Source organism: Saccharobesus litoralis (assembly GCF_003063625.1).
Classification (GTDB): domain Bacteria; phylum Pseudomonadota; class Gammaproteobacteria; order Enterobacterales; family Alteromonadaceae; genus Saccharobesus; species Saccharobesus litoralis.
In genome coordinates this window covers 57,672-115,342 of sequence record NZ_CP026605.1, presented here as the reverse complement: position 1 = coordinate 115,342, position 57,671 = coordinate 57,672, and the positions used below count along the sequence as shown (strand labels likewise).

Below are 57,671 nucleotides of genomic sequence, written 5' to 3'. Positions count from 1 at the left end.
ACTTTTACAATTGGTTTTATTTTCATCAATATCACCTTTATTGTTGATGAGGTTTATATTCTAAATAATAAGGTTGTTTGTTAACTAGGTATGCGCAACGGCCTGCATACCTTCATTGGTTACACATTCACTTGTTAGGCTTATTCCTAGCTTTTGCAGCGCCAAAACCGTGTCGCTATGAATGGGTATTTTGTGTTTATTGCGTTGCTGTGCTTGCCAGCCTCTGGAGCCTGGCAAACGGAATGACGGCGCTTGGGCATTTAATTGTTGATTAAAATGATGACCGGCCAACGTAAAGTTATTCAGTGGTGTAATAGCCGGCACATGGATAGCAATAAATGTTTTGCTAGAGTTGGCATCAACCCCTTTTTGTCCTGTTGGATTAAGCTCAACGCCTGTTTTGCCATTGGCCAGTATCGCGGTTAAATACTCGAGCATCACTGCCAAGCTTTCACCTTTATAGCCCGCCATGGGAAGTACTGCGCCATTCAGAATTTTTTCGGGATCGGTCGTGGGGTTACCTTGTTCGTCGACCCCCCAATTATCAGGTACTTTTTGTCCCTCTCGTTTCGCTGTGGCTACTTTGCCAACCGATGATTGAGACATGGCCATATCTAAAGTGATAGGGCATTCGTTATGTTGAGCGGGGGCGGCAAAGCCTATTGGATTGTTGCCAATTATTGCTGAATGAGAATTACCAAGCGTCATTGAGGGTAGGGCATTTGTTGCACAAATTGCCATGCAGCCTTGTTTCGCGGCTCTTGCTGCATAAGCATGAGCTCTGCCCCAGTGCGTTGTATTTTGTGCGACACATAATCCGATACCGAATTTTTTGGCGTTTTTTATCGCAATATTCATCGCGTACAAAGATGACGCACGGCCTAAGCCATTGTGACAATCAATGACTGAACAGGCTGCTTGGTTATGTTTGAGTTCAGGTTTAGCTTTGGGATTGATGACTCCAGAATGAATACCTTGCGCAATTAAGCTCAGCATTTTTATTCCGTGCGATGGCACTTCTTGTAAATCGGCTTCGAGCATTAACTCAGTTTCTTGCTCTGCATCAGCTAAGCCAGCTCCCCAATTTTGTAAGGCAATAGTCACTTTAGAGAAGACTAAATCGTAATCAAAATATCGATTATCTGTTGTGGCTACATCAGGCATTCTAAGGTCTCAATGTCTACTTATATCCTACCTAGTGGTTGAGTTTATTAACCATTTATCTCTAGGTATTTTGTCCATTTCCAGGGTGTTTTCGAATCATTCTATTAACCCCTGCTTAACATTTCTATCAATATACACACAAATGCTACCGGTGGCAATATGGTGTTTGTGTATTAATATTTTTAGTACATTTCCATTTCAGCTGCCGCCAACAAGAGTGACATGTAACCATGAAAGTGTTGTTTGCCTGACTGTACCGGTATTTCAGTAGGCCGAATAGCAATGTATGCGCTAAAGTCTTTTTGTATTCCCATTCCCGGCGCGACTGAGGTTACTTTAAATAATCCATCTTTACTTTTTGTTATATAACTTTGCATGGCTAACCAACCTTTTTCCGCCACCATTTTTGCTTTCCTGCCAAGTATGCCTATGCGCTGCCCTTTACGTAATGCGGTCACGATCAGGCCTGTTCCAGCAAATTCGGGATAGTTACCTTGGGTATTTACTTGGTCTAAAACATGAAACCACATGCCAGTATGCGAGTCTTGGTACTGCATAAGTCCAGCGGCTAATTGGATAAAGTAGTGTTTTAGCGTAGGGTAATCAGGGTGGCTTGGCGGTAATATTTCCAGTATGTCGACTAAAGCCATTGCATACCAACCCGTTGCCCGACTCCAGTGCTGCGACGCTAAACCCGTTTCAGGATCAGCCCAAACTTTGTCTTTGCTTGCATTCCAGCCATGCCAAGGTAACTTTTTAACGGGAGAAAATGTTTTTTCACTAACCAGTCGTACTTGTTGAGTCGCGGTGTTAATGGCAACACTATCATTTGTGATCAAGCCATATCGCAGTAAAAATGGATAAGCCATAAACGTACCGCTTAAGCTCACCACATTTTTGTATTTATCAACATTTTTATGCCAGTAGATACCATTGCTGGTTTTGCCTATTGCGGGTGCTTGCTCACCATCACCCAATAAAAAATTCCGTAACTGTTTAGCTGCGTATAAGTAATTGGCATTGCCACTTTGCTCGTAAAGAAAAAGCAGCAATATACCTGGGTGAATACTATCGAGAGACGGACTTAGTCCAATAATATTTGCTTGCGCGTCTAACTGGCTGTCGATATAGCGCTGAATATAGTTAATGTATTTTTGATTATTATTTTGCAAGTGAACACGTGCTAGCGCTTGCAATATTACGCTGTTGTTATTGCTCCAGTTTTTGTTAGTGAGCGAGCTAATATTGGGTTGATAATGCTGTATGAGAGCTTCACTAAATGTATAGCTAAACTTATTATTATGTTGGCTATAAGCACTGCAACAGAAAAACAGTATTACAAAAAATAAAGAAGATTGATAACCGAGCTGTTTAAATTGAAGTTTAAATTTTAGTTTTGTTTTAATCATTTTTAACCTTGAAAAATTAAGTGAAATCCATTCAGTTAATCTTGCACATTAAGCGGCACTAAATATTTATTTTATACTCTACATATAAATGCTACCGGTAGCAATTAATAATCCCCTGATCATAAAAATGAAATAATCAAAGCGTAAAACGCAGAGTCAGATAACTCAGATTTATTGGGTTTAGCGAAAATTATCTTATTCGCCAACAGCCGATATTGGTCATTTATATGAATGCTGTTCATTGTTTTTACTTTGTTTAAATTATTGATATTTAATAGTTATTTTATTTTCATGGTTGTTTTAAATAGACTTAATTTAATTTCTTTGTTGTTTTTTAAATTCTTTAGATATAACATTTAAATAAATAAGGGGTTTGATTGTAGTTTATTTGCTACCGGTGGCATTTGTGTTGGGTGTCAGTGGGGTTTTGGTGGATAGTTTGGCGTGGATGATTAATTGTCTTCTCGGTCAGATTACTGGTAAATGACAAGATAAGTCGGAAATTTCGGACTTATCTCTTTCGTATAAACTTTCATATGAGCAAAATTTTATCGTTAAACATTTGTTGTTAATTGTTTTGTTGGTGCAGGCTAGGCGCCTGTAAATAATGCGCTGACAAAGGCAGTTTTCAATGAAGTTAAATTTAATAAGGACTAAATAAATGCAAATTTGGCGTTTGGTTATTTCGCTAACATTAGGCTTTATTTTTTGTTTACCCGCATTTGTAACGAGTGCGCAAGAGCAGACTAAAAATGCAAAAGCAAAGTCAGCTTTGGCAAAATACAAGGCTAAAAAAAATCGGGGGTGGGCTTATAAAAAAGTTAAAAATTTCAGCCCGCCTAATGTCAAAGATCAAGCGTGGGCTATTTCAGACATTGATTATTTTATATTAAAAAAATTAGAAGATAAGCAGATTGCGCCTTCAACTGACGCCGAAAAATATCAGTTTATTAGACGGGCAACACTTGATTCCTGGGGAATGGTACCAACACCCGAAGAGGTTACAGCCTTTCAAAATGACACATCGGCTCAAGCCTACGAAAACCTGGTGGATAGACTTTTATCATCACCGCGTTTTGGTGTTAGGCAAGCAAAACGCTGGTTAGATTTGGCGCGTTACGCAGATAGTGCTGGTTATGAAAGTGATGATACTCGAGCCAATATGTGGCGCTATCGCGATTACGTAGTCGATGCTTTTAATCAGGATAAACCCTTTGACCAATTTATTCTTGAGCAATTAGCTGGTGACGAGCTGTGGCCTGAAAACCAACAAGCTATGATTGCGACAGGATTTCTCGCAAGTGCGCCTGATAGTGGTACATTTCGTGATTTTTTGATGCGAAAGTATGTACTAGAAACCGATATGACAAACATGGTAGGGGAAACCTTACTTGCATCGCGTGTTGGCTGTGCAAGATGCCATGACCACAAATTTGACGATATTAGTCAAAAAGAATACTTTCAGTTGCAATCTTTTTTTGTTAATTCAGCGGCGCATGAAGAGTTGCTAGTCCGTCCTGGTACAGAAACTCAATGGGACATTGAGTACCAAAAACAACAAGCTATCTATGATGACGCTACACTTGCTATTCGCAAACAACAAACGGCAATATTGGATCAAATTCGCGAGGAAGGCTTTGCCTGGCGTCGAGGGCGTTATTTCCCAAATGCCAGAGCATCAATCTATAAGCCGCAAGAGCAATGGACACCACTTGATCGTTGGGTTAATCAAAGAGCTGACTTTGTTGAAGTTGATGCGCAAATTATGCGTTATTTACGCGCGACTCAAACAGAGGAACATGCGGCTTACAAGCCAATTTATGCGGGGTTATGGAAAGAGTATCAAAAGCTGCAAGCCAAAGTGGATGAGTTTAAGCATCTTAAGCCGAAAAGAGGTTCAAAATATTACACCGCAATATCTGATGTGGGCGCGGAACCTGGCAAAACTTACATTCGATACAGTGGCATACATGAGCGCCCAACAGATGCGGTGGACCCTGCGATCCCAGCACTTTGGGACAAAAATGCCCAATTAGATATTCAACCTACTGCAAGTTCTACTGGACGGCGCACAGCATTAGCTCAGTGGATAGCAAGCTCAGACAATCCGCTTACTGCTCGGGTGTTTGTTAATCGGATTTGGTCGCATTACTTTGAACGAGGTATTGCAGCAAATGTTGGCGATTTTGGTAGAGCGGGTTCACCACCGACTCATCCTAAATTACTGGACTATCTTGCTTATCATTTTATGGAAAATGGCTGGAGTGTTAAGTCATTGACACGTCAGATTATGTTGTCGCGTACTTACCGACAATCATCGGTAGAAAGACCTGAATTAAGTCGTCTTGATCCGAAAAATGAATTGCTTGCGGTTTATCCACGAAAGCGCTTAGATGCTGAACAGATCCGTGATTCTTTGTTATATGTGTCAGGGTTGCTTGATGAAACCTATGGCGGCCCTGCTGTTTTCCCCAAAATGCCTGAACATATGGTTAAAGGGAATAAATTTTGGGAAGCTAACGCGCCGGAATCAGATAGTAAACGCCGCAGTATTTATACCTTTGTGCGCCGAGGTTTACCTTATGCCTTTACTTCTGTATTTGATGCAGCAGAAGCCAATAACCCACATTTAAAGAGAGACGTAAGTACAACCCCTCTGCAAGCCTTAGCGGTATTAAACAGTGAGGAAGTATTTAGCTGGTCACAATCGTTAGCGGGCCGCATCATCAATGATGTGGGATTTAAAGGGAACGATAAGCTTAATCGTTTGTACGAAATTCTTTTTGCACGACAGCCTTCGCGAGCTGAATTAAACCAACTCAATCAGTTTTTAGCCAAGCAAGAATCGATCGTTATGGAAAAAAGCTGGTCTGATCAATTTGCTATTGCTGTCCCTACTGGTGTCGCCGCCGTGACTAAACTTAATCCAATAAAAGCATCGGCTTTTGTCGATTTAGTGCATGCCATGTCTAATTCAAATGAGTTTGTTTATCGGTTTTAGCCAAGCACATTAGCCTAGATCTTTTGGCCTAGATCTTGTGATAAATAAGGCCATGAACTGTTTAACAACGGGCGAACCTTAACAATATTCGCCATACAAAATTGACAATAATAGAGATGATTTATGAATAAAAATCGCCGAAGTTTTATTAAAAACAGTAGCCTAGGGTTAGGGGCTGCGGCTACATCCAGTTTATTGACTGGGGGTGGTTTACCGGGCATGTCAGCTGCTTATGCATCTGAGTTGGCCGATCCTCTAGCACCAAAAAAACCACACTATCCAGGTAAAGTTAAATCCGTTATTTGGTTACATCAAAATGGTGCGCCTAGTTCGATGGATTTGTTTGACCGCAAACCTATGTTAGAAAAAATGGCAGGGCAAACTATCCCGCCGTCATTTCTTGAAGGGTTAACAGTGGCGACAAAAGGTGGCTTAGGCACTTTGTGGGTTGATAAAAATCGTACGTGGAAGCAATACGGTGAAAGCGGAGCTTGGTTTTCTGATTTACTGCCTAACTTGGCGCAGCACGCAGATGATATGACTTTCATTAAGTCGAGTAAAACCATAGGCGCAACGCACAATATTTCCATTATTAAATTGAATACAGGGGAGCTAACACCTGGCAGACCGTCGTTAGGTGCTTGGGTGTCTTATGCTTTGGGTTCGGGTAACCCTGACTTACCTTCGTATATTGTTATGTACAATCGTAGTCAGCCACGAGGTGGCCCTGTTAATTGGAGTTCAGGTTTTTTACCGGCAGCGTATCAAGGAACGACCTTTTTATCGGGCTCGTCACCCATTCTGTTCTTAGATAGGCCTGATTTAGTTTCGGCAACTCAGCAAAAAAATTCACTTGCCTTGTTGAGAGATCTCGATATTAAGGGTTTAGCTCAAAGGCATTCTGACAGCGAACTGCAGGCGAGGATCCGCTCTTATGAACTCGCAGAGCGAATGCAATATGCGGCGCCAGAAGCTGTCGATTTAAGTAAAGAGTCTGAAGCGACGAAAGAGATGTATGGGTTAAATGACCCAACCAGTAAGGGGTATGGCAACTTGTTGTTAAGAGCCCGACGTTTAGTCGAGCGCGGCGTTAAATTTATCCATATTGTTAGTGGTAGCCCAGAAGGTGAAACCAAGGTCGTTGATTGGGATGCTCATGCCAATTTACCACGCAATCACGGCATTATGGCTAAGATGGTCGATAAACCCATTGCAGGTCTGTTAACAGATTTAAAAGCAAGAGGGTTACTCGATACCACTTTAGTGGTTTGGGCATCTGAGTTTGGCCGTACACCTTGGGGTGAGTCTGGTAACGGGCGAGATCACAACCCATGGGGCTATACACAATGGATGGCCGGTGGTGGCCTTAAAAAAGGCTTTAGCTATGGTGAAACAGATGAGTTAGGGCTAAAAGTGGCCGACCCAAGCTTTGCTGTTGATACCTATGACGTGCATGCCACTGTTTTGCATTTACTCGGGTTAGATCATTTACGAACAACCTATGTGCACAATGGTCGAGCTGAACGCCCTACGGTTAACTTTGGCAAAATAGTGACTGATATTTTAGCCTAGTCGATACAACAGGATTGAAAAATGAATATAAAAACACAACTTTGTGGTTTGCCAAAAATACGCCGCTTGCCGCTTATTTTGTTTGGTTTATGCTGCGGATTAGTTTTTAGCTTGAATGCGAAAAGCCCACCTGCTGATTTAGCTATCGATATCGATTTAATGAATTTTATGGAAGAAACAAATGATAGTTTAACGTCGAATATTGCGTTAAAAAATCGCGATGGCGCGTTGGATGATGCGCGTTTATTAAACGAGTTATTTATCTTGCTTGAAGAACATTTTATTGAGTTAGGCGATCACCCTGAAGGCTTGCAACTCGCTAAGAAAAGCACAGCGCTGACAATCAAGTTAAATGATGAAATAACCTCAGGTAACTATAAATTAGCCACGCAATTAGGCATTAATTTATCTAATACCTGCAAATCATGTCATGAGAAGTTCAAATAAGCACTTTTGTATTGGAGTTCTAGTGTTATTTCCAGAAAGAAATGATTAGTTCAAAGCTAAGCGAGAATAAAAAATTGAACTAATGTAGGTCGCCGTTCGCTGTTCCAGACAGTTGACGGCATTCCCTACATCCATGTAGGTCGAAATTTATTTCGACAATAGCAGCAAAGCTGCTACTGGCTTGGTTTCTAGGGGCGATATTGCCTAATATCTATAACCATTGTCGAGGCGAGCCTCGACCTACAACAGACTCAAGGAAAAGGCACTAGGTTAAGGCAACAAATCACAACCGGTTAACTATTACGTGATGGTTTATAACAACATTTAAGCCAGCTGTAACAATAAAAAATACACAACAAACAATGAAAAAAACTAATCTTTTTACATCTTATTTTTATCTATCTTTGGGCTTGGCCGCTTTATTTGTCGCGAGTGTTAGTCAAGCCAAGTCGCCGCGGTCACTCGCTGGCTTAAGTATGATAAAGGAACGCCAAGCGGTTTTTGTTTTAATCCAAAGTAATTTTAAATTTTTAGGTGATGTTGCGCGCAATAAAGTCGAGGCGTCACCGCAAGAAATTGCCAAGCATGCCAATCGTTTAGCCTATTTTAGTCAACTGCTAAATGAGACTTTTCATCCTGTGTCTAATCTGGGTGAGCCACATACTAAAACCACAGAAAACGTTTGGCGTGAAGCCAATGCGTTTAACGAAATGCTGACAGATTTTCAGCGTAATACCCAACAATTAGCCTTGGTTGCCACTGCTGAAAACTTTGAGCAAAAGCGCTTTCGACAGGCAACGGGCCAATTAGCGAAAGACTGCAAAGCATGTCACAAACAATACAAAGTCAAATAAACCAGCGGGAAGGGGGCAAGCCAATGCAATGTCAACAAGCTCAACATAGTAAAGCCAATAAAATTGAACCTCGCGGTGTATTGGTTTGGGATCTACCTGTTCGGGTCACTCATTGGCTGCTGGTTGTCATGATGATAATTGCCTATGCCACCCATTTATTAGGATATGACTACTATGAATATCATATTTGGTCAGGCTACAGTGTTTGTGTACTAGTGATGTTTCGCATGATTTGGGGCATTGTGGGTACTCAGCATGCTCGTTTTATTAATTTTATTAAAGGGCCTAAAAGTACATACAATTACGTACGCACTTTAGGGAAAAAAGAAAACCCTAGCTATGTTGGTCATAACCCTTTAGGGGCCTTGATGGTTGTTTTTTTACTGGGTGGGTTACTCATGCAATCCATTACCGGGCTTTTTGCCAATGATGAAGTGTTTAATGTAGGGCCTTTTTATCTGTACATAAATGAGGATCTAAGTCTGCAGTTGACCTCACTCCACAGGCAAGTGTTTTATTGGATAGTGGCCGCTGTAGTGCTGCACATACTTGCAGTGCTATTACACAGAGTGTTAAAAGGAGAAAAGTTAGTTAACGCCATGATAACGGGTAGAAAGTTGCTTAATGTGTATACAGAGCACAAAGTAACAGGTATACCCTCTTCTAAACTAAAATTAGCTTTGGCCGTTTTATTGGTAGTTACATTGACCTTTTCCAGTCTTATTTGGCTAGCTTAATCTATTGGGGCAGAGCCCCCTAATGGTTGATAAACTCTGTTGGGTCGATGGCTTTATGGGTAAAACGAATTTTCGCTATCGCCCCATCAAACCAATGTATTGAATTTAATCTTGCGCCAATTGAAGTTTGCGCAGATTTAGCAATGGGTTTGTAGGTTATAATGCCTTCCAATTCTTTGTTGCCGTTGACATAAGTAGTAAATTGCTGGTTTTTGTAAGTAATTGCAACATGAAACCATTGATTGACAGGATGCACTAAGGTTTCATTGACCAAGGTGAGTTTGCCGTCTTCCGATTTGATAAACGCATCTAAATACCACTCTTGGTGCTGATTTAATCTCATCTCCATGGTGACTCTACGATCTGGGTTTTCTGGACTTTCTATGTGTAAAAACCTTGGCGCATTATTTAATGGGTAAGCGTTATTAGGGTGAACAATGGCTTCGATTGTGAATTCTTTAGCATCGATAATAGGGTTGTTTTCGACCACGAGTCTATCGTCATTACCATCAAACTGCAGTGCTGTGCCAACAGGGGTATCAATAACCAAGGGTTGACCTTCAACAGCGATGTTTAATTGTTTATTAAACGTGGCTGTAGTTAAGTTCCAATCTTCAACATAATACGCCTCAGAATTAATGACATGTGAATTTGCTTGCTCGGCAAAATTGGCGCATGAACTGGTGATTAAACCTATTACTAGGGTAATCATGCTGTAGCCGAGTTTAATTTTATTATTCATCTGACTGACTAATTTCCTTTTTTCATTAACTTAAATTATTATCATCACTTTAAAAATGCTACCGGTAGCAATAATAGGTTGAGATAAGGGAAATTACAAGTGAGCACAAAAGCGCGTTGATAAGTTAGAGTAAAGTCTATCTTAATCTCAAAACCGATCACTGTGACGATGTAAAGTGAATTCGCATTGCCGAAATTGCCGACTATGATTAGTAGGGTCTACTCTTGCTGATTGGAGTATGTAGTATGTTGGCGCGTTGGTTAAGTTGTTTTTTTATTTTCACCACGTTTAACGCTTGGTCAATTGACGATATTTACGCGTTATCAATTGAGCAATTATTAGATGTATCGGTGACTAGTACGTCTTTCTTCAAACAATCTTATACTGAAAGTGCCAGTAGTGTTTCTGTGCGCCAGCAACATCAATGGCAACAAATGGGGGTGCGCAATGTTGGTGAGCTACTCAATACATTGCCAGCAACGGTGGCTCCCCAAGCACACGGAAAATCACGAGTCGTCGCGGTAAGGGGGTACTTTAATTATTCAATTGACTCTGGTGTTGCCACCTTAATTGACGGTGTGCCTATTAACGTTCAGCGCTTTGGCACAGGGATGCAGGCGATAGATGGCTTTGATTTGACCACATTAGAGAGTGTGGAAATGATCCGCGGTCCAGGCTCGGCATTACATGGCCCCGATGCTTTTCATGGTGTTGTTGCATTAAATACCTTAGCACATGGTGATACTGGCGCATCTGTCACTTTTGATATTGGTCAAGAAGACTATTCGCTTATGTCATTAAATGCTCATATGAGTCAAGGTAATCATCAACTGACTTTGGCTGCAAGTGAACGGGTGATTGGTGATCAAAACCTGAGATATCCTTATTTTGATACAGATAGCCAACAACTGGCTTTTTCAGCTCGGCGGAATCAACTCGATAATCATAATTTACTGCTTAAGTACACTTATCAATACTCATCTAATACTTCGATTAACGGTTTGGCTTATTCATTGGACTTAGATGCCCAGCAATTGCAGGGACTAGGGCGGCAACTTGGTGCTGACACCATGCAAGACAAAGATTGGAGCGATTATTCGGCACAACTAGATTTGGTGCGACTTGGCTTAAACCATTATGTGAATGCGCAAAATGAAATTTCTTTTTCAGGTTATTATTGGCAATATCATGATGTTGAAAAAATGGATTTTCGAGACATAGATTTTATCGGGTACGCGACTCACGGCTATCGGCAAGAGCATAATTGGGGTTTACAGTTGGTTAATCGTTATACTCCCAGCAACCAACATAAAGTCGCATTGGGTTACGAGTATCATGCAGCGAAAAACGATTTAAGTGACGGCCATCGAATATTTCCAAATGACCAATTGGTTATTAATCGCTTAGCCCAACATGGTGTCAGCAATGATGTGCATAGTTTGATTGTTGATGGCAGTTGGTTTTTTAGTGCTAGGTTAAATCAAGCGAGTCATATTGCATATAGCGCGCGAGTGGATGAAATTTCCGGCTTTGGCACACAATTGAGTCCGCGTCTTGGTTTTTTTCAGCCGTTAAACACGAACCATTTAGTCAAAGTGTTATTTAGCCGCTCTTATCGTAAACCGACGAGTTACGAGATTTACGGCTCTGGTAGTGTGGCGGAAAATAGCCAAGTGAAACCAGAGCAGTTAACGAACTTAGAATTGGTTTGGCAAATGACAGACACAAACCATTTAACCTCTTTATCTGTTTTTCGTAATCGTTGGACAAATTCGATCCGCGGTGTGAGATTAGCGCAAGCAATTGATGGTAAAGACTTTCAGTTTCAAAATGCCACTCATAATCAAGCATGGGGGCTGGAGCTAGAGTCTAAGGTCAATTGGCAACAATTCGATATTGAGGCAAATGCCTCGTATATCGTTAGTAAAAACACCGAAACCAATGAAGAATACCGAGCGTTTCCTGATTGGTTAGTTAACCTTGGTTTGGGGTATTATTTCAATCCACAATGGCGCAGCCATGTTTTATTGCGTTATCAGCATAGGAATACGGATAGTACGCCAGCGTTTGCAAATCCCCAACCTGAACAAAATATTGATTTTATACGGGTCGATTTGATGACCGGTTGGGTTGGCGAAAAAGTGGAAGTCAGCGCGGCAATTCGTAATGTATTTAATCGTACCAATACCATGCCAGCTTACTTTGATCGATTAGCTGGCTCACCTGGTAATCGGCGTAACGTTTCACTGTCGGCTAAATTTAAGTTTTAACCTTGAACTTGAAAAGCTTGATTTCACTGTGAAACTAAGCCTAGTTCATCGGCATAATCGTTGTGAGCGGTTGAGTTTATAACCACTTGCTAATTTGTAGGGGCGATTTCACATCGACAAGCCTTGTGCTAGCCGAAATAAATTTTGCCCTATCAATGGAGCCTGTGTTTAATTTTGCACGTTTTTCCACTGATATTGTTAATAACAACAAGCTCAACCTATCATCATTTTAGTTTTGCAGTATGAGTCGCTTTTTCCCAACTTATAGAAAAAGGATGGTCGTCTTGGGCTGTCGTTCTTATATTGGTAAATATGGGGTGGAAAAGGGGATGTGAATAGGTGTCAGGGCCATAGGCCAATTTCATTGCGAAATTGAGCCTAAAACCCTGTTTATATTATTTATTTTTTAGTTAAATTTACTGACAGCTCGTAGGTGCTGCCGCAATGATGTTGCCGTAACCTTGAGTATAGGTTGATACCCAAGGTGTTAAGCCACCTTTACCGGCTGTTGCCATAACATAGTTACGTAAGTCACTGCCGACACTGATCAAGTTGGCATTGATGGTATCTTGTGAAGCTGAGCCATACTCGCCAAACATGTTACGCACACTGCCGACATTAATATCAACCGAAGCTGATGCGCCAGACGGTGTACAATTTGCGTTTGATTCATAAACATAGCTATTGGTCACTTCTAGGCTACCGTCTCTTACTACGTCACCTAAAATTGCGTCAGCCCAATCGGCTAAATCATCACCTTTTGAGTTGTTAACTGGGTTCATGAATAAGTTGTCTTCAACTAATGCACTACCACCTACACGTACACTCATTAAATCTTTACGATAGCCGTAAAAAACGTTGTTGAACATATGGGTAGAACCACGACGTAATAATGGTACGCGACGCATGGTGTTGTATGAGCTAGCACCAAAGTTTTCGTCTGTGGTAACAAATAAGTTGTTGTGAATTGACGTTGTGATTTGCGAGTTGATGGTACGGCTGTCGCTTGAACCATGCAATGCAGCACGCTTAACGTTAACTAGCTTGTTAAATGATACTGTGATGTCGTAGGCACCCACTTTAACGTCAAATGCCGAGTCACCCGTAGTATCAAAGGTGTTTTGATGGATCCAGATATCGTGTGACTCGCCGGTTGAGCGGATCATATCAGGGTCTAAGTTGTGGTCTTCGGTATGACCAACACCGACAAACTTGTTGTTAGTGATAATCACATTTTCAGACTGGTGAGTCGAAACACCACTTGAATCAGCACCAATTTTAAAACCATTGAAAGTGAAAGTGGCGTTAGCGCCACGGCCATCAATCGTCGTGTTGCTGTCGATCAAATAGTTGCGGATTGGCAAGTTTTTATCATTTAACTCATCATTAAAGAAGGTCAATAAACAGCTTGCGCTTGATACACCTTTAGCCGAACACCAAGCATATGGGTCACGACAAGTGGCTTCATCCACACCTAATGCATCCGTTAATGCGCTATTGCTACAATAAGGGCGATACATCATTAATGCGTATTCATTGGCAAAGTCATCTTTATCAAACACAATCCAGTTGTGTTGTGCAGATGAAATAGCAGCAAGAATTTGATCTTCAGGCTTATCGTTAGTGATCACGACAAGGTTAGATCCGCCCGCTGGGTTATATCCACCGGTGGCATTTTCACCGTAGCCAACAGGTTTACCTAACGAGTTCGCCAAACATTCTACAATTTCTTGATCAGTTTGCAGTGAAGATTCGCGCCAGTTGATATTGTCGTTATTAATAAGCTCTGCACAATCTGCATCTGGGTATACCACTTCAGTGCCGCCGCCAGAAGTCGGAGGCGTTACAGGATCAGTCGGCTCAACCGGATCGGTAGGTTCAACTGGTTCACTTGGCTCACTGCCTCCATTATTACCAAGGCTAATGTAGAATAAATTCATGACATCACCTTTAGTAATGGTGTGGTTACCGGCCGATAGTTGTACGGAAAGTACGCCATTTGATACCGCGTAGTTCGTACCATCAATTTTGACGTTACCACTCTCACCATCATTGAAAACCAGCACCAATTCACCTTCGGCAACAGAGGTGAAAGTGATAGAGGTGCTTGATTCCATTTTTAGCGCTTGAGTTAAGGTTAAGCCGTTGTAGTTAACTGTACCTTTGGAAGATGAAAGGTTACCCGATACGCTGTAGAAACTGCTTGATGATCCTGATTCAGTGAAGTTTAGCACTTCGTTACTTGTATCTGGATCAGGCGTTGGTTCAGGATCTGGTGTTGGTTCCGGATCGGGAGTTGGTTCCGGATCAGGTGTAGGCTCAGGTTCAGGAGTTGGCTCAGGTTCAGGAGTTGGCTCAGGAGAACCATCACCAACTTGGCCGTTACAGTCACCTGCTTCAGGGGCTGCGCCAACAAGGCTTAAGCTATCAATGTTAGCTAAGCCAGCAGAACCTGTGGCTTGTAAACGTACAAAGTTTAAACCTGCACTTAAACTAACGCTAACTTGGCTAGAATCAGTGAAGTTTGCCCATGCACCAGAAGCGGGTAGTGATAGGTTTCCTTCTAAAGTGTCGTTGACTATGATGGCAGCAGGGCGATCATCTGTCGCACCATTTGCGTAACGCGCACTAAGTTGGTATTCGCCAGCAGAAGGTACGGTAATAGCATAGTTAATACCAGTACCTGTTGCATTGTCGGTATTAGCAAAACCTACACCGGTATAACCACTGTGGTTGTTGTCAATGCTGCCTTCGACCGAACAAAAGCCATTGGCGTTTTCTTCAATAGTTAAACTAGAGACTGAAGTGATAACGTTAGCCTGTACCGCGCTAGAGTTATAGGTATTACCATCGTTACCGGTAATTTTCACGGAGTAGTAATATGTACCATCTGCAACACCATAGTCGGTGAATGAGTTACCCGTTACACCTGAAGCAATTCTTACACGACCATTTAAATCGGCATCAGTATCGCGATAGATTTGTTGGCCAGAGATATTGGCAATATCAGTTGTAGACCAAGTTACCGTCACATCGCTAGCATTGATACTCGTTGCTGCTGCTACTTCACCTGTATCAGGTACTGGTTCAGGATCTGGAGTTGGCTCTGGCGCAGGCTCGCTGTTAGCGTAAGCTAGGCTCATATAATACAGGTTCATCGTGTCACCTTTGGTGATCGAATGACTGCCTGCGGGTAAATCAACCGTCAACAATCCGTTAGAAACAGCGTGGTTAGTACCATTGATTTTAATGTTGCCGCCTTGACCATCGTTGAATACAAGTACCAATTGACCGTCTTCAACTGAGTTAAAGGTGATTGAGGTGCTAGATTCAATTTTCAACGCTTGCGTTAAGGTTAAACCATTATAGTTAACCGTGCCTTTTGACGATGAAAGGTTGCCTGAAATAGTAAAGAAATCACTCGAAGTGCCCGATTCAGTAATATTTAATACTTCATCGCCGTCAGGTGCTGGTACGGGATCTGGATCCGGTGTTGGATCAGGGTCTGGCGTCGGGTCCGGATCAGGTACTGGCTCTGGGTTGGTAATAGTACATGAACCGTCAGATACCGCTAAACCTGTGTTTGCCCCCGCAATGCTGCTTAACATATTAGGTAAACAATCGGCACCATCTAAACTGTAGCCATAAGGAATGTTAACTGAGGTAGTGGAAACTACGTTTGGACCTGCTGGGTGGTTATCGTCGGCGTCAGCAGTCCAGACAACGCTGTCGGTAAATGTGTTGCCGCTGACATCCCAATAACCCATGTCATTGGTGTAGAACGTACCTAATGGATCTTTAGCGTTGGTAAAGTAGTTATTTTCTACTTTCATTTCGCCACCAACGCGAACATTAATACCCGACTTGTTGATGCCGTTAAAATAGTTGTTATAGCTATGACCAATACGCCCACGCATTAATGGCGCACGTGAATCGATATTTTCATAAACGTTATGGTGATAAGTGACTGGACCATTTTCTGTATCGCTTGAGCTGGAACCCACTAGGCCACCACGACCCGAATTGCGTAAAATACTATACGATAGCGTGACATATTTTGTGTCGGCTTTCATATCGAATAGGGCATCATAACCGTCAGACTCGCCACCTTGCGCTTCTAAAGTTACGTGGTCAACCCAAACGTTCGATACATTCGATTCCATGCCAATCGCATCACCACCATTTGAGGTAGGAGAACCCGACTTTTTAACATTGCGTACATGTACATTACGAATAATGATGTTGGATGAATTACGGATATGAATACCTAATTCATCAAACAATGCACCGTCGCCAACTCCTATTAGGCTAACATTGCTTATTTCTTTAAGTTCAATAACCCCATCGGCAGTATTACAGCTATCACCAGACACTTTGCTAGTGTTGCCGTGGTTAATTGTGCCTTCAACTTGGATAATTATGGGTGTGTCACTAGAGGCGCGATTACATAGCGCTTCGTGAATTTGTGTACCTGTTGTTGCGTATACAGTGTTGCCACCTTGTCCGCCGGTTGTTCCACCATTTTGCGTGTGGAAACCATTAGCCATGGTTGCATTTGCATAAAGTGCTGTGGCGACTGCCGCGGCGTTGATTGAATACCTAAACAGAGTTTGGGCTTTCATATTTTCACCTTAACTAATAATTATTGTTTATGCTACCGGTAGCATTTACGAAATAGCTACCGGTGGCATTTTGGGTTGTGTTATGTGTTGCTTTGAACAATGTATTTTGCGTATCAACAAAATACATCGCAAATCAGTATATTAATTAAAGAAATATTAATCAAATGTTAAAATGTGTATTTTTTAATTTCCACATCGTTTAAACTTAAAAAGTTTTAAATATCAATTAGTTGTGTTTTCTAATTTTTGTGATGAATTTACGGATTTAGGTTGTTTTGTTAATTTTTTAAAAGGAAGATTAATATTTACGCTTACTATTCGATTGTAGGTTTAAAAATATAAGCCTGATTTTTCTTGCGTTTTTAACTCAATTTTATACAAACAAAGTTGGGGGTATAACTGTTTGAAAATAGAGCGGTTGCATCAATAGAACGACATGTAAAACGTCAATAGCCATAGCCATGATAAATAATTTTTATGTCTTGTTTTGTTGTCTACTGTGTGGCCATCAAGCTTTCCCACTCATCATAAGTGAGGTAGGGATTGTACATATCTTCTAATACCCAGTCAGAGTAATCATCGCGGCTTAGCATTTGGCATTTTTTAACACTCTCCATATCGAGAATTTTTTGCCAGCGTCTTTCTCCTTGTTCAATTTGCAGGAGAAAAGCCGTTAATTTAAGTGCCGCGGGATATAGCTGAGCATATTCTTCACCTTGCCAAGGCTGGTGATGATAAGCGTTTATTAACGTATAGGGATCGATATCTGATTTGAGTTGTGAAAAGTCTAAATCAACCTTATTGAGTAATAGCAAATTAGCTAAATATTGCGCTAACCCTTCGTTCAGCCAGCGTGCGGTATAGCCATAAAAGTGTTGATTTAATCTATGCACCGACTCATGTAACGCTGTGATTTGAGCTTGCTGCGAAGTCTTATAATTAACAAAGGCTAAGTTGGTTGATGAAAAATACACGCCTTGACTGTGCTTACCGTCAAATGATAGTTGATCTAATATTTGTAAATATTCTTCTCGATCACGGATCACAATTAGATAAATGGTAGATGGTTCATACAGCCGAGTGTTTAACTTAAGATGGTAGTATTTCAATATTAATTTGAGCCTATCGATTACATTGGGCCAATACTCTTGACTAATATTGCGTGGAAAAAGGGCTTTTAATGTCAATAAATCATCAACTTGCCATTGTTTAGTTGTGTACTTTTCATCCACGTACGCCCGTTGCAGTAACGTGTTTAACATTTGAGTCGTGTTTTTATCTTTCTCCACTGGGCAATTATTAATAACCTTAAAGTCGGCAAAAAAACGAGGATTTTGCGGTTTTGTGGCTTGGTTTGTATTAGTCATACTGCTGTTGTTATCATCAATTTCAACTGCGGGATTGTCAGCTAACACGGATGGTGTATTTTCTGGATTGACTTGCGTAACGGTAGCGGGGGCTTGAGCTGCCGCTTGATGGGTTTTGTGATAATAAACAAACACGCTTATAGCCAAAACAATAATCAGAAGTATTATTTTGCCTTTGCCAATACTAGTCGAACCGTCGTGGTGGTCCTTGTCGTTTTGCATTGCTGTTGATCCCTAGGTTACTTAACACCCGAATAGTGCCACTATGTGTTTTGCACAGTGTTTATCTTACTCAGTTAATTATGGTCTTATCAGGTTCGATTTTTCTAGTTTTTTCTCGGATGGTGGTGGTTTTCGCAGCCACTAAAAATTATGCATTTTAGTTTAGTGCTTAATTACTTTAGAGGCAGCCTATTATTTTATGGCGATTTCAATTGTGATTGTCTTGAGTCGTATGGTCATCAAATGGTGATTCAATACTAAGTCTAAATACTAAGTGACTGTCTAACCGCAGATAGTCATTCTGTTGCACTAAGATTGAAGTTTGTTGTTTACTTTTGTAAGCGTTAGCTACGTAATGTCTGCTTTATGACAAACAAACACATAAATAGACCCCAATGCCAATATTCTGCGTCTTTTTACTTTTTAAATATCTAGCTATATAATTAACAATTATCTTATGTTCTTGAGTAGATTATGAACTTATCGCTAATCCAAAATACACCTAGCGTAATGAAGTCTTTGATTTCAGATGCTTTGCTGCATCAATCTAAAGCTGAAGTTCTTAAACTGTTCACATGGCTTTTAGCTAATTTAAACGAATATACCTCTCTTATCGTTAACAATATCTCCCCTGGCGAACTGACAGAAGAAGGGTTAAGTGAATTGATTGAGCTATATAGCGAAGCCGCCGATATGTACCATGTGTTAGCGTATAATGAAGAAGATAAAGAAATCAAAGAAGCGTTATTATTTATTGAAAATGCGCTCCTTACAATTCTTCAAGTGTTCAAACATCTACAAAACCCAGAATCAGAACCCGTACTATACACATCAGAAATCAACATACGTACAGCGTCAGAAACGTTTAGCGAATATTGGGACAACTACAATTCAGATGATGAAATTGAATTCGTCGAGGTAGCTTAGTGGAGGTTAAAGTCTTTAAAAACCCAAAGCTCTCACACCCGCTAACCGATATTTACGCCAAAGAAATCAAGAACCTTAAATCAGACAAGAATTATAAGTCATGCCTCTTAGGCAAGGATGCTGATTTTGGGACGCCTCCCAATGCTAAACTAGCTGATGTACGTCATTTTCATATAACCAAGCATTATGCTAGCGATAGCTATGTTATTTATTGCTCAGGTTTTACTAACGCAAATTACTACCTTCTGATAGATGTGATTGAAGAAGATGCACATAAAAAATGTTGGAGCATGACTAAGTATATAGAAGTCGCTGAAAAATTTAGAGCGAAATACTAAATATCTCACCTAACTAAGGCCGCTAATCAACGGCCCGTTTAAGCAAACGTACTTTCTTACTAAATTCAGCTAAATCAATTAACATATAGTCAATGGCAGCAATCTCACGTCTAAAGTTGGCTGATTTAGTGTGTTCAGCCTTTTTATTGTGGATGAGATAGGCTGGATGGTTAATACTGAACATCCTTATATATTTAACATAATTCATATTATTGGTTGTTTTTTGTGGGGGAATTTGAAGTTAGCTGAACTGCTTGGGCAGATTAATGGGAAATATTTGTTTGTAAAATACCTAAGTGCCAAAGGCTAGCTCAACAATGCACATCAACATTTTAGAAACAAGATAAATTGCATTTGCACCACCTGTACGGAAAGGCAGAATCAGCAAAAATATAATTGCTCTCGATAATTATCGTTTCTCATGCACTTAATTCACTTATTTTGGCAAACCACATCCAGCGCGTTTGATAACACAGGAAAAATGTATGTTTGACTTGAACACGCTAAGCCAGGTTAAGCTTAAACTTTAAAATGATCTCGGATAAAGACTGGCAAGCTAATATCGCAAAGCTTTGTCAGTACCCAGGTTGGTTATCTAAGCTCATGCTAAATGAGATCCCTGACTCGATTCAGCAAGGCTTTACCCCGCACTCGTTATTACCCACATCATTTAATGATATTGATGCCAGTTGCACCTGCCCTGATCACGCTAACCCCTGTAAGCATATTGCTGGCGCGTATTATCGTATCGCCGAGCAACTCGATACTAACCCCATGTTGTTATTTCAATTGCGCGGGTTGTCACCACAAGCTTTGCATAAAGCGCTTGCTCAGACAGAACTAGGCCAAGCTTTTGCTGAACACTTAGCGACTAAGCAACAAGTTGATATAGAAATAAGTGATCACAGATACCCAGCATTTGAATGTGACAACACACCATTGGCGGCTAATCAATCCATTAATTTAGCGCAATTTTGGCAAATGAAGCCTGCCACTGAAACGCCTACCAGCTAATGGCTTAGAGCATAACGAGCAATCAACTACGACAGCTGCTGCTTTAATTAAAAAGCAAGGTGATTATCCTGAGTTTTTGCCACGCAGTAACTCGTTTATTGACGCTATGGAAGACATTTATACAGCGGTGCGTAAAAAGAACAATAAGCAGCTTTTTTAAAGTATTTAGTTGTTGTGCTCTTTTACGTAAATGGGTTGAAATTTTTTCACTTTGGCTTAAGAAAATACCTTCGTCATCCTCGTGCCGGCATGGATGCTGGTACTTAAGATTTATCGGCAATAAAAATCTTGTATGCTTACTGCTTGAATATACAAGGTCAAAATTCATTTCGACAAAATTAGCTTAGTTCTAGGCATGTTATTACCTAGGATTTTCTGCCTTTATTGAGATTAAGAAATTTGTTTCTGACATTATTTTAGTGACCCTCTTAATAGTCTGAAACAATCACTTATTAAGCGCATGAGTGTCGTTACTCTGTGTTAAAAACTTAGGCACAGATTTATCCACAGAAATCGGGGATAACTTCTTTTGGTAAACTCGATTTTACTGACTTCAATTATCTCCAATTGGTAGTAACCAAATTAATCAATGTAAATTAGCGAGGGTTATTAATTTATATTGATTAATAACCTTATTACTTCCCAACATACAATCATTTAATTAAAATAGCACACGGAAGAACACTGCTTATAAACGCTAAAATATTTTAAACAGTAGCTAACATAAAAGCTCAAAATAGCATGTTGGGAAGTATGCGATGGATAAGTCGATTGAACTGATCAGCCTTTACAATCAAATTAATGAAAGCGTTAAAACGCTACAAAGCGAGCTTAGCAATTTACAAAGCCACGTTTATAAAATAGGCCAAATAAATACCCACCTGCGTAAACCTGAAATACTGGAACAAGGAAGTATTGATCTCGCGATAACAGCATTAGCTCATTTCAAACTAGAAGCCGGAGAAATCGTCAAACATGTTAATCGCTACCCTGGTGTGGTCACTGTGCAAAGTGATCACCAGTTTGAATCATTAATAAGGCTAATCGAAACGGTTAATCAAACCAAACAAACTATCAGCGACTTTTTAAAAATGAATGGTAAGGCGGGGTATATTTTTGATGACGCTGGGCAAAAAATTTATGCGGCCAATGACCTGCTATTTAAAAGCTTACCTATGGTTAATCAACTTATGTTAACCAGAAAAATCGACTATATTGAGCAGCCGGTTAAACAGTTTTCATACAGTTGGAATATTGATTTTAACCATCAATTTATTAAAGACATTTCCGAGTACTTAAGCAAATTAGGCAACAGAACATTAACCACCCTACCCTTTGGCTTTACCCGCGAAAGTTGGCTGCAACACTTAGCCAGTGTTAAACACAAAATAGATATTGAGCTAGATAAAGGCCACAGCATTAAAGTAATACGCCCCAAACCTATTGAGCCTGTACTGTATGTTACTTTTTATGATGGTTCACCAATTACTATCAAGCCTAAATTACCTGTACTAGTTAAAACCAAGCAACCTATAGAAGCTGTAATTCGACAAAAACTCCCCTCGCCACCTAATCACTCGGAGAAAATGACCAATGGTCGAAAATATACGTATTTACAGCTATGTTCTTATACTCATATATATTCTTGCACTAAAATTAAGTAAGTGCCTACTTAATTGATAATAAAATGTAGTTAATTGGTGAATTATTGACTGTATTCACAACCCTAACTGCCACCACTTTTTTTATTTTTGTAATTTATTGAAATAATTTCGAGGTAATCTTCATAATTGAGAGTTTGTTCGAGTGTTGCTTTTGAGTACACCCAATTCTCAAATTTAGACAATTCGATTTCTTTGGATACCAATTTATAGAAAGTTAATTCGACAGGATGCAAACTTTTAAATCCATGTTGATGCGTTTGTTAGATTTTTATTATACACTTAATTTTGTACGGTTATTGGGTACATAAATGAGGTAAACAATGAATAGTATTAGCGTAAACCAATTTAGAGATAACCTTAAGTCATATGTAGAACAAGCAGCTCATGAGCATGAACCTTTAAAGGTAACAAGGCGAGCTGGTGAAGACTTTGTTGTTATGAGTGCTGAAGATTGGGAGCGGGAGCAAGAAACGTTACACGTGTTACAAAGTTCTAATTTGATGCAGCAGATAGCAGAATCTATGAGAACTCATAATACCAATCAAGGGTATGAACCAAATGAAGAGCAGATGAATGAGATCACTGGTATTTGAAGGTAATACCTGGGCTGTTTATGAGCAGATACGAGAAAAGGATAAGAAGCTGCATAAAGCCTTGTGCAAGTTACTTAAAGAAATGTTGCGGAGTGATCCATCACAAGGCTTAGGTAAACCAGAACAGTTAAAACATAACCTATCGGGTTTATGGTCTAAACGAATTTCCCAAAAAGACCGCTTGATCTATAAATTTGACGAGCATCGAATTTATATTTTTGCTATCGGCGGACACTATGATCAATATTAAAATTTAATGCCTCAGCGATTGTTTGGTTGCTAAACGGGCTTACTTCTAAACCCGAATTATTAGTTTAGATACTACTTTAAAGGTAGCTTTTACTTGTTCAACTCTTACATCCTGACCATCAAATTTGTCTATGTTGAGGTCTTTAAATGTATTCTCTATACGAGAAACCCATTTGGATACTTCAGATTCGAGCAACGATTCAAATTCTTTTAAACCGATAACGTCATAATCTCTTACTACAGAGTCCGATTTACGATAATGATGACCTAATTGCGCATTTGTAAAAAAAGACGTAATTTCACTGTGAAATCACTTATGTTTACTATTTAACTTTCTTGCACAGGTAAGTTTAACGATAAGGGTTTAATCTTCATTTCTTCCATCATATCTAAAACTGCTGAAACATTATTATTTTCTCTTAAAGCTACTAATTGTTTGGATCTTTTCTTGTCTAAGTTAATAGCCCAAAATTTGTAATTTATAATGCGCCTTAAATTTGGCGAGGCATTGGTTGGGGTTTCCGTCCAAATAACATAAAGCACGTGGTCGTACATGCTGATTAGGAAATCAGAGCGTGCATTGCGGATTGCAGAAATTGAGCCTTGTTCTGCTATGCAGTTTTCTGGTTTAAGTAAATGATGAAAAAGGTAACGTTTATTATCTTTAATTTGTTTTTGACGATTTTCTGTATCGCTTAATGCTTTCCAGTTTGTAAGAAACCGATCAAGATCCATTGGCCCGTGAGTTAAACCTTGTCGTGATAACATACTTTTTATGTAGTTATTCAATGTCCAAAGAAAACCCGCATTTTTGCTTTTAATTAGGATCATTTCTCGGGTAAATGAAGGTAAAAACTCGGCGTCTTCAATGCCTTCATTCATAACAAACTCTTCAACATGCAATTGGATACTTGGCGGTAATGCAACTGATATATAGCTAGGAATGGCCTTTGGCTTGGTTTCCATTAGTTCAGTGAATTCCAGTTGAACGGCATCAACCTCGTCAATAATGCTGATTAATCTTAAGCGTTGGCGATCTACAATATCGCCAGATTCATTAACGAAAACGGCTCTTAGTAGTGAATCTTTGGGTATTTCACTAAAATCGATTAAAAATTCAGTTGATGAGATCCTAACAAGACGTTTATAGAAGTTTATCTTGTCTTTGCCACCGGCGTATTGTTGGTTTCTGGATAATGTCAACTCGATAAGTTTACTTATTGAAATTAGCCAAGTTTTTTTAACGGGTAAGCTACTACGTAGCTTTTTGCGGTTATCAATAACGTATTCACGAATATGACTATAAACGCATTCTGCTGCGATTAGATCGTCACTGTCCATCATATCAGAATTAGCTAATGTTGAAGCTTCTACTGAAATATGACAGGTTTTACCATCTACAGGTACGGGGATTTTTATTATTTTAGTTTTTTCTGCCCGTAAGTGACTAGTGGGTACAGTGCGACCAATAATATTGCCTATTATTGGTTGGGTATGCATTGTTTTTAATGCTTGAGTTATTTCTTGTGAATCTGGATTTTTATTATGAATGATTTGATTGTCTGGAAATAATTCTAATGCTGAGGGCGCTGGGTCAGGGATTAAATCACTAACTACATTGTTAAGTAGGAGGATTTCTTTTTTTTGATTAACTTTGCTAACGCCTAAACAATCATTTCTTTGTTCATTTTCTACTTTATAGAGAAATTCTAACTTTTTGTATTTGCTTAGACGGTTATATCTATTTGATCGTCCAATTTTGGTGTTGCTAGGTTTACTTTCCAATAAATCAAATACGTAAAAAATATTAACTAAATGATAATCCCCAGGTTGATTTAGAGTTTTGGTTTGTGTTGTGGCTAACGTATTTAATGATTGGAATAACTGGTGATCGATATCGTCAATTATTTTTCTGTCATTTAGCGATTGAACTTCTTGAATAAAAGTATCCCATTGAAAGGATACTGGAATGGCTAATATAGAACCTGCCTTTTCAAGAGCAATTGCTTTAACTGTGCTAGACATAAATTAGAAAATGACAAAAGAAGATAGTTGATTATTATATGTATCTGATAATAGATCAACATAAATTATGGACAACAATTGGTTTTGTCCAATTAGTAAATTTACCTATTTTTATAATTAATATTTTTGTTATTTAATTTGAATAAATTTTAATAGTTTTAGGTAATTTTAGTTCGTAAAAAACGTTATATTTCAGTATCTTACATCGTGTTTGAAGTTGTCCAGTACAAGTTGTTCGTCGTCCAGTACAGCTTTAAGGTTGTCCAATACACCACATGGGTTGTCCAGTACAGGCTTTATTGTCGTCCATCCCGAATCTTAATGTTGTCCAGTACAATTAAAATAACAGGATATGCACAGGATACACACAGGGTGTTTTGGTATTCAATTTGAAATATTTTCGCATTTTAAGCGTTAATTTAAAGTATTGCTTACTTAATTTGTTTTTGCGTTTATTTTGCTAGTACTGTTCTATAAAGAAAGTGAGTAGTTGGATCTCGTTTAGGTCGAGTTGCTGCTTCGTCAAAGCAAAGCCTTAAAATACGACGCGCAGAATTTTGTTCCAGACAAATACCAAGTACCTGCTATCCATGCCTCTTGATCACAAGTTTCAGAAGCGCTCTTTTACGTTAAAAGGTTGAAATTTTATCACCCAGGCTTAGGAAAACACCCTCGTCATCCTCGCGCATGCGGGGAACCAACGATTTTTGTTGGATAAACATAGTCTGGTTTAAGCAAAAGTCACTGGGTTCCTGCCTGCATGGATGCAGGTACCAAAAGTAGGCGCTTTAAGCGAGGGCGATAGCAGGACGCGGTAGCTTTGCTTTCGCAGGAAAGACGGTACTTTTTAAACCACAAAATACTAACTACCAATCCGCATTTTTCTTTGCCTTTTGGTTAGCTTGAGATAATTAATATTTGTGTAGATGAGACAGACCTTCTATCCATGCAGGCATCAAGAGTAGGCGCCTGAAGCGAGCGTCGAACCTACAAAAATAGCTAGCCGTGTTTCAACTAATCAAAATTAAATGGAAAAAGTACCAGTTTCGATAATTACTGCAGGTTCTAGCCTCCTTAGTCTTAAGCAAGCTTGTTAGTTTAGTGGTGAGTGGCTTATTTGAAGCTGTAGATAACACATTAGCCATGGATGGATATAGGCTATATATGCCTGATATTGTTCCGTGCGCTCTACAATTGTGTTTACAGGGCGTTTCTGACTTCAACACAATCATTCTTCTACAAAAACATTAAAGAGCTTAATCTTACCTGAAGTCGATGTAAAAATTAGATTGGCGAGTGTACCAAGAGTTTAAAAAAGTACCGACTTCCCTGTAAAGGCACAGCTATCGCGTGCTGTTCTGCGCTTTAGTAGCTGATTTATGTTGTTCAGTACGGCTTATTCTTTGTCTGGGACAAATTTAACTGCTCTACTCCCTGTTTTAAACACTGTTTTTGTGTCGTCCAGTACAATGGATCCAATGTTATTGTTGTTCGGTTCAAATTTAACTGCACAACTCTTAGCTTTAGCACTACTTTAATGTTGTCCAGTACAATGGATCCAATCTTATTGTTGTCCAGTACAAATTTACTTCCCTGCACTCAGCTTTAGCGCTACTTTAATGTTGTCCAGTACAATGGGTCCAATGTTATTGTTGTCCGGTACAAATTAAACTTCTCTGCACTCAGCTTTAGCGCTACTTTAATGTTGTCCAGTACAATGGATCCAATCTTATTGTTGTCCGGTACAAATTAAACTGCCCTACCCTCAGCTTTAGCGCTAATTTAATGTTGTCCAGTACAGTTGATACAATCTTATTGTTGTCCGGTACAAATTTACTTCCCTGCACTCAGCTTTAGCGCTACTTTAATGTTGTCCAGTACAGTTGATCCAATGTTATTGTTGTCCGGTACAAATTTATCCGTCCTACTCTCAGCTTTAGCACTAATTTAATGTCGTCCAGTACAAAAGATCCAGCCTTATTGTTGTCCGGTACAAATTTTACTGCACCTACTCTTAGCTTTAGCGCTAATTTAATGTTGTCCAGTACAGTTGATCCAATGTTATTGTTGTCTGGTACAAATTTAGCCGCCCTACCCTCAGCTTTAGCGCTACTTTTATGTTGACCAGTACAAAGGATCCAATGTTATTGTTGTCCGGTACGAATCTAACCACCTTATTCTAAGCTTTAGAGCTGACTCAATGTCGTCCAGTACTAATTTAACTGCCCCAACCATGTTTTAAAACGTTTGTTGGCTATTAGTTTGATGGGTGATCCAGTTTTATTGTGGTGAGGTACAAATTTTTGCTGAAGGCTTGTCGATACTGGGTTTAAAGCGAGTGGCTATAAAAAATGATTGGCTTTCAATAGCAGTTAATCCATATTCTGTGTATTGAGGTACAAAAAAAGGCACTGTTTAGTGCCTTGAGTCGGGAGTGGAGACAACAATTGTGGACGTTTTAGTGATTAGTCACTATGTTGCTCTTGCAGTACAGATAATATTGCCGCTTCTATCTTTTCTTTTGTTTCATTGGGTAATTTATTAAATTCAAACGATAGTTTATTACCCTTTTCAATTTTATTTGCAGCCAAGCCTTTTTGTTTAAATTCGAAGATAGGAGACGCTAATTTAGCGCTTGGTGCTTTTGCAGATTTGAATGAGTCGCTGAGCGTTTTAAGAATACTTTTGGTATCTGTTAGATCTTGCTCTTGTGTCTGTTGTTTATAGGTGGCGCAAAACTCTTCTATTGGATCTCCGCTTTTAACTAAAAGTTCATTAACCTTAGCCAGTTCAACGTAGTCGCGTACAGATAGTTCGTTGATATCAGGAAAAATACTTAAAAGAGGTCGGCTTACTGAGGCTGCTCTTGTGCACCTTGATATCTTAGCTGCGCTAACGCCAATTTTCTGTGCTAGGCGTTTGCCGTCAATATTTAATCGTTCCATCATTCTTAAGTATTTAGCGCCCTGCTCTGCAATACTCAGCTCCTTTGCTGTTTGTAATTGCTCTGACAGCATCATGGCATCTTCTTCTGAAATGTCGTTTTCGGTATACAACATTTCAAGATTGACACCAGTGAGAATGGCACTTTGTCTTCTTCTTGAACCATCTAATATATCGAATCTGTCACCAATTTTTCTCGCGATAACGGGATAGTATTGATTCGTTTTTATGGTTTCAGTTATGTCTTTTAAATTTTCAGCACTCAGATTATCTTGAAAACGACCGTTAATGGTTTCGTTGACAAAGGTTTCGCTTTCAATTGATGCGTGTGGCACGGTATAAGCCGTCAAATCTATCTCTGTACCAGAAGCGAGTTGGATCGTTTTAATATCATTAGATAGCGTAGTTGTCGTTGACGTTATATTTCTGCGGCCGACAATCTTTTTTACTTTACTCACTTTTAATACACTCCGTCTCGAATGTTTTGTATTTTATTAAATACGGAAAGTGCAAATCGGTAAGCACTTTCTTTGGCTTTTTGTAATGTTTTTTCACTGCCCTGATAAACCATGCCTGTAGCAGAAATAACAGTATCAAACGACTCACCACATCGTTCAAATGCATCAATTCTTGGTAAATCTGCATCTAATAACTCACTGCCAAAGATTTCTTTAGCAATCGATTTACTTTGTTCATGATCGGTTTTTGATTGGATTTTTGTCATAAACCCAACATTTCTTGAAAACTTAACACTAGAACCACGTTCGGCTAAAGATTGGGCTAAATCGGGTAAGCGATTTAAGTACTTTAACGTACTATGTAAATCAACGGTTGCTGGAGGGATGGGGGTCATAAGTAAATCCGCTGCCACTATACTGTTTTCAAGTAGTGCGTCTAAATGCGGGCCACTATCGACAAAAATAAAATCATAGTGCCCTTTTAATTTACTGATAAGGTTTTCTGATAATACTTTTGAAGGGTGAGTATTTGGCAAGTGCTCTTCACAAATCATGCCCCAATCAGAAGCAATAAATGCGTCATCAATACTAGAAGGTAAAAGGTCAACATTTTTAATATTAGAAGAAATGATATAGTCATTAATCAACTCTTCTTCATCAATATTCTGCAGCATGGCTTGTGTTGCCGTGTTATCGACTGAGCCAATTGCGTTGTCTGAACGTAAAAACATAGTGGCAGACGATTGAGGATCTAAATCAATGACTAAAATTCTTAAATCTTCTTTAAGTAAATGGTCATGAGTGCGTAATGCATGCGCAAGCGTTACCGTGGAAACGGTTTTACTAACCCCACCTTTTAGGTTACTTATCATAATAACGTAAGGGTCTTGGTATTTGTCGCGGTATTTTTTTTCGCCTCTTTTTTCATAAATTTTTATAACGTCATCAGATGTTATTGAGTAAAAATTTGAATCGCCTTTTCTTTCAAATACATAACCCTCTTTTTCCATGTCGCTAACGGTTTTTTCAACAATCGCTTTAGACAAACTAGGCATTGAATGCAAGTTAGTTTTGGAATAGCGCTTAGTATATTGGCCAATCCCGACTTCATCTTTTTGTTGAGATATGATTTGTGTGAGATCTTCAAGCATCTTATGTGCTCTACTGGATACCCTTTTGGACTGTGCTAAGTTATTCGTCATGAAGCCTTAATTCCGTAATTGTGATAAAAAAGCGTAACTATGACGTTATTTTGTCATGTTGGTTAGTTGAAGGCAATATGTTCAAGAGGAAGTTATTAAGGAATGTTATCTTTTTTAGTTTTTCTTGTAGCATTAGCTATATGCAGATTTAATTTCACAGTGAAATCGTTGATGTACTTTAGCTTGTGTTGGCCTGTCAGTGTGATTTCACAGTGAAATCGTCGATGTACATTAGTTTTTGTTGGAATATCAGTGTGATTTCACAGTGATATCGTCGAAGTACATTAGTTTTTGTTGGTATATCAGTGTGATTTCACAGTGAAATCGTCGAAGTACATTAGTTTTTGTTGGTATATCAGTGTGATTTCACAGTGAAATCGTTGATGTACTTTAGTTTGTGTTGGTATGTCTGTGTGATTTCACAGTGAAATCGTAAATTTATTTTTTCGATATCTAGCGCTAATTTACCTTTGATAGAGACAAGGGAGAGGTGAATTAATAACACTATGGTATGTACAAATTTTGTAGATGAGCATTTATGCCTGTAGAGCCTGCAAACCTTACTGTCCAAATGGGCAAGACTACCAATATTAGCTGCTCTGAAGCCATGTCTTGCCAACAGCCTTTTTATGTTGCGACTTGTTGTTGGTTAGCGGCTTGCTGTTTGAGTTACTAAGTGGTTGTCAATCGAGTCAGAATGAAAAATGGATGAGTTAGTGCTGTTTCAATTTAATTTTGATTAGTTTCTACGTTGGCTTAAGTTAACGACATTGGGTCGGTCTTTAGGCTGATGGGTACGCGAGTTACAACGGTTTAAATATTGGCCTGCGGGATTTTTGTTCCAGACAAATCCCAAGTACCAAAATCCATTTAGGCAAAGGCCAACCTACAAGGGATTCAACTGATCATTTCTTTATTGAAACAGTACTAATACTCTGACACAAAAGTTATGACATGTTGCTCTCGTTTTTATTTGCAATCTAAGTAGAAAAGCGTGCGAGATTAAAAACCTGTTGCATTGTAGGGCCAAATTTATTTCGGCTAATACAAGGTTTTTCGATGTAAAATCGACCCTGCAATTTAACTAATGGCTAGAGAAGGGGAGAGCCTTTTTGGGAATAAAGTCTATTAGATGTAATTAATTAGAATGCCCTTTTCTTTTTTGTTAATAATGCAGGGCATTAGCTTTGGCTTTAGATTGTCATTTCTTTCAATTTTTTCAATTTTTTCAAATTAAATCACTTAGTTAAAGTAAAACTATAATATTTGCCTACAAGCGATTAATACTGTTTTCTAAATGTTGACGCATAGATTCTTTAGCAAGATCAGGATCTTGTTTCTGGATCGCATTTACTATTTGTCTGTGCTCTTGATTAATCATTTTAATCAAGGTGTTTTCTAACGGGGTGTCGTCATTGTGGTTAAACAATGCTTTTTCTGCATTTAAGTGGCAAGTGCCTGCAAACTCAACAAAGCGTTGAATGAATTGATTACCAGTTGCTGCTGCTATTGCATTATGTAAATTGATGTCTTCGTATGTAGTGTTGCCTTGTGTTGCTAACTTATCTTCTAAGCGTTTTAATGCCTCTTTAATGTTGTTTAATTGAGCTGCTGAGTGATGGATTGCTGCCAAAGCGCAACTTTCAATCTCTACTGTTTTGCGTAGTTCTAATATGGAAATAACATTAGATTTATTAAAAAACTCAAATTGACCTATTTCTAATTTAGCTGCAGTGTTATTTTCAATGACAAAAATGCCCCTGCCTTGTTTACTTGTGACTAAACCTTCTGCATGAAGTTGGGCAACAGCTTCTCGCACGACGGTACGACTCACACCAGTTTGCTTTTCAATTTCTTGAATGGCTGGCAGTTTGTCACCGCATTTAAATTCGCCTATTTTGATACTTTGTCTTAACTGCTCAGTTAATTCATGGGCGAGGGTAGGGCTCTTTTGAATTTTTGCAAACACTGATAAATTCATAATATTCAAATTGATTAAATTCTAATGTTTATCGTTAGACTTAATGGGTTGATAAACTGATACTTTTTTCAAAAAAGAAATGATCAGTTGAATCCCTTGTAGGTCGAAATTTATTTCGACAATAGCTGCTGAGCTGCTACAGGTTTGGTTTCCAGCTGCCACATTGCTTAATATATGCAGCTATTGTCGAGGCTCCAAAAGTAGGTGCTTGAAGCGAGCGTCGAACCTACAAAACATAGCTAGCCTTGTTTCAACTAATCAAAATTAAATAGAAAAGGTATTAGTACTCCGACACAAAAGTTCTGATATGTTGTTGGGCCGAATTTACTTCAGCTAACACAGGGTTTTTTGATGTAAAATCGACTCTATAATTTAGCAAATGGTTATAAATTCAACCGTTCAAAACTTTTGAGTTAAGGTACCAGGCTAGTTACATAACAAGACCGCGCTCTTTTCAATATAGAAAAGAGCTCCGCTGGTTAAGCGATTAAATCGTTTACTAAACTGGCAATTTCTTGATCTTGACCATGTTCAAATAAGCATTGCTGAAAACGCTTACCTGCTACAGCCGTTTGCAGTAATTCTTTATCAATACATGCCAAGGCATTCATGTAGTCTTTAGATACAGCACTTTTTATTTGATTTAAAATTCCAGCATTGGCGACTTGAGAGTCTTTGCGCTCTGGTGGATACCCTTGGCCTTTTACGCCGGTAAACGCTTTTTCAAATATATATCTCATATTCAATTCCGCACCCCAACCAAAACCTTTGGCAAAAGGTAAAGATAACGCATTACCATTGTTGATTTGCGCAAACAGGAAAGCGTCTGAAGGTTCAATACAATAACCGCAAGTGACACCAGGATAAGCATTTAATGACATCAGTGCGCCTTGTCCTGTGCCACATCCGGTTACTACAAAGTCAACGGCTTTTGAGTTCAGTAGTAAGCTGGCCATAATGCCTAAGTGGATATAAGTGAGTCTATGATCGTTATCGCTATTCATACCGACATTAAATACACTATGTTTATGTTCATCGGCCACCGCTTGTAACTGTTCTAATACAACTGGGTTTTTAGCGGCTTGGCTGAATTCATTCATTAATGCTATTTTCATTTTCGCTCTCGTTAATTTAGTTCTTGTCGTTTTTTATTTATCTATACTTGTTACATATTTATGAACATTACTTTTTACAATAATGCCACCGGTAGCATTTGTGTGCAAGTGAGTTTAGAGTAAAGCTTATTTTGCGTATAATTTAGTCTGGGTTAAGTCTCTTTTTTTAAAAAATTAATGGTTTTAAAATCAATAACTTGTCTATTTTTAAATCCATTCTTGTTTAATAAATCTATTTATTTTTACATTTATGTTACTTTTTTCTTACTATTTGATCTATAATTGCTACCGGTGGCATTGGTTCGATTGAGAGGTTTGGTATGTTGAAAATCGCAAAGTTAATTTTCGTTGTTATTGTTGTAGCTGTTTACTTTCAGGTTTCTGTAGGGCTAGCGGCAGAGGGGGTTGTGGTATTAAATAAAAAATCCGCTTCGCAAAGCAATTATATGCGAGGGCTTTTAGAGTTAACCTTGTCACATGCGCAAACTAAATACCAGCTACAATCAACTGCGACTAAGTTATCTAAATCCAAAGTATTAGCTTCGATGAAAACAGGCGCTATTTCATTAACTTGGGGTGGTACATCTGAAAAATTAGAACAAGAGTTTATTCCTATTCGTATCGATACTTACCGAGGCTTAATGAGTCATAGACTGCTGTTTATACGTGAAGGACAACAAGCCAAGTTCGATCAGATCAAGAGTGCGGAAGATCTTAAAACCATTAAGTTTGGTCAAGGTCGACGTTGGCAAGATACTAAGATATTGCAGTCTGCTGGTTTAAATGTGGTGACTTCGAATAAAAAGAAAAACCTATACTATATGCTGGAAGGGCAGCGCTTTGATGCTTTCCCTAGAGGGGCTAGCGAAGCCTTAACTGAGTTAGGTTCGTATTCCGATCTTCCTCTTACTGTTGAACAGAATCTTGTGATTGTTTATCCGTTGCCGACATACTTTTTTGTTTCTAAACAATTTCCTGAACTTGCAGAAGATATTGAGCTAGGATTTGAAACTATTTTAAAAAACGGTCAGTTTGATGAGTACTTTTATGGCTCACCTGAAATTAGAAGTACGTTAAGCCAAGCCAATTTGAAAGCTCGCCGAGCTATTCACATTGATAATCCATTTTTACCAAAAGAAACCCCTTTACATCGTAAAGAGCTATGGCTCGATTTAACCAAAGTGGAGCTGTAATTTTTATTGCTTAGCTTACAACTCTAGTATTTTTTCAATTTAATTTTGATTAGTTGAAATCTCACTTTTAGGTCGAGGCTCGTTTAAAGCGCCTACTTTTGGTGCCTCGACAATGGCTGTAGATATTAGGCAATGTGGCAGCTGGAAACCAAGCCTGAAGCAGCTCTGCTGCTATTGTCGAAATAAATTTCGACCTACACGGGGTTAATTTTTTGTGGCTTGAATTTGCCAGCATGGACGTAGGTATTTAGCGCCAGCTAGATTACCGCATTCGCAGGTTTCTTGTTCCAGACGAAACCTAAGTACCTACATCCTGTAGGCACGGCAATGGCGAGGGTAAATAGCAAAACTATGGTTTGTAAATCTATAGTCTTCTCGCTCAGGCTTTATGGTTCATTGTCAGCGCTTACTCACCCCAATCACATAATAGAGCATATGCTCATGGGGATTCGAAGCTTGACGGCTTCCCCTAAAACCTGATCGCTTTGACTATACTACGCAGAATAATTACAATTTCCCCATCTATTTTTGGTCAATTTGTCCTTTTTACATAAACACGCATTACGAGCATCATTTTTCGCCTCAATACACAGCTGTATCGGTCTTTGTTGTTGTTTCCTTTGCCTAATTTACTCATCTTGTTAAAAAGTGGTTAACGAATTCGACGTTTATATTTTCCCAATCAGTTGTAACTAAAAATAATATCGCAAATATCAATGGCTTAACTCAGGTTTATAGGGTAATTCTCTTTGTTGTGTTGTAAATATATTACCCTGTTGTTACCCTTTTTTAACCTTATGTTGTCATTAGCATTGTTTAAACAAGCAATCAGGCTCGGTATTTACATTAATATCGGCAAACACAGCAAGGTAATAACCACACAAACTCAAAGAGGGTAACATGACCAAATATTCGATTGGCTTGATTCCGATAGTGCTGGCCAGCTTGTTGGCTTGCTCGGGTGCAACAAAGTCTTATGCCTATTATAAAGGCGTCGACTTGTCCTATATTAATGAAATGGAGGACTGCGGGGCGACGTATTATGAAAATGGCATTGCAAAAGATCCATTTCAAATTTTTGCCGATCATGGGGCGAATATTGTTAGGGTAAGACTATGGCACGACCCAACGGCGCGTCATACTTTGCCTAGTCAATATTCTGGCTATGCGGATGTCGTAAAATCTATACAACGCGCGAAAAACGCGGGCATGCGGGTGATGTTAGATTTTCACTATTCTGACAATTGGACCGATCCGGCCGATCAAGCTATCCCGCATGCTTGGGCTCATTTGTTAGGAAATACCAGTGCATTGGCGACAGAAGTATACAATTATACTTATCAAACCTTGAACGACTTAAACCAATTAGGTTTAATGCCAGAATTGGTGCAAGTGGGTAACGAAACCAATGGCAACATACTAAGCGCTGAAGGTGCCGATTTATATCCTGTGGATTTTGCACGGCAAGCGACTTTGCTCAATGCTGGTTTACAAGCGGTGCAGGACGCGGCAACGTCTTCATCCATTAAGCCTAAAACCATTTTACATGTGGCTGATCCCAACAATGGCGACTGGTGGTATAGCAGTATTCGCGATGCTGGTATTCAAGATTACGACATTATTGGTTTGTCGTTTTATCCTGAGTGGCACCCAGGCTCAGTCAATGACATAGGTAACATTATCACTTCACTAAAAGACAAGTTTGCTAAAGAGGTGATGATAGTTGAAGTGGGTTCGCCTTGGACATCGGCAAATAACGATAGTGCAGCCAACATGATGACGGTTTTGCCGAGTGCATATGGTCAACCTTCGATTGATGCCCAGCGCTCTTTTTTGGTTGATTTGGCCAGTGAAGTATATTCGCGAGGAGGTTATGGAACCGTGTATTGGGAGCCAGCTTGGGTTTCTACTGGTTGTCAAACTCAGTGGGGAACCGGCTCTCATTGGGATAACGCCACATTCTTCGATTTTAACAATAATTTGATCGAAAACGGCGGAGTTAAATTCTTAGAGCAAAATTATGGTAATCAAACTTTACCGCCAGCGAATAATACTTCGTCACAAACCACAACGTTTTGGCTTGATATGAGTGCGACCGCGGCGACCAGCGCTTATATTACCGGTAGTTTTAGCGGTGATGCGGGTTGGCAGATCATTGAAATGCAAAATCAAGGTAATGGGATTTTTTCTTACACGACGCAAATTCCGCAGGATGAAGTAGGAGCCTATTACTTTTTACAAGACAATGATTGGTCCAGCCGCGAAACCGTACCGAGCGAGTGTGCATTACAATGGGGAAGCGACAGGCAATACCAAATTACAGGGAGCAATCAGCATTTAGGCCATGTGTGGCAAAGTTGCCAGCACGTTGCTAATCCGCAAGGTAACGTTACCTTTAGATTAGATTTAACTGGCGTACCTCATACTGGCGCTTATATTACTGGTGAACTTGGCGGTAATGCACAATGGCAGCTCAATCAGATGGCGGTTGAAGCTACCGGTATTTATCGCTTCACAACCTCGATTGATGCAGGTAGCCAAGGCGCGTTTTACTTTTTAAATAGTGAAGATTGGCAGAGTAGGGAAACAGTACCAGCCGAGTGCGCATTAGTTTGGGATGTTGATCGGCAATTTACCATTGCCTCTGGTTATCAGACGATCTCATTAAAATGGGCAAGCTGCGATAGTTTCTAGCCTGCTCTAATATCAATAACTACTGTGCGGTGGTTACTTACGCCGCACTTTTGTTTTCCTGCATTTATCGTTTCCCTCTCTTATTCAAATTTATCTTATTCGTTGAAGCCTAGTCCGTAGCCGCTACGCCGCTATTGTTGCAATTAATTTCAACCTACAGGGATTTAGTGCATAACCTCTCTCAATACGGCGTGTTTTTGTTTAAAAAGCGGGCAAATTAATAAATTTAACCAACTAAATTGTCTTATGTAACAGTGTTTTACCTTTAAGGGTAAATAAATTACCCTTTTTATCTGGATTTATTGGTTTTGTTTGGTAATAATATTAACCAGATGAGTTAATCATGTTACCTGTTTGTTATTTTTTGGTTTTATATGGCGACTCTTCCAATACGCACTAAACTCAAGGTATTCGCTCGAAGGGGAGCAATATGAAAAACAACATTAAATACAGCACAATCGCACTTGCAATTAGCCAAGCACTTATTTTGAATGCAGCCATTGCAGAAGAACAAACCACTCAAGAAGACAGTATCGAAACCATTGAAGTTCGCGGTTTTGGTGCCAGCCTAGGCAAAGCATTACGCGAAAAGCGTTTTTCTAACTCGGTCGTTGAAGTGATCTCGTCTGATGATATTGGCGTTTTACCCGACGTGAGTATTACCGATTCTTTGGTTCGTTTACCCGGTATTGCGGCATCGCGCGATCGCGGTAATGCCAGTCGAATTTCAATCCGAGGTATGGGTCCACGTTTAAATGTAGCGACCATGAATAATCGTGAAATCGTTTCTGCAGAGCCTAGCCGTGATGTGCGTTATGAGCAATTTCCGGCTGAATTGATTAACTCAGTTGAAGTTTATAAAAGCCCTGTCGCTAGTAAAGTTGAAGGTGGCATCTCTGGCTTAGTGAACATGAATTTTGTTAAGCCACTTGACGTGGACCAGCGCAAAATCAATTTAGGCGCCAGCTTGATATATAACGAGCTGGAAAAAGATTTACCTGATACCGACGGTCAAGGCAGCCGCGCTAATTTTAGCATTGTCGACAAGTTGTCTGATTCATTCGGCTATGCTTTTGGCCTAACCTATCAAGACCAGCCTTCTTTAGGCCGCGGCGTAGAATCTTGGGATTATGTCGCAGATGCGAATCGCGGTGATATTAACGGCAACGGTAAGCTAGAATCAAACCCTTGGGGTGCTGTTGCATTAAGCAAGCGCGGCAATAATGAGCGCACGGGTGGTTTACTCATTTTAGATTTTAAACCGAGTGATAGTTTACGTATTCAAACCGATCTTTTTTATTCGCAATTTGATATTAAAGAGCGTGATGATCAATTTGGCGCGGGTGGTTTTGGTAACTACAATGACGAAGATAAATGGCGTTTTGAAGGCGCAACAACCGAGCCTGTGTTTATTGATAAAGCAGATGGCTCTGAGCAATTAGTGACAGCCAGCAAAGCTAATCATGGTGTTCATGCGGCTATCCCGACGTGGTTTCAAACCAACGAAATGCTAAGCGGTGGGGTAAACCTTGAGTACACTGGCGATGTATGGACCACTAAATTAGACATGGGTTACTCAGAAGCCAGTATTGAATCTGTTTGGGTTAATATTACCCCTGTATGGACGCAATCTGATTATGAATTAGGGATTAACACCCATAATACCGATGCCGCACAAGTGGTGTTGGTATCGGGTGATGTAGTGAACCCTGATAATTGGGCACTGCACGATGTACAGCTAACTGACGAATGGCGAGAAGACGAGAATGGCAACTGGTATCAAGTCGAAGGCGATGTTTACGCGCAAATGTCAGGTAATGAAGATCGCATTCTCACTGACGAAATGTTTAATATTAATTTAGACTTTTCACGTGATCTTGATTGGGGTGTGCTAACTAAATTATTAGTTGGTGGCCGTTATACGGATCGCACTAAAGAAAATGACGAAGTGAATACGTGGTTTAGACAAGCCAGTGGCAATTTTGCCGATATCGGTATGTCGTACGACATAGGTGGCGATTATGTGACCCCAGGGATCTATACCTTCAAAGATTGGGATCAAGTTGCCAATCAAGCTTTTGGTGGTTCAAGTAATCCAGATGCTAGCCGTAGCGACAAAAACATTTTAGCCTCGTGGCAGTTAGACGAAACCAATACCGCATTGTATGTTCAGTTAGATATGGCGGGTGAATTAGGCGATATTCCGTATACAGGTAATATTGGTGTGCGCTATGCCCAAACTGAAGTGGTGTCGACAGGCCATCAACAAGAAGGTGGTTTTTGGACACAAGATGAAAATGGTGAATGGTACGAAGTGCCATTAGTGACAGCGCCAGCGCAAATTGAACATGATTACAGTGAAATTCTGCCATCATTAAATATGTTGTTTAATCTGACTGAGGATTCGCAAGTTCGTTTAGGTATTGCACGCACCTTGTCGCGTCCGCCATTGTTAGAAATGCGCACAGGCTTCTCGCTTGATCCAACCACAACCCCGCCAAGTGCAGGTGGTGGTAACCCTCGCTTAAACCCATATATCGCCGATCAAGTCGATTTAGGCTACGAGTATTACTGGGGTGAAAAATCAGCCGCGACTATCAACCTATTTTATAAAGATCTGAAAACCCATATCGGTTTAACCGATGGTGAAGTGGTTGTGGGTGACGAAACCTATGCGTATTCAGGTTCGTTAAATGGCCAAGGTGGTGAAATTAAAGGTTTAGAACTTATGTTCCAGCATAGTTTTGAAACGTTACCGGCACCGTTTGATGGCTTGGGTGTGTTTTCAAATTACTCGTATATTGATAGCGGAGTATATGAATTTAAACCGACTAATAATCCTTATACGTTAGGCGGTATGTCTAAGCACAATGCTAACTTTACGCTTTGGTATAGCAAGCATGGTATTGATGCGCGAGTGTCAGCTAACTATCGTAGCGAATATACTGGGATTAATAGCTGGAAACCACAACGTGTTAACTTAAACGCAGCGGAAACAACTCTTGATGCTACTTTAGGTTACAACGTGACAGAAAACTTAAAAGTGACCTTACAAGGGCAAAACCTCACCAATGCTGCTTCGGTGAGTTATTGGGACAACGACAAAGAAAGACCTGCGCTTAACGTAGAGTGGGGACGTCGCTTCTTAATTGGCTTCAATTACTCAATGTAAGTAACTACTTGCTAACACACCACTAGGCGCTGTTTAGGCAGCGCCAACAAGTATTTTGTTTTCTAGCGTATTAATTTTTGGGAGGTCGGCCATGCGCGCGCTTCTAGTTTCTTGTTTCTCCTTTTTCTTCTTGCTGGCTTGTAGCCAACAAACGGCGTCGGTTGTTGAGCCAATTGCTAATCAATTACCGCAACGTGTTTCACTTAACCAAGGTTGGCAGTTTCAAAAAACACCGGGTAAATCAACGGCGGCTGAGCCACAAGCGCTTGATTGGCAAACGGTTAATATTCCGCATACGCCTAAAGTTGAGCCTTTATTAGTTAATGATCAATGGCAAGGTATTGCGTTTTATCGTAAATCATTGGATTTAAGTCGTTATAGCCAAAACCACACCTTGTATTTGCGTTTTGAAGGCGCGATGAATGTGGCGGATGTTTGGCTAGGTGAAAGCTATTTAGGTCAGCATGTAGGTGGTTACTTACCGTTTACCTTCGATATCTCAGAGTATGCTGGTCAAAAAAATCTGCAGTTATTAGTGCGTTTAGATAATCAAGACAATTGGATCACAGGTCCAAAGCCACTGCATTTATTAGACTTTAATACCTATGGCGGTATTTACCGCGATGTTAATCTTATTGTTAAATCTAAGCTACACATTACCGATGAAATGGCAGTTGGTGAAGTGGCTTCTGGTGGCATTTTTGTCACTAGTCATGATGTCAGTGACCAAAGTGCGCAAGTTAAAGCTAAAACTCATATCGCTAATGCCGGCACAAGTGCAACTCAATTTACGATTAAACAGCAGCTTTCGTTTAACGGTCGTTTGATTACAGAACAAACTAACACTTACACATTATCAGCCAACGAGTCGCGCCAGTTTGAACAGGCGTTACAGGTAAGCAAGCCTAAACTATGGCACCCTAATCATCCGCATTTGTACCATTTAACCACCAAAGTGCTGGCTGACGAGAGCCTAGTTGATACTGTGACCACGCGTATTGGTATTCGGTCTTTTACTTTTGATGATCAACATCAGTTGCTGATCAACGGCCAGCCTGCTTTTTTACGTGGGGTTAATCGTCATCAAGAATACCCACATGTTGGTTATGCGACTTCTGCGCAGGCGGATTATCGCGATGCTTATAAAATAAAGTCAGCGGGTTTTGATTACGTGCGCTTATCGCATTATCCGCATTCTAAAGCCTTTATGGATGCAGCTGATGAGTTAGGTTTAGTGCTGATTGATGCGATTTTAGGTTGGCAGTATTACTCGCCATTTCCTGAGTTTCAGCAACAAATTTACCAAACTTGTCACGATTTAATCCGTCGCGATCGCAATCATGCCAGTGTATTAGCGTGGGAGTGCTCGTTAAATGAATCTTGGATGCCAGATGACTTTTTAAGCCGTTTAGATCAAATTATTGAATCTGAATACCCAGGTGCTTATTCGGCTGGTTGGCAAAAAGGTTATGATATTTATTTGCAAGCTCGTCAGCATAGATTAGAACATTATGACGAGCCAAAGCAGCCTTACAATGTATCTGAATACGGTGATTGGGAATACTATGCGCAAAACGCTGGATTAAACCAAGATGCTTGGGCTAATTTAAAATCAGAAGAGCGTACCAGTCGTCAACTACTGGCCTATGGTGAAAAGCGCTTGCTGCAACAAGCGACCAATATACAAGAAGCGCACAATGACAATTTAAAAACCCCTGCATATTCCGATGGATATTGGGTCATGTTTGATTACAACCGTGGATATGCTGATGATTTAGAAGCGTCAGGTGTTGCGAGTATTTATCGTTTACCTAAATACAGTTATTACTTTTATCAGAGTCAACGCTCACCACAATTAGTGTCGGATAAATATCAATCAGGCCCTATGGTTTATATTGCCAGTGATTGGACGGTTGATTCAGATACTCAAGTGCGTATTTTTACTAATACCGACAAAGTCGAGCTGTACTTAAATGACAAATTAGTGGGTCAAGCAACACCACAGGCTACTGGCATTGCCAGTGAGTTAAAACACCCGCCAGTTCATATTAAAGTGCCAGAGTTTAAAAAGGGTACATTGAAAGCAAAGGCTTACTTACAAGGTGAGTTAGTTGCGACACATCAAGTTGCTACGCCAAGTCAGGCGACGCAAATTACCTTGTCAATTGACGAATCGGGTGCCAAACCAGTGGCTAATGATGTCATTTTTGTTCGCGCTCAATTACAAGACAGTGCTGGTAACCCTGTGTACGACAATGACGTAGCCGTGCAATTTGCCCTTAAAGGTGATGCGAGCATTGTCAATCCACAAACCATAGTGACAGAAAAAGGCATTGCGACGGCGTTAGTGAAATTAGGCGCGAATTATAACGGTATGACAGTGACGGCCAGTTGCCCATCGACTGATATTAAACCGTTAACTCAAGCGTTTTAGTTGGGCTAAGTTTGGATTAGTAGGGAAGCTGAGCCTTGGCAAAGGTGAAACCGTTACCCGTGTTTCACTTTTCTTACTTTTCACTTTACATCGAAAGGGGAAAGGGCATGGTCTAGCCCCAGCCCTTTCTATTCCCACTGGGAGGGGCATATGAATAAGTTTATTAAACGGCTAGCCGTATTGGTTGCTTTATTGGGGTTAAGTTATGGCTCGGTGGCATGGGCGGCCAATATTGAAATTCGCCATAATAAAGCCGAGTCACCCAAAGAAGCCTACCAACTTTCCGTGCTGCAATTGGCGCTATCTTACGATAAGGCCAATCAGTACCAGTATGTACCTACCCAAAATACCTATTCGCAAAGCAAACTCATTAAAGAGTTAGAAAATCAGCACTTAGATGTCATTTGGCTTGGCACTACGCAAGAATACGAACAAAAATTTATTCCTATTCGCGTTCCTTTATATAAAGGCTTGTTGGGTCATCGGGTTTTTATTATCCGCGATGGTGAACAAGGTACTTTTTCCTCAGTCACCTCGTTGGATGATTTACGCCTGTTAAAAGCGGGGCAAGGGCGTTATTGGGCAGATACCCAAATATTAAGTCATGCCAATATTCCGGTGATCACTACTAGTAAATACCCAAACTTATTTTATATGCTGGAAGGCGCGCGTTTTGACTATTTTCCGCGTGGGGTACACGAGCCTTGGGCTGAAATAAACGCTCATCAAGATCTGCCTTTAACCGTAGAGCAAGATTTATTGCTAGTTTATCCGTTACCCGCTTATTTGTTTGTTCATGCCAATAACCCGCAATTGGCCGCTGTGATCACTAAGGGGTTAGAGCAAGCGCTAAGCGATGGCTCGTTTGATAAACAGTTTTATGCTAACCCTATGATCAAGCAAGTATTGGCTAATGCTAATCTAGGTGCGCGCCGAGTTTTTAAAATTAATAACCCAAATTTATCTGAGCATACGCCATTTTCTGACAAGCGGTTATGGCTGGATATCAGTGTATTGTAACTACGGCGTGTACTAATAGTTGTGTCTGCAATTTGCCAAGGATGGCAATTTTTTAAAATATTAGAGAAGAAATCATGAAAACCTTAATTAAGCACACAGCGGCAACTTTAGCTTTGGTTGCCAGTATCAATTCCATTGCGGTGGCGCAAACCACAGTAAAACAAGGAGTTATATACGAAGCAAATGGCCAAGCCATGGCGAGGCTCGGAGTTAATTACAACACGCCATTTGCTTTTGGCTATCGTGCTGCCAAACGTTTAGGTGTAGATGCCAAACAAGCGATAGATATGGATGTTGATCATATCGCTCGCTTGGGCTTGGACTCCTACCGAGTCCATGTGTGGGATCGAGAGATCAGCGATCAAGACGGTAACCTGCTTAATAATGAACACATGGAATTGTTTGATTATTTAATGATGCGCTTAGCGCAGCACAACATTAAATCCATCATTACCCCAATTGCTTGGTGGGGCAATGGCTACCCAGAGCCTGATCAGCCAACACAAGGCTATGCTAACAAATACAGCAAAAGTGGTATGAATGCCGAAGCGCAAGCCATTACAGAAACGCAAAATTATTTACGCCAATTCGTCCAGCATAAAAACCGCTATACGGGCGTTAAGTTAATGGATGATCCTAATATTTTGGCATTTGAATTATTTAATGAACCCAAGCATTTAGACGCGCAAGCGACAACACCTTATTTAAATACGCTAATTGATACCTTAAAAGATATTGGGGTTAAACAGCCATTGTTTTACAACATCTCTGAGCAAGGAGACTGGCAAGACTTTGCCAAGGCGGTGTGCAGCGCTAAATTAGATGGTATTGCGTTTCAATGGTATCCAACGGGTTTAATTAAAAATACACGACTCAATACCAATGTTTTGCCTAATGTAGCTCACTATCATAACCCGTTTGCTAACATTGACGCTTGCCAAGACAAAGCCAAAATGATTTACGAATTTGATGCAGCTGACTCGAGCCGCTCGGTTATGTATCCGGCCATGGCGCGCAGTTTTCGTAGTGCAGGTTTTCAGTGGGCGACGCAGTTTGCTTATGATCCGGCTATTACGGCGCACAGCAATGCCGAATATAATACGCACTACATGAACCTACTTTATACGCCGAAAAAAGCTTTAGGTTTAATGATTGCTGGCTATGCCTTTCGTGAATTACCTTTGAATTATCAGCAAGATAGTTATCCGGCCAATAATCAATTTGGTAACTTTAGTATTAATTACCATAAGGATTTGGCAATTTATAATCATACCAACAGGTTTATTTATTCTAACTCGACGAGTGCCAAACCCAAATCGCCACGGCGTTTAACTCAAGTGGCGGGAACCGGCAGTTCACCCATAGTGCAATATGCAGGCACAGGTGCTTACTTTTTAGATAAGTTAGCTAGCGGCCAATGGCGTCTTGAAGTCTACCCTGATGTATTAAAACGAGACGATGCTTATCGCACCGGTAGTTTAAAACGAGAGGTACGTCGCCTTTATGCCGCGAAGCGCCAATTTACCTTAGATTTAGTGGATTTAGGCAATGACTTTTGGCTAACGCCATTAAATCAAGCGTCACAAGGGCAATCAGTACAATTGAATGCTGCGCAAAAAGTTGAGCGTGGTCAATTTGCAGTTGAGCCAGGTATTTACTTATTGTCGAGCCAAGCGGTTTCTCAAGCGCAAATAGCTAAAATTGATAATACCTTTTTATTGCCAGCCAACGTTAAGCAAGACAAGCCGTTAGCGGTTTGGCACCAAGCGCAACGGGCTTTTAACTTAACTGATGAGGTCACTTTTACTTTTCAAACTGGTGACGCCAGTGGAGCGGATTTATCTGCCGATTTGTATGTGCGCTATAAAGAAGATGCCAAGTTTGCGGTGTTTGCAATGGATAAAAAGCCAGGCAACCAGTTTAGCTTTACCCTACCTAAAGATTGGACGCGTACCGGTATTTTGCAATATGGCATTGTGATTAATCAGTTTGATCAACAAATCACTTTTCCTGGCCATGCTACAGGCAACCCGAATCAATGGGATTTTGTTGCCAAGCAAGATTTTTGGCAAAGTCGCTTACAAGCTAGCGGTACGCCGATTGCGTTACTTGATCCGAGTTCAGACTGGGACGTGAAAATTTATCCTAAAAAAGGCCATTCTAAATGGACACATAAATTTACTGAGTCGGGTCAATCGGTTGTTCTGCAGTTAGGTATGGATGCGTTAAAAGCTGACAATGCCAATTGGTTAGCGCGTTTTGCATATGCAGAAGACAATAGCTTAGCGGGGCGTGATTTAAAAGGTTATGACCATTTGCTTGTTAAAATCAAAGGGCATGGTGCGCAAGAACATGTGCATTTTGGCGTATTAGATAAAGACGGTATCGCGTTTGGCACAGAGTTTTCAGTCACTAATCAATGGCAATACAAACTGATCCCATTGCCTAGTTTAAAGCCGGTGACTTCTATGCTGACTAAATCTTATCCTATGTTTATGCCTGCTGAACGCCAACTGACTCCGGAAAAAAATAAGCTAGCCGCGAGTGATATGCGTTATAGCCAAGGTTTGCAAATTGGTTTTTCTATTGATAAGTACGCCAAAAATCAACGTGATAAATGGCATGGTATTGAGATAGAGCAAATCACTTTATACAAAAAGTAACCTGTAGCGATAAGAGCGGGATCGAACATGGTTAATTTACGGCACAAAATAGCAATAGGCAGTGGTTTTTTTGCCCTGTTTTTTGTCGGCCATGGCATTGGCGCGTTAGCGATCCCGTATTATCAAATGATATTGGGCGTCGATCCCTTTTATCTAGGCATAATATTAACCCTGCCTATTCTTATTTCCGCTTTGCTTAGTCCGCGCATAGGTTTAAACATAATGCGGTTAGGGCAAGCGGGTATCAGTAATAGGCTGGGTATATTAGCCTTTGGTTGGGGAGCCGCCCTGAGCTTTGGTTTGTTATGGACAGTGCCGGTGGCTTGGTCGTTAAATGCAAAACTCATTTATCTACTCGTGGTGTCTGTTGTGTTTAGTCTTTGCGCCACCTATTTAACCATTTACATACGTAGCATTGCTTACAACTTGGCCGACAGTGCGCAAAACGCCACCCATGTAATGGGCTTTACCAGTATTTTTGAAAAGCTAGGTTCTATTATTTACTTTTGGTTGTTCCCTATGGCTCAGCTAAGTTTATTTGCTGATATACATATGGGCATGCAGTGGGTGGGGTGGCTAACGTCAATTGGCTTAATTGGTGGTTTAGCTACGGTAGCCGCAATATTAAGTGATGATCTGTTATTAAAACCTTGCCATGCCAAGCAAACCGAACCGCAAAAAATCAATACCCCCCAATTGTCGCCAAGCTTGCATAAGCGATTGATCATTTTATTGATTTTGTTGTTTATTCAGTGTGGTTTGATTGGTTTTTGTATCAGTTTTGATTTTTATATTCTGGTCTATTTTGTTGATAATGGCGATATCGGCCAAGGCGCTTTTTGGAAAGGCGTATTGTCGAGCGCCTATGCCATATTAGGGCTTATCTCGATCCCAATTGTCATCCATTGTGTAAAACGCTTTGGAAAATTAGCCTGCCTGCGCGCCATTTATGTGATTAGTATTGTTGGTGGCGCGAGTAAATGGTTTATTTATGCGCCAGGTAATCAAAACTGGTTAGTGCTTGATGCATTATTAGGCGTATGGATTTGGACGGCAGTATCTGCCGTTATTCCAGCTTTGCTAGCGGATATTTGTATTGAGCACAAAGCAAAAACCCAACAAAAAATAGAAGCTTTTATTGCTAGCCGGCAACATTTTATTTTACAGGTGTCTGCGGTGTTTGCGTTTTTAGTGTCTGGGTTAACCTTGAATAGCATTGGTTTTGATGCCGCCAATGGCATTGAACAGTCAACCGATGCTTTGTGGTTGATGCGCGTGATATTGGCTGCGGGTAGCGTGATATTTAGTGCTATCCCTTTGTATTTTTTAGTACAATTAAAAAAAGCTTAACGCTAACCGTGTTTTTATAGTTAAACGAGTTTTACAGGTGTTATTGTGCCAACAATTAAAGATGTAGCCAAAGTAGCGGGCGTTTCAACGGCTACTGTATCAAGGGTTGTGAATGGTCAAGGAAAAGTCGGCGAGCAATGTCGTGCCCGTGTGACTCGGGTTATAAAAGAACTTGGCTATAAATTACATAATGACTCACCCAATAACATCACGACCGACACCCAAGTTATTGGCTTGGTTACGCCTAAAATATCCATGGCTTTTTTTGGTTTGCTAGCCGCAGGTGCAGAGGAAGCTGCTCGCGAGCAAGGCTACAACTTATTAATGTGTAACTCGTCTTATGAAACCTCAACTGAGTTAAAAGCGATTGAATCGTTGCGCAACCAAGGCTGCAAATCGATTATTTTACACAGCGAATATTCAGATGAAGAAAAGTTGATCCAATTGTGTCGCGACATTCCCGGCTTGGTTTTAATCAATCGCTTTATTTCAGAAGTATCTGAACGTTGTGTTTGGTTTGACAATAGCTCAGGTGCGCAGAAATCGGCTAATTACCTTATGGACAAAGGCCACAAGGATTTTGCGATTGTCAGCAGTATTTATCAAAATGGTGATCCGAGTGCGCGGGTACTCGGGGTTAAACAAGCTTTGTATGTGCGCGGTATAGAAATTGATAATGATCTTGTGATTGAATCAACGGCCAATATTGATGGCGGGTATGAAGCAACTAAACAACTGATAGATTCTGGTAAGCCTTTTTCGGCGATTGTGGCGTTTAATGATTTAATGGCCATAGGTGCGGTGCATGCTTTAACGGAAGCCGGCATTAAAGTGCCAGATCAAGTATCAGTGATCGGCTTTGATGATTTACCCATTGCTAAAGCTTGCCTACCTAAACTGACTACCATGCATTATCCGGTTGAAGAAATGGCTAAATATGCGGTGGATTTGTCTTTATCTTTAGCTAAAAACGAACCTAAGCATTCTAAACAAACCCATTTATTTGTTGCCGATTTAGTCGAACGCGCATCAGTTGCCCAAGTTTAAATTATGGTTGTTACAAGGGTGGGGTTCACCCCCACTAAAATTTTAATATTTATTAATAACGTGGCCAACCATTAGCATCCCAATTCAATGTACTAATAAACAATACCGGTGTGCCGTTGTTGTTTTTATCGTACATATGACGAGCAATCACATCTGTATTCAGAATGTCTTGTCCGCCTGGGCCTGCCCAATCACTGTTACCGCTATCGAGTATTTCACCGCCGCCATGCAATAAGTCGTTGCCATTTTTATCTAAGTAAGGCCCACGAATATCCGTGGCACGACCATACATAATTTGATAGGTGCTATCAGCGCCGTTACAGCATTTACCAATCGAGGTGAATAAGTAATAGTAGCCTTGACGATAAATAATGGTTGGCGCTTCAATCCCACCCGAGCGCGCGGCAATTGAATATAATGGACCATACGGTTTCATGGTAATAGGATTAATACGCTTAACCTTAATGCCTGAATTCCAAGAACCATAGGTTAACCAAGGTGCGCCATCTTTATCGACAATTAAGTCAGGATCGATGGCATTGTGATCATCGGCGTTAGTTGTGTTCACCACTAAGCCGTCATCGCGCCAATCGCCAGCCCCTACGCTTGAGGCCGATGTTAACCCTATGGCGGAAACACGCGAACCAAACGTTGAAATTGAATAGTACAGCCAAGCGCGACCATTATAGCGTTTAAGATCAGGCGCCCAAACATCATTATTGGTATTGCCCGGCACATAGTCAGTCCACCAGCTTAACGGGCTTGGAAAAATGGGTGCAGCGTCGTTCCACGCGATACCGTCAGTTGACCATTTACCGTAAATACCTGGTCCGGTTTGAAAGATCCACCACAGGTTATTGTCGTAACCAATTGTTGGATCATGGGTAACAATACTGCCGGTTAATGGCCAGTGACTTGTTGCACCATTGGTTGTGGATGGATCCCAAGGGGCTGATTCAATGCTGCCGACTTGCTGTAATGACCAAAGCTGTGCGTCAGCTCCCCAGTAAGACCATTGGCCAATATTGGCACCATCATTGGTATCAAAACCCAATAAATCTAATGATTTGCCGCTATGGCGATTAATAAAGCTGTAATAGCCGTTACCGCGATCGGTAATTGACCATTGCTGAGTATTGCCGCCCCAATATTCCCATTGAGTGATATTGCCACCATCGTTGGTGTCGAAATTGTAAACTTCCATGGCTTTACCACTACTTAAATTAATCAGTGAGTAATAGCCGTTGCCTGTACCTGTGATCAGCCATTTTTGGGTGTCGTGGCCGTTGCCTGACCATTGATTAACATTAGCGCCATCGTCAGCCGATGCTCCACCGACTTCTACCATTTTGCCACTGTGTTTTGAGGTGATGGTATAAACGCCATTACCGATCGCCCAAGTGTGAAGACTAAGAGAGGCTGCTAATAAGCCGCAGGCTAAACCTGCCATTTTGTTTAATGCTTTGCGCATAAGTAAGCCCTTATTTTGCCATTTTTATTAAGTACTGCGTGTGAGTTTTTATTCTCAATGGCTAATATCGCCAAAAGAGATTTATATACTACTATCGTAATACTATTTAGATCAAGGTAAATGTATAAAAAAGGTTAAAAGGCTTTTTTGTAGATGTTAAGTAGTATTAATGGGTTTGCGCCGTGGATAAATGTAGAAGGGTGGGGTTCACCCCCACCAATTCATAAACTATCTAAATTAATTTCGACCATTCTATTTATTGTGATATCAACAAAAAGCCATCGTTTGCCATCATATTGATGTTAGTACTATCGCTGGCGTTTATGGTTTTAAAACTAAAACCACGTTGGCTGCCGTCGCTGGTGAAACTTTGTAAGGATTGATCTTGTATAAAGCTTAAATCTAGGGTTAATGCTTTGCTGGTGTTTTCTCCGTTGATTCCGGCAATATACCAAGTATCGGCTGCGCGTCTGGCTATCACTACGTGCTTACCTGGGTAGCCGGTTATAAAACGCGATTCATCCCAGTTAGCCGGTAAATGGCTGAGTGCTTGTTTGATTTGACTTGGTACGTTTTGCATACCTTGCGGTGTTTCAACGATATGCTGTAAACCCGAAGTGAATAAAACGGCTTGGGCTAATTGTAATGCGTTGCTGGTTTTACGCTCTATACCCGGAATATCGTTAAAGGTGGTTGGAGTAAAGTCCATAGGATCAAACAAGTTACGAGTAAAGGGCAGTACCGCGCTATGGCTGGCTTCTTTATCTGCGGCATCTTGGAAAAAGGTGATCATTTCAAAACCTTTAACCGCTTCTACGGTTAATAAATGGGGATAGGTGCGCTGCCAGCCGCGCGGCAAGGTTGCCCCGTGAAAATTAACTAGCAACTGATGTTTAGCCGCGTCCTGTAAAATTGCGTGATAATAGGCCATCATGGATTGGCCGTCGCCAGCAAAAAAGTCGATTTTAACGCCTTTAATCCCGAGATTTTTTAACATCGCAAATTCCCGATTGCGTTGCTCACTAGTCAACAACGCCCCTTTTGGCGAATAGCTGGTGGTATTCCAATTGCCTGATGAGTTATACCAAACAAATAAACCTACATTCTTATTTTGTGCATATTGTGCGAGTTTGGCTATATTGTGGTGGCCAATGCGTCGGTCCCAGTCGGCATCAACTAAAGTATATTGCCAGCCCATATCGGCGGCGTGATCAATAAAATCTTTTTGCACATCAAAACGAGTAAAATCGTCTTTTAACAAACCCCAACTCCATGAAGCCACGCCTGGTTGAATAAATTGCGTGTCCATTGCAATTTGAGGGGCGGCTAAATCGGTACCTAAAGTTGAATTAACTAGCGTTTCAAGGCTACCGAGTGCGATCACGCGCCAAGGTGATAATAAAGGCAAAGGACCTTGAGCTAAATGGCTGCTGTTAGTAAAAACCTCATGCGGGGTTGGCGGCGATAAAACGTACTCGCCGTTAGTCGCCACATGGCTTAAATGCGAAGCATGGAATTGGCTGCTAACGTCGGCTTCGGTAATGGCTAGCCAAGTTTCTTGGGTTTGCATTTTGCTATTAAATAATGCCGGAAAAACCCACCCCGCACCTGTGGGAGAAGGCGTGTCTAACTTGATTGCCATTTGATAGTGTTCTTCATATGACGGGTTAGTATTCCCCCAGCCTGATTGCGCTTGAGCTAAGGGTTGTAGCCAGCCTAAAGTCGTTTGATCAAAATTAAAGCTAGTTAGCTCACTTTTAAATTTTACGGTTTGGTTGGCACCTTCTACACGGTATCTAAACGCAACACCGTCGTCGGCAACGTTGAAAATAATAGTTAGTTGCTGTTTTTGCTGATTCTCGACAGTTAGCGTTTGCTGATTGGCTTGATAGTCGACTTGGCTTTGTTTACCGGCATACAGGGTGTATTGCTGATTAACGGCACTGATTTTACTTTTACTGACAATGTTTAGGTTTTGCGCAAAGGCTCTATCTTCAAAAACAATCCCAAGTTTTGATGGTTCTAACACAGGTTTGCCTTGCCGTTGAACTTGATAAGTCAGCCCTTGCGCTGAGTTATTAACGATGACGGAAAGTTGACCATTGGGACTGTTTATTTCCAGCTCGTGTTGTTGATCAAACAAGCAAGCATTAAGCATTAGGCTACAGAGTATTGTCCAGAGAATGCGTGTCATATTGTCTTCCAGCTTTAGTCTTCTCGCTCAGGTCTTATGGTTCATTGTCAGCGCTTACTCTCGACTTTGGCTCCTGCGTCGTCCTACTACCTAAGTCCCTTTAGGCAACCCCAATCACATAATAGAGCATATGCTCATGGGGTCTCGAAGCTTGACGGCTTTGCCTACATGGATGTAGGTACTTAGGTTTCGTCTGGAACCAGAAACCTGCCACTAAAACCTGATCGCTTTGACTACATTTAATTGATTAGTTGATAAATAATAATTAGTCGTTAACTCGATCTAGTACCTTTTCCATTTAATTTTGATTAGTTGAAACAAGGCTAGCTATTTTTGTAGGTTCGACGCTCGCGTCGTATTTTAAGGTTTTGACGAAGCAGCAGCTTCGACCTACAAAGAATTCAACTGATCATTTCTTTCTGGAATAAGTACTAGGTTGTTACTGACTAGGTAACAAAAAACGCGCCGTGTTTGGCGCGTTAAATTAACGACAAAGGTCTTCACGACGGGTACTGATTGAGTAAAATCGATTAATTTAGAGTCGAAAAACGATAAACCATTCGGGTATTGTAGGTTTCACCTGGATTTAAGATGGTGCTTGGGAAATGCGCCTTATTCGGTGAATCAGGGAAGTGTTGTGGCTCTAAACAAAAGCCATTGCGATGCTGATAAACACGGCCTTGGCCTTTTGCGCTGCCATCTAAAAAGTTACCTGAATAAAACTGGATTGCAGGCTCTTGGGTAAAGATCTCTAACACGCGGCCTGATGTCGGTTCGGTAACGCGTGCCGCTAGTTCAAGCGCATGCTTGGCTAATTTATCTAATACAAAGTTATGATCATAACCTAAGCCGTATTTTAGCTGTTGGTCAGCAAGGTTAATATCTTGACCTATGGTTTTAGCGCTACGAAAATCAAACGGAGTTTGCGTTACGCTGGTTAATTCGCCAGTTGGGATCAGCGTGTCATCCACAGGGGTGATGTGACTGGCGTTGATCTGTAACTCATGGCTCAAAATATCGCCTTGTCCAGCTAAATTAAAATAGCTGTGTTGAGTTAAATTCATGGGTGTGGCTTTATCGCTTATCGCTTGGTAATCAATAACTAATTCATTTTGATCATTGAGTAAGTAGTTTACCTGAATTAAGGCATTGCCCGGATAACCTTGATCACCATCTGGGCTAGACAATTGCAGTTTTAATCCTGGTTGTTGATTCTCTATATAAGGTGTCACAAACCAATTCTTTTTGTCGTAACCGTAATGACCACCGTGTAAGTGATTATCGCCATTGTTTTGCGGCAGTTGATAGGTTTCACCGTTTAATGTGAATTTACCTTGACCAATACGGTTACCAAAACGTCCGATTAGCGCACCAAAATAATTGGTATCGGCTAAATAGTCTTCTAATGTGTCGTAACCCAATACCACGTTATCTAGCTTGCCGTTTTTGTCGGCGGTTTTTAATGAGGTGATAATACCGCCGTAACTAATAATTTTAACTTGCGTGCCAGCTTTGTTAGTTAGAGTGTATTGGGTAACTTGTTCACCATTGGGCAAAGTGCCGTATGGTTGTTGCTCGATCATGTGTGGGTTTCCTTTAGGACTAAGTGTAGATGTGCAGGCTGCAACTAAGCACAAACTTGAAACAACAAGCAGGCTTTGCGCTGCTTTAGCAAATACGGAGACGTTCATGAAATTACCTTGAGTTCTTAATAGTTGATTGAATTTTGAGCTATGGGGTTATGTTTTTTTTTAAGATCTTCGATGTGTAACCAAAGACGCGCGTCATCAAATGGCGTGTCTTCGGGAATGAATGGATTGTCAATTTCAAATACCACCCTGTCTTCTAAATGCGCTTTGCGGATCACGTCTTTAATCATAGGGTTGTTGAAAAAATAGTTATCAAAGCTACCGTCTTCGATAGCCGCCATTAAGCCGCGTTTAATTTTTTGCGCTAACTCTGGGTTGTCTTTGCTGACAAAGAAATAAGCGGGTAGTGGATATTTAACTAAAATGCGTTTTTCTATCGTTAACGGTAAATCGGGGTACTGCGTCACTTCAGACCAAGGCTCATGCACGCCTCGCGGGAAGTAATCGTAACGGCCGCCTTCAAGCATATAAAATAAGTTTTCATATGTACGGGTGCCAATAACGGGAATACCGGCATCGCGCAAAATGGCGGTATCGGCCCAAGTTCGCTCTTGGGCCGCAGTTAAGCTTTTTAATTGCTCAAAGGTTTCGACACTATCAAATTTGTACTGCGCATCGGCTCGAATAATAAAAATACGATGGCCTAATAACCCTTTATAGAGTGGAATGCGCACCGGCATGAGTTTTTGCTCTAACGTTTTCGAGGTTCCTGTCCAAGCTACATCTAATGAATGGGCGGCGACATCTTCTACCATTCTGGCTTGCATAAGAAATCGCGAGGATTCTTCATAAACATAGGTGTTTTGCTTGTCATAAGACAAGGCTAATTTGAGTAAACCAAATTGGTATTCTTCTTTAGCTCCAACGCCACTGACTTTATTATGGCGGATGGTGATCTCTTGTGCGCTAACACTATTGGACAGCATTATCATAAGAGAGATACCCAGAGAAATAAGCGTTAATAACTTTGATGACATACCACACCTCAAAAGATATACGTTAATATAGTATTACTTTATAATTCAATGTTGGTTTTTTCAACTGACAAAGTTAATTAATTGGCAAAAAATGTAGCAAATACTTCACATTTCAATTCAAGGTTATGTTTTTATTGTGATTTATTTTTTAATGTTTTTAGGTCAATCATAAGCTATTAATGAGCAGCTAGACATATCGAGTTGGTGTCGATGCTTGCAGAGCCTGCCAACTTCGCCACCCCAGTAGGCGAGCATTTATGCTTGAGAGCCAGCCAACCTCGCCACCCCAGTAGGTGAGCATTTATGCTTGCAGAGCCTGCCAACCTCGCCACCCCAGTAGATACCATCTCTCTATACCGGTCTCAAGTACTAATTTATGTTACTTGAGGCTGATAATTTGTTTGTGTTTTGACCACGCCAAAACATATTTGTGCAAGCTTTCGCATCGCAGCGCCCAAGGCTTCCATTTTCGTTTTTCCTTTGGCTAATAAGCGCGCTTTCTGTGCCCTTATATCTGGATTATGCTGGCTAGCAACAACCGCTGCCATATACAATTTTTCTCTTATGTAACCCGGCCCTTCTTTGCTCAAGGTCGTTTTTCCAGCTCGCTTTCCGGACTCTTTCATCTTAGGAATTAACCCCAAATAAGCCGATAATTGCTTTGCATCCTTAAAATCTTTACTGGCAAATAAGCTCACCATAATCCTAGAAATAACTGGACCCACACCTTTGATAGTTAATAAGAAATCTCTGTTTTTTCCTAAATCTGGGTGACGGTCAATATGGTCATCAATCTCTTCTGTGAGCTTATTAATTTCTTCTTTTAACGCTGAAATCATGTTTTCTAATGATTCAATTACACGTTTTGATGCACTTGAAAAATCAGCCGCTTCAAATCGATTTTCTTCTCGTTGTAAATCTTTCTCTAGTGCTTCCAATCGGCGCAACATAGCTCTTAACTCCCTGAATTCCTTGGTCTCTGGCTGCCAATGAGATAAAGAATACTGTCTGTCGTGGCCATACCTCGCTAGCATTATCGAGTCTGATTTATCTGTCTTGTGAACCAAATCTAAGGCCTGAGCATACTTGTATGCTTTACCAGGATTAGCTTGTTGTAAAATAAAGCCTTTTGCATGTAAAAAATACATCAAGGGTTCACTATAAACACCGGTTGGTTCAACGGTGATAACAATCTCTTGAGGTGTTAAACCTGTATTTTTAAGTAACCATTCGGCTAATGCTTCATGGCCTTTAGAGGTGTTTTTTAACACCTTTGTTTTCTTTTTATTTGTGGTGACATCACGAAGCCAACACACGTCTAATTTATCTTTACTAACATCAATGCCTGTAAAAGCCTTCATCTCTATTTACTCCCCTTGTACATGCAGCGTCAAGCGCTTGGATACCATTCAGTTTTATGGAGGTTAGGAAGCCAGGGTATAATCTACAAAACATCATTTTCTGATAAGACGAGCAACATACTTCACTGGCTTCCCGATGTGATAAGTGCTAGCTAAACACCTATCACAGAGAGATACAAGGCGAGCATTTATGCTTGCAGAGCCTGCCAACCTCACCATCCCAGTAGATACCATTTATGCTTACAAAGCCAGCAAACGAGCCAACCCAAAAGAGTAAGACTAAAGTCCAATGTCATTAAGTTAAGCCTTTGCTTAGTTAGGCCGCTTATAATTCATATGATGCTTGGCACCCAATTTCACGTTTCTAACAAAAGAACGGCCTGGTCTGATTGCGTTGGTATGCCGGAGCATTTTAGATATTAGTTTGTTTATCTTCAACGTGATGTCTTTTAGTTGAAGAAGCTCAATTATGTTTTGCTTCATTACGCTAAGGGCCGCTGTAAAATTAATTTGATAGCGCCGCTTGCGATGCGCTAATGTTTCATCAATCGTACTCTGCGCTTCGTTGACGAAAAGGCTGGTAATATTTTTACTTAAGACTTTTGCGTAGAAGTCTTGCTCGATAGCGACCTGTGACTTCCCAGAGAATTGCTCGATTTGAAGTCGACTTTTCATGATTTTGTAATCTTCTTCAACACCCCAACGCTTGTGATATAAGGGTTGAAATTCTTCATAAGACAATCTGTCTGCATCGACTGACGTCATTAACACCTCCGTTTCACCACTTGATAGTGGCACTCTGACTAATCTAACCTTAAGCGGTGCTATTGATACCCCTAACTCCTTACAACGCTGGATGGCAAACCGATTCGGGTGTAATTCAACCATTTCTTCTTTCTCATCAGATTGAATGAAGTTTTGAACTTGAACGTTATAGTTGGAAAGCGTCCGCATACAAAAATCGACACCGATATGACGATGATAAGCAAACATATAGAACGCTGGGTAACCTCTATCATAGATGACCAAATCACCTTGCTGAGTATGCGGTAAATGTGACAAAGCCATCGTACGTTCATCTGTATGATGTCCCTCAATACATGCGTCAATCGTCATTCGGTGGCTGATATCGTATAGCTGAGACAAGCGGGCTAAGGGTCTCTTTCGACTTTCATCTGTTGGATTGTAATGGGCTTTCAGTGCCTTTGTTGCAGGGAGATTGACGGTTGAGCCATCAACAGCGAGTAAGCGAAACCCATGCCACCGCTGACGGCAATGTTGACTATATTGGTTAACTAACACGCGGTTTAATTCAACGAACACCGAGGGGTCGAGCTTTTTTCTTGCTTGTGTGAAAGCCGAAGCGGTTACGTGAGAATAAGTACCATTGATTTGCTCAATGATATCAAAAAAGTTATCGAGCTCTTGTGCAGCAGAGCCTTTTACAAAATTCAGTAGAAAAGAGACAAGGTGACTGAAGGTTAACGAACGATTACGAGTAAAATCTTTAGGAGAAGACTTATAACGAGC

38 protein-coding genes (2 of these 38 cut by a window edge) are annotated in these 57,671 nt (G+C 40.4%); 20 read left to right on the top strand and 18 right to left on the bottom strand.

What is annotated here, in order from left to right; all coding sequences use genetic code 11:
• From C2869_RS22080 to C2869_RS22070, 3 genes are all read right to left on the bottom strand, one after another.
• A protein-coding gene (locus C2869_RS22080) for a glycoside hydrolase family 88/105 protein (RefSeq protein WP_108605230.1) crosses the window boundary here: on the bottom strand, nucleotides 1-26 show its start. It extends 1,216 nt beyond the left edge of the window; only the first 26 of its 1,242 coding nucleotides appear in the window; it begins with the start codon at nucleotides 24-26; its stop codon lies beyond the left edge, outside the window.
• Nucleotides 27-84: 58 nt separating this feature from the next.
• Nucleotides 85-1,164 carry an Ldh family oxidoreductase gene (locus C2869_RS22075; protein ID WP_108605229.1) on the bottom strand — a complete coding sequence of 360 codons (1,080 nt, stop codon included), beginning with the start codon at nucleotides 1,162-1,164 and terminating at the stop codon, nucleotides 85-87.
• A 182-nt stretch (nucleotides 1,165-1,346) separates the two neighbouring features.
• The gene (locus tag C2869_RS22070) at nucleotides 1,347-2,573 is read right to left on the bottom strand and encodes a glycoside hydrolase family 88/105 protein (RefSeq protein ID WP_108605228.1); all 1,227 of its coding nucleotides are present in this window, start codon (nucleotides 2,571-2,573) and stop codon (nucleotides 1,347-1,349) included.
• Nucleotides 2,574-3,234: 661 nt separating this feature from the next.
• On the opposite strand from C2869_RS22070, the gene C2869_RS22065 reads away from it, so the two are divergent.
• The 5 genes from C2869_RS22065 (at nucleotide 3,235) to C2869_RS22045 (ending at nucleotide 9,184) form a co-directional block, all read left to right on the top strand.
• Entirely contained in the window at nucleotides 3,235-5,574 is a 2,340-nt protein-coding gene (locus C2869_RS22065) for a DUF1549 and DUF1553 domain-containing protein (RefSeq protein WP_108605227.1), read from the top strand.
• A 123-nt stretch (nucleotides 5,575-5,697) separates the two neighbouring features.
• Nucleotides 5,698-7,146, top strand: a complete 1,449-nt coding sequence (locus tag C2869_RS22060; RefSeq protein ID WP_108605226.1) for a DUF1501 domain-containing protein — start codon at nucleotides 5,698-5,700, stop codon at nucleotides 7,144-7,146.
• 21 nt (nucleotides 7,147-7,167) lie between these two features.
• Nucleotides 7,168-7,593: a hypothetical protein gene (locus tag C2869_RS22055; RefSeq protein WP_108605225.1), complete on the top strand. Its 426-nt coding sequence runs from the start codon at nucleotides 7,168-7,170 to the stop codon at nucleotides 7,591-7,593.
• 362 nt (nucleotides 7,594-7,955) lie between these two features.
• The gene (locus C2869_RS22050; protein ID WP_108605224.1) at nucleotides 7,956-8,447 is read left to right on the top strand and encodes a c-type cytochrome; all 492 of its coding nucleotides are present in this window, start codon (nucleotides 7,956-7,958) and stop codon (nucleotides 8,445-8,447) included.
• Entirely contained in the window at nucleotides 8,420-9,184 is a 765-nt protein-coding gene (locus tag C2869_RS22045) for a cytochrome b/b6 domain-containing protein (RefSeq protein ID WP_108605223.1), read from the top strand. The genes C2869_RS22050 and C2869_RS22045 overlap by 28 nt, the downstream gene beginning before the upstream one ends.
• 19 nt (nucleotides 9,185-9,203) lie before the next feature.
• On the opposite strand, the gene C2869_RS22040 is transcribed toward C2869_RS22045, so the two are convergent.
• A complete protein-coding gene (locus C2869_RS22040; RefSeq protein WP_108605222.1) occupies nucleotides 9,204-9,926 on the bottom strand; it encodes a LamG domain-containing protein in 723 nt (240 codons plus the stop codon).
• A gap of 245 nt (nucleotides 9,927-10,171) precedes the next feature.
• On the opposite strand from C2869_RS22040, the gene C2869_RS22035 reads away from it, so the two are divergent.
• Entirely contained in the window at nucleotides 10,172-12,196 is a 2,025-nt protein-coding gene (locus C2869_RS22035; protein WP_108605221.1) for a TonB-dependent receptor plug domain-containing protein, read from the top strand.
• Nucleotides 12,197-12,612: 416 nt separating this feature from the next.
• Here the strand turns inward: C2869_RS22035 and C2869_RS22030 are convergent, their stop codons facing one another.
• Both C2869_RS22030 and C2869_RS22025 read right to left on the bottom strand, forming a co-directional pair.
• Nucleotides 12,613-16,818 (bottom strand): pectate lyase family protein, encoded by a 4,206-nt coding sequence (locus C2869_RS22030; RefSeq protein WP_199915709.1) that lies wholly within the window; start codon nucleotides 16,816-16,818, stop codon nucleotides 12,613-12,615.
• A gap of 494 nt (nucleotides 16,819-17,312) precedes the next feature.
• A complete protein-coding gene (locus tag C2869_RS22025; RefSeq protein ID WP_108605220.1) occupies nucleotides 17,313-18,407 on the bottom strand; it encodes a hypothetical protein in 1,095 nt (364 codons plus the stop codon).
• 474 nt (nucleotides 18,408-18,881) lie between these two features.
• Here C2869_RS22025 and C2869_RS22020 point away from each other — a divergent pair, with 474 nt between their 5' ends.
• Nucleotides 18,882-19,334 carry a hypothetical protein gene (locus C2869_RS22020; RefSeq protein ID WP_159084285.1) on the top strand — a complete coding sequence of 151 codons (453 nt, stop codon included), beginning with the start codon at nucleotides 18,882-18,884 and terminating at the stop codon, nucleotides 19,332-19,334.
• Nucleotides 19,334-19,672: a type II toxin-antitoxin system YafO family toxin gene (locus C2869_RS22015; protein ID WP_159084284.1), complete on the top strand. Its 339-nt coding sequence runs from the start codon at nucleotides 19,334-19,336 to the stop codon at nucleotides 19,670-19,672. Before C2869_RS22020 ends, C2869_RS22015 begins: the two co-directional genes overlap by 1 nt.
• Nucleotides 19,673-19,694: 22 nt before the next feature.
• On the opposite strand, the gene C2869_RS22010 is transcribed toward C2869_RS22015, so the two are convergent.
• A complete protein-coding gene (locus tag C2869_RS22010; RefSeq protein WP_159084283.1) occupies nucleotides 19,695-19,856 on the bottom strand; it encodes a hypothetical protein in 162 nt (53 codons plus the stop codon).
• Between the two features lie 347 nt (nucleotides 19,857-20,203).
• Here C2869_RS22010 and C2869_RS22005 point away from each other — a divergent pair, with 347 nt between their 5' ends.
• The 4 genes from C2869_RS22005 to C2869_RS21990 all read left to right on the top strand — a co-directional run bounded on the left by C2869_RS22005 (nucleotide 20,204) and on the right by C2869_RS21990 (nucleotide 23,193).
• On the top strand, nucleotides 20,204-20,686 hold the full coding sequence (locus C2869_RS22005) for an SWIM zinc finger family protein (protein ID WP_108605216.1): 483 nt from the start codon (nucleotides 20,204-20,206) through the stop codon (nucleotides 20,684-20,686).
• Between the two features lie 758 nt (nucleotides 20,687-21,444).
• Complete coding sequence (locus tag C2869_RS22000) at nucleotides 21,445-22,350, top strand: DNA replication terminus site-binding protein (RefSeq protein WP_108605215.1); 906 nt, start codon at nucleotides 21,445-21,447, stop codon at nucleotides 22,348-22,350.
• Between the two features lie 320 nt (nucleotides 22,351-22,670).
• Nucleotides 22,671-22,943: a type II toxin-antitoxin system Phd/YefM family antitoxin gene (locus C2869_RS21995; RefSeq protein WP_108605214.1), complete on the top strand. Its 273-nt coding sequence runs from the start codon at nucleotides 22,671-22,673 to the stop codon at nucleotides 22,941-22,943.
• Nucleotides 22,924-23,193, top strand: coding sequence for a Txe/YoeB family addiction module toxin (locus tag C2869_RS21990; protein WP_108605213.1), 270 nt, complete (start codon nucleotides 22,924-22,926; stop codon nucleotides 23,191-23,193). Before C2869_RS21995 ends, C2869_RS21990 begins: the two co-directional genes overlap by 20 nt.
• Before the next feature lie 326 nt (nucleotides 23,194-23,519).
• On the opposite strand, the gene C2869_RS21985 is transcribed toward C2869_RS21990, so the two are convergent.
• The 5 genes from C2869_RS21985 to C2869_RS21960 form a co-directional block, all read right to left on the bottom strand.
• On the bottom strand, nucleotides 23,520-25,217 hold the full coding sequence (locus C2869_RS21985) for a hypothetical protein (protein WP_108605212.1): 1,698 nt from the start codon (nucleotides 25,215-25,217) through the stop codon (nucleotides 23,520-23,522).
• Nucleotides 25,218-27,682: 2,465 nt separating this feature from the next.
• Nucleotides 27,683-28,618 carry a ParB/RepB/Spo0J family partition protein gene (locus C2869_RS21975; RefSeq protein ID WP_108605210.1) on the bottom strand — a complete coding sequence of 312 codons (936 nt, stop codon included), beginning with the start codon at nucleotides 28,616-28,618 and terminating at the stop codon, nucleotides 27,683-27,685.
• Between the two features lie 2 nt (nucleotides 28,619-28,620).
• Nucleotides 28,621-29,820 carry an AAA family ATPase gene (locus C2869_RS21970; protein ID WP_108605209.1) on the bottom strand — a complete coding sequence of 400 codons (1,200 nt, stop codon included), beginning with the start codon at nucleotides 29,818-29,820 and terminating at the stop codon, nucleotides 28,621-28,623.
• 1,270 nt (nucleotides 29,821-31,090) lie between these two features.
• Nucleotides 31,091-31,801, bottom strand: coding sequence for a FadR/GntR family transcriptional regulator (locus C2869_RS21965; protein WP_108605208.1), 711 nt, complete (start codon nucleotides 31,799-31,801; stop codon nucleotides 31,091-31,093).
• 479 nt (nucleotides 31,802-32,280) lie between these two features.
• Entirely contained in the window at nucleotides 32,281-32,916 is a 636-nt protein-coding gene (locus C2869_RS21960; RefSeq protein WP_108605207.1) for an RpiB/LacA/LacB family sugar-phosphate isomerase, read from the bottom strand.
• 320 nt (nucleotides 32,917-33,236) lie between these two features.
• Here C2869_RS21960 and C2869_RS21955 point away from each other — a divergent pair, with 320 nt between their 5' ends.
• From C2869_RS21955 to C2869_RS21920, 8 genes are all read left to right on the top strand, one after another.
• Nucleotides 33,237-34,109 carry a diguanylate cyclase gene (locus tag C2869_RS21955; protein ID WP_108605206.1) on the top strand — a complete coding sequence of 291 codons (873 nt, stop codon included), beginning with the start codon at nucleotides 33,237-33,239 and terminating at the stop codon, nucleotides 34,107-34,109.
• Nucleotides 34,110-35,009: 900 nt separating this feature from the next.
• The gene (locus C2869_RS21950; RefSeq protein ID WP_108605205.1) at nucleotides 35,010-36,803 is read left to right on the top strand and encodes a glycosyl hydrolase 53 family protein; all 1,794 of its coding nucleotides are present in this window, start codon (nucleotides 35,010-35,012) and stop codon (nucleotides 36,801-36,803) included.
• 430 nt (nucleotides 36,804-37,233) lie between these two features.
• Nucleotides 37,234-39,975, top strand: a complete 2,742-nt coding sequence (locus C2869_RS21945) for a TonB-dependent receptor (protein ID WP_108605204.1) — start codon at nucleotides 37,234-37,236, stop codon at nucleotides 39,973-39,975.
• A 91-nt stretch (nucleotides 39,976-40,066) separates the two neighbouring features.
• Nucleotides 40,067-42,409, top strand: coding sequence for a glycoside hydrolase family 2 TIM barrel-domain containing protein (locus tag C2869_RS21940; protein WP_108605203.1), 2,343 nt, complete (start codon nucleotides 40,067-40,069; stop codon nucleotides 42,407-42,409).
• A 150-nt stretch (nucleotides 42,410-42,559) separates the two neighbouring features.
• Complete coding sequence (locus C2869_RS21935) at nucleotides 42,560-43,429, top strand: transporter substrate-binding domain-containing protein (RefSeq protein ID WP_228710861.1); 870 nt, start codon at nucleotides 42,560-42,562, stop codon at nucleotides 43,427-43,429.
• Between the two features lie 74 nt (nucleotides 43,430-43,503).
• Nucleotides 43,504-46,092 (top strand): glycoside hydrolase 5 family protein, encoded by a 2,589-nt coding sequence (locus tag C2869_RS21930; protein WP_108605202.1) that lies wholly within the window; start codon nucleotides 43,504-43,506, stop codon nucleotides 46,090-46,092.
• A 27-nt stretch (nucleotides 46,093-46,119) separates the two neighbouring features.
• Nucleotides 46,120-47,442: an MFS transporter gene (locus C2869_RS21925; RefSeq protein WP_108605201.1), complete on the top strand. Its 1,323-nt coding sequence runs from the start codon at nucleotides 46,120-46,122 to the stop codon at nucleotides 47,440-47,442.
• A 45-nt stretch (nucleotides 47,443-47,487) separates the two neighbouring features.
• The gene (locus C2869_RS21920) at nucleotides 47,488-48,489 is read left to right on the top strand and encodes a LacI family DNA-binding transcriptional regulator (RefSeq protein WP_108605200.1); all 1,002 of its coding nucleotides are present in this window, start codon (nucleotides 47,488-47,490) and stop codon (nucleotides 48,487-48,489) included.
• A gap of 52 nt (nucleotides 48,490-48,541) precedes the next feature.
• Here C2869_RS21920 and C2869_RS21915 read toward each other — a convergent pair whose 3' ends face one another.
• From C2869_RS21915 to C2869_RS21890, 6 genes are all read right to left on the bottom strand, one after another.
• A complete protein-coding gene (locus C2869_RS21915) occupies nucleotides 48,542-49,960 on the bottom strand; it encodes a family 43 glycosylhydrolase (protein ID WP_108605199.1) in 1,419 nt (472 codons plus the stop codon).
• Nucleotides 49,961-50,216: 256 nt separating this feature from the next.
• On the bottom strand, nucleotides 50,217-52,154 hold the full coding sequence (locus tag C2869_RS21910) for a glycoside hydrolase family 97 protein (RefSeq protein WP_108605198.1): 1,938 nt from the start codon (nucleotides 52,152-52,154) through the stop codon (nucleotides 50,217-50,219).
• Between the two features lie 530 nt (nucleotides 52,155-52,684).
• Entirely contained in the window at nucleotides 52,685-53,845 is a 1,161-nt protein-coding gene (locus tag C2869_RS21905; RefSeq protein ID WP_228710860.1) for an aldose epimerase family protein, read from the bottom strand.
• Between the two features lie 17 nt (nucleotides 53,846-53,862).
• Nucleotides 53,863-54,780, bottom strand: a complete 918-nt coding sequence (locus tag C2869_RS21900; RefSeq protein WP_108605197.1) for a substrate-binding periplasmic protein — start codon at nucleotides 54,778-54,780, stop codon at nucleotides 53,863-53,865.
• A 374-nt stretch (nucleotides 54,781-55,154) separates the two neighbouring features.
• Nucleotides 55,155-56,141, bottom strand: a complete 987-nt coding sequence (locus tag C2869_RS21895) for an IS110 family RNA-guided transposase (protein WP_108605196.1) — start codon at nucleotides 56,139-56,141, stop codon at nucleotides 55,155-55,157.
• A 312-nt stretch (nucleotides 56,142-56,453) separates the two neighbouring features.
• Nucleotides 56,454-57,671 carry the 3' portion of an IS4 family transposase gene (locus tag C2869_RS21890; protein ID WP_228710862.1) on the bottom strand. 21 nt of this gene lie beyond the right edge of the window, so only the last 1,218 of its 1,239 coding nucleotides appear in the window; its start codon lies beyond the right edge, outside the window — the gene reads right to left on this strand; its stop codon occupies nucleotides 56,454-56,456.

Bases quoted from the DNA above. Each gene is read 5' to 3' on its own strand.
- C2869_RS22075 (WP_108605229.1), bottom strand. From the start codon at position 1,164: ATGCCTGATGTAGCCACAACAGATAATCGATATTTTGATTACGATTTA.
- C2869_RS22070 (WP_108605228.1), bottom strand. From the start codon at position 2,573: ATGATTAAAACAAAACTAAAATTTAAACTTCAATTTAAACAGCTCGGT.
- C2869_RS22065 (WP_108605227.1), top strand. From the start codon at position 3,235: ATGCAAATTTGGCGTTTGGTTATTTCGCTAACATTAGGCTTTATTTTT.
- C2869_RS22060 (WP_108605226.1), top strand. From the start codon at position 5,698: ATGAATAAAAATCGCCGAAGTTTTATTAAAAACAGTAGCCTAGGGTTA.
- C2869_RS22055 (WP_108605225.1), top strand. From the start codon at position 7,168: ATGAATATAAAAACACAACTTTGTGGTTTGCCAAAAATACGCCGCTTG.
- C2869_RS22050 (WP_108605224.1), top strand. From the start codon at position 7,956: ATGAAAAAAACTAATCTTTTTACATCTTATTTTTATCTATCTTTGGGC.
- C2869_RS22045 (WP_108605223.1), top strand. From the start codon at position 8,420: ATGTCACAAACAATACAAAGTCAAATAAACCAGCGGGAAGGGGGCAAG.
- C2869_RS22040 (WP_108605222.1), bottom strand. From the start codon at position 9,926: ATGAATAATAAAATTAAACTCGGCTACAGCATGATTACCCTAGTAATA.
- C2869_RS22035 (WP_108605221.1), top strand. From the start codon at position 10,172: ATGTTGGCGCGTTGGTTAAGTTGTTTTTTTATTTTCACCACGTTTAAC.
- C2869_RS22030 (WP_199915709.1), bottom strand. From the start codon at position 16,818: ATGAAAGCCCAAACTCTGTTTAGGTATTCAATCAACGCCGCGGCAGTC.
- C2869_RS22025 (WP_108605220.1), bottom strand. From the start codon at position 18,407: ATGCAAAACGACAAGGACCACCACGACGGTTCGACTAGTATTGGCAAA.
- C2869_RS22020 (WP_159084285.1), top strand. From the start codon at position 18,882: ATGAACTTATCGCTAATCCAAAATACACCTAGCGTAATGAAGTCTTTG.
- C2869_RS22010 (WP_159084283.1), bottom strand. From the start codon at position 19,856: ATGTTCAGTATTAACCATCCAGCCTATCTCATCCACAATAAAAAGGCT.
- C2869_RS22005 (WP_108605216.1), top strand. From the start codon at position 20,204: ATGATCTCGGATAAAGACTGGCAAGCTAATATCGCAAAGCTTTGTCAG.
- C2869_RS22000 (WP_108605215.1), top strand. From the start codon at position 21,445: ATGGATAAGTCGATTGAACTGATCAGCCTTTACAATCAAATTAATGAA.
- C2869_RS21995 (WP_108605214.1), top strand. From the start codon at position 22,671: ATGAATAGTATTAGCGTAAACCAATTTAGAGATAACCTTAAGTCATAT.
- C2869_RS21990 (WP_108605213.1), top strand. From the start codon at position 22,924: ATGAGATCACTGGTATTTGAAGGTAATACCTGGGCTGTTTATGAGCAG.
- C2869_RS21985 (WP_108605212.1), bottom strand. From the start codon at position 25,217: ATGTCTAGCACAGTTAAAGCAATTGCTCTTGAAAAGGCAGGTTCTATA.
- C2869_RS21970 (WP_108605209.1), bottom strand. From the start codon at position 29,820: ATGACGAATAACTTAGCACAGTCCAAAAGGGTATCCAGTAGAGCACAT.
- C2869_RS21965 (WP_108605208.1), bottom strand. From the start codon at position 31,801: ATGAATTTATCAGTGTTTGCAAAAATTCAAAAGAGCCCTACCCTCGCC.
- C2869_RS21960 (WP_108605207.1), bottom strand. From the start codon at position 32,916: ATGAAAATAGCATTAATGAATGAATTCAGCCAAGCCGCTAAAAACCCA.
- C2869_RS21955 (WP_108605206.1), top strand. From the start codon at position 33,237: ATGTTGAAAATCGCAAAGTTAATTTTCGTTGTTATTGTTGTAGCTGTT.
- C2869_RS21950 (WP_108605205.1), top strand. From the start codon at position 35,010: ATGACCAAATATTCGATTGGCTTGATTCCGATAGTGCTGGCCAGCTTG.
- C2869_RS21945 (WP_108605204.1), top strand. From the start codon at position 37,234: ATGAAAAACAACATTAAATACAGCACAATCGCACTTGCAATTAGCCAA.
- C2869_RS21940 (WP_108605203.1), top strand. From the start codon at position 40,067: ATGCGCGCGCTTCTAGTTTCTTGTTTCTCCTTTTTCTTCTTGCTGGCT.
- C2869_RS21935 (WP_228710861.1), top strand. From the start codon at position 42,560: ATGAATAAGTTTATTAAACGGCTAGCCGTATTGGTTGCTTTATTGGGG.
- C2869_RS21930 (WP_108605202.1), top strand. From the start codon at position 43,504: ATGAAAACCTTAATTAAGCACACAGCGGCAACTTTAGCTTTGGTTGCC.
- C2869_RS21925 (WP_108605201.1), top strand. From the start codon at position 46,120: ATGGTTAATTTACGGCACAAAATAGCAATAGGCAGTGGTTTTTTTGCC.
- C2869_RS21915 (WP_108605199.1), bottom strand. From the start codon at position 49,960: ATGCGCAAAGCATTAAACAAAATGGCAGGTTTAGCCTGCGGCTTATTA.
- C2869_RS21910 (WP_108605198.1), bottom strand. From the start codon at position 52,154: ATGACACGCATTCTCTGGACAATACTCTGTAGCCTAATGCTTAATGCT.
- C2869_RS21905 (WP_228710860.1), bottom strand. From the start codon at position 53,845: ATGAACGTCTCCGTATTTGCTAAAGCAGCGCAAAGCCTGCTTGTTGTT.
- C2869_RS21900 (WP_108605197.1), bottom strand. From the start codon at position 54,780: ATGTCATCAAAGTTATTAACGCTTATTTCTCTGGGTATCTCTCTTATG.
- C2869_RS21895 (WP_108605196.1), bottom strand. From the start codon at position 56,141: ATGAAGGCTTTTACAGGCATTGATGTTAGTAAAGATAAATTAGACGTG.